Here is a 57671-nt window from a genome sequence, read left to right as displayed (position 1 = left end):
GGAAAGAGTTGACAGATACGATAGAAATGACGTTGTGACTTAATGCCTAGTTCAGCTTGCAAGATAAGTAAGACTAATAGAGAGTGATCTGAAACTTTAGATAGGCTAATATTGCGACGATGTTTGAAAGGTTCAGGGCAATAATTACGATACAGCTGATAACAAAGTTTTGATAATTGTTTGATATTCCATTGTAAGTGATGGGATTTAGCGGTATACTGTAAGTGGCTCATTTGGACGTCCTCTCTGTTTGTTTGGTCACTTACAGTATAGTCCTTTTGGGCTTTTTATGGTATTCTGAAATTAACTAACACCACGGATTAAAAAAACACTCTAAACACGACAAACGCATGAAGAAAATCAATCATTGAAAAAATTTTGAAAACAACAAAAACAATGTTTTTAACTTTTCTGACTCAAGTTTTTGATAAACTACACGAAAAAAATCTCTGCATGCTAGAGGATAATCTTAAAGAAAATATCGCCTTCAGAAACTTTTGATATTTTTTACTGATATTTCAGAATACTTACATTCGTTTGTCCTGCACTCTAAAAAAACTTGAAAAATCGGGGGAGGGGTGCTATAATAAAATTACTTAATTTGTTTCATTGAAATAAATTAAGAATGAAACGAGAAATATTAAAAAATTAAGGAAAAATAAGCCCTGTTGTAAAATGAAGTGCAACACAAAAGACATGTTCATCTGATATACTAGAATTGCGAAAAACAGTATAAAGGAAGATGAACATGTCCACTAATTATTCTACCACAAATCAATCATACAAGCACTTATCTGAAGCTGAGCGAGGGAAAATTGAAGCTTATTTAAGCATAGGACTCAAACCTGCTGAAATTGCTCGTAGACTAGGGAGAAATCGCTCTACTATTACTCGTGAAATTAATCGTGGTTCCATAACACAAGTGAAAAAAGTAAATGGGCAGAAGGTCTATTACCAACGCTATTATGCAGATGCTGCTCATAACCGTTATCGTCATGCTAGAGAAGCCAGCTATTATCTGAAACTGGATTGTATATCGGATGACTTTCTGAGAGAGTTCACAGAATCAATGAGAGATAAACCAAGGGTGCATAGCGTGGATACCTTTGTTCATACCTATAAATTCCAACATGTAGATGCAGTTGTACCTTCAACCAAGACGCTCTATAACTATATCCATCAAGGATTGTTAGAGATTAAGGTCATTGATTTACCAAGAGCAGTGCGGATCCGTAAGAAATTTACCAAGCGCCCCTCTACCAAGAAACATCTAGGAAAGTCAATTGAAGAAAGACCAGAAGAAATCAATAATCGTTCCCGTTTTGGAGATTGGGAAATTGATTCTGTTCTGGGTGGAAAGACAGTAGGAGAACCTTCTATTCTGACCTTGGTAGAACGACAAACACGCTATGCTGTCACAAAGAAACTCGTGGAAAAGAAAGCAGAGTATGTCAATCAAGCAGTCTTAGAGTGTATGAAACTTTATCCCATTAAGTCAATCACTGCAGATAATGGAAACGAATTTTCATCATTGAGTAAGGTAAGGGATCAGATGTTTATTTTGCACATGCCTATTCATCTTATGAACGAGGTACAAATGAGAATCTCAATGGATTGTTAAGAGAGTTCATTACAAAGGGAGTCTCGCTCAAAGATCTAGATCCAAACCTTTTAAAAACCTATACTAAAGCTATCAATGAAAGACCAAGGCGAATCCATGGCTATCAGTCCGCAAAAAAGCTGTTTGAGCTAACTCAAACAGCTTGAAAGGTACTCACTTAATCAGAGGAACAACTTTGTTGCACTTGACTTGACAATTAGGGGAAAAATTAAGGAAATGGATTTATGAAGAAAAAATTTGGTCGTGAATTTGAAGAGACTTCTCTCGTAAGTCGCGGGTAAAGCTGCATAAGTCTGGGAAACACTGGGTTCGTACAGTGATGTCTCAGATTGGCTTGTTGCGTTTATTTAAGGGAAGTTCTAGCAAGGAAGTGACAGTTTCCCAAGTTGACACCTCAACTGAAAAGAAAGTAACGGTACACCATATTCTCAAAGGTGTCGCTGCTTTGAGTGCTGTCATAGCGGGCGGTACAGCAGCCAGTCATGAAGTTTTGGCAGAGGATGCCAGTGTGGAGCAGGAAAGTGTAGGGTCAACGCTTGCAGGGCAAGATGTTGTAACAATGTCAGGTAGTACAGTCACTGATACCGCTACTGCTACCACAGAAAGTACGGCATCGGATACTAGCTCAGTTTCTTTATCAACTTCAGAATCTCTGTCACAGTCAGAATCTGTGAGTGAGTCAGTATCAGAATCTGTATCGGAATCCATCAGTGAATCCGTGTCAGAATCTGTTAGCGAGTCTGTTTCAGAGTCATTAAGCGAGTCAGTATCTGAGTCCGTAAGTGAATCCGTGTCAGAATCCGTTAGCGAATCTGTTTCAGAATCTCACACCGAGCAACCATCTGTTAGCGAGTCAACCTCTGAATCATATTCTGAACGACCATCACAATCTGAATCTGAAAGTTCAGCGCCATCTCCTAGCACAGCTCCGACAGTTAGTCAGTCTATCTTGCCATCAACCGGTGAAGAATCAGCCTCTGTTGCTGCAGCATTAGGAGCAGGATTACTCTTTAGCGCCCTGATTCTAGGTAAAAAGAAGAAAAAATCTGATGAAGAATAAAAACTTATTCAGAGCAGAAAAGTAATGACAGGTACAAAAAAAGATTTGATCTAAACCGTACCTCGCTCATGAAAAAGTCAGCTAGATAATTCTATCTAGTTGACTCTTTTTATGAGAATTCTGAACGAAACTTGTCAGAATTGGTATATTTATAGAAATGAATTTGTTATAATAAAATGAGTAAAACTTTAAGGACGGACCTTTATGGAAAAAATTAGTGTGATTATTCCAGCCTATAATTGCGAAAAGTATCTGGAACAATGTGTTCGTAGTGTCATGAACCAAACTTATAAGAATCTAGAGATCATCGTTATTAATGATGGTTCAACTGATCAGACCGGAAAAATAATGGAATGTCTAGCACAAGAAGATAATCGTGTAAAAACTGTACATAAACCCAATACCGGTGTTGGATTAACGCGAAACATAGGATTGCAGTTAGCTACTGGAGAGTATATTAATTTTATTGATAGTGATGACTGGATGGATTCTAATCATCTGGAAGATTTGTACCAAGTTTTAATAAAGACAAACAGCGATATTGCCATTGCTAATTTTTCACAATACAATGAAGAAAAGAAAAATTATACTATCCATTTACGTGCTGAAGATTACTATGAAAAGGTTTATACACCTGAAGAATGGTTTGCTTTTCAGTATGGACAGCCACATTTCTTAAGTTCATGCTTTGTTGTTCCTTGGGGTAAACTTTATAAGCGTGAGCTGTTTGAAGATGTTCTCTATCCAAATAAACATGCAGATGATGATTACACGACTTGGAAACTCTATCTTCTGTCAGACCGTATTGTTTACATCAATACCTTATCTTATGTTTACCGTATCACTGGTACCTCTATGACACAAATAGGTAATTCCGCTCAGGTCTTTTCCGCAGAAGCCGTTGAGAAACGTTTGTCGCTACTCATTCTGCTGGACTTTGATACCTCTAAAGAAATTGAAGCCTTCAAGTGGCGTGCTGCTGTCAATGAAAAATCCATGCTAGAACATGGTGATATTGCTGGCTATAAAGACATGAAACTCAAACGTCAGTTGATGAAAAAATACGGAAAATTGTAAAAAGGAAAGTTATGATGGGAAGAAATAAGTATGCCATAGCCTTATGTGCTGATAGTAATTATACAGATAAAGCACTGACGACTATAAAGTCAATCTGTGTGCACAATCGCCACATCTGTTTTTATGTCTTAAATAATGACATTGACCAAAATTGGTTTCTTAATTTGAGACGAAAGTTAAAAGCAGTTGATTGTGATATTGTGGATGTCAAGGTAATGCCAGTTGGAGAAAACCTCGTAACAAATGCTCATGTTTCAGCTGCTGCAGCTTGTATGAAGTTTTTAATTCCACAAGAAATCACAGATGATGTTGTGCTTTATTTAGATAGTGATATTATCGTGACAGCCGACCTCACGCACCTCTTTGATTTTGAGTTTGGTAATAATCTAATTGCTGCGGTCAATGATGGTGGCGTTCAGACAGATTTGTTGCGTATGGGAATTGAAAATACCTTCAACGCTGGAGTTATGTTGTTTAACAATCGTGAATGTCGTAAGCTCAACATCACGAATAAATTATTGGAAACCATGCAGACCTATGGACATCTTGTTAAACTCGCTGATCAAAGTATCCTAAATCTTGTTTTTGATGGAAAATGGTATAATTTAGGCGTTGATTATAACTGTCTGCTCATGACAAATTTTTATGGTGCAGACGAACAGCGTGGACATAATAGAGGAAAATTAACTACTCTACCACCTATTCTTCACTATGCGTCTAGCCAAAAACCTTGGAGTCCATACTGTTGGATGCAGTTAAAAGACCTGTGGTGGTATTATAATGGTTTAGAGTGGTCAGAGATTGTTTTGGGAAGTCAGCCACTACCTACACCATCTAAAAAGAAATGTTTAACTTTAACAAATAGTGGACATATTGAGGAGTTAGAATATCTGGCGCAGTCTTTACCAGACTATGAACTTCATATAGCAGCTTACACTACCTTTTCGCCTAATATTATGATGTTAGCAAAATATCCTAATGTTAAAGTCTATCCCAACATTCTAAGGTTTCAATTAGAAGACTTGACTTTAGAATGTAGTGCTTATTTAGACATCAATCATGGTGCAGAGCAAAATAACATTGTTCACCGTATGCACGAACTAGGAAAGCCTGTCTATGCTTTTGATAATGTAAACAAAGATACAACAGGTAAGAGCCATGTTTATCGTCTTGATCAAAAAGAAGAGATGGTGGCAGAGATCAAACAGGAATTAGATTAAGAATGGCTGCTAAGGAAAATCAAGATAAGAAGGAAAAATATGAGGGTATATCTAACAAATATCAACGGTATGGCAGGAACTGCTCAGCTTAGTCAAAATATGGTCATGGATATTGCCGTAGAAATGGGTTGCCGTGAGTTGGGAATCTATGCCTATAATATGCATGCCGATACTGATATTGAACTTAATAAACGTTTAGATGGTATTTTAGCAAGTCTAAAAGCGGAAGATATCGTTATCTTGCAACTCCCAACTTGGAATACAACTGCTTTTGATGAAAAGCTAATGGCACGAATCAAATTGTTTCGGGTCAAAATTGCTGTTTTTATTCATGATGTTGTTCCCTTGATGTTTGCCTCCAATTTTTATCTTATGGATCGGGTCATTGCGCTTTATAATCAGGCAGATGTGATTATTGCTCCAAGTCAGGCAATGGTAGATAAGTTGAGAGAACAGGGACTGACAGTTGAAAAAATAGTCATTCAGGGAATGTGGGATAATCCGACACAAATCCCTATGCAAAAGGCACATTTCAAACATCAGATTCATTTTCCAGGTAATCCAGAGCGCTTTCCTTTTGTTCGTGATTGGCAATTTGATGTGCCTCTGCATGTCTATGGTACAAATGAGAATAATCTACCTGAGCAAGTGGTTAAAGAGCCTTGGCACAGTAACGAACAGCTCATGCTAGAACTTTCGCAAGGAGGTTTTGGACTGGTTTGGATGGCAGAGCATGACAAAGATTATATGAAACTCTATTGTCCATATAAACTAGCCACATTTTTAGCAGCAGGAATCCCTGTCATTGTAGAGCGTGGTATCGCTAATCAAGAAATTATTGAGAAAAATAAATTAGGCTTGGTCGTTGATAGTTTAGAAGAGGCTGTCGAAATTATTAAGCAAATGCCAGAGAAAAGCTATCAGCAGTTGGTTGAAAATGTTCGTCAGTTCAATCCTCTTGTCAGAGAAGGTTATTTCACACGCAGACTATTGACAGAAACGATTTTTAAATTGTACAGTAAGCACTAACGACATCTTTTTCTAACTCATCATAGGTACAGCTAAATATATGATTATTAAAATAGAGAAAGTTTCAAAGGAGATGACATGGGCATACCTAAAATAAAAGTATTAAGCAATCAGCAAACCTTGGATTTTATTTTAAAACATGGATCCTCAGTCGCCCGTTTTGGTGATGGCGAAGTGGACCTTATGACAGGAAAGAGCATTCCTTATCAGAGTTATGATAAAGACTTAGCAGCAGAGTTAAAAGCGACTCTGCAAGAGCCATCTTCAAATGAACTTTTGGTCTGTCTCCCAGATGTTTTTGAACATCTGGAACGTTATAACAGTAATGCCAAAAAATTCTGGAAGATTCATTTTGATCAAGCAGCTGATTTTTACAAAGAAAACTGTCAGTCAGAGTGGTATGGTTCAACTTTTTTATCTCGTCCTTATATTGATTTACAGGATAAAAGTCAGGCGGCTCCTTATTTTGAGCGTTTAAAGACTTTGTGGAAAGATTGTGATATTTTGATTGTGGAGGGGGAGACATCTCGTTCTGGCATGGGCAATGACCTTTTTGCACAAGCTAAGTCTGTTTCGAGAATTATCGGACCTTCTAAAAATGCGTATATCTATAAAGATGAGCTATTACGAGAGATTAAAAAGTATGCCGATGGCAAACTCATTTTATTGATGCTAGGTCCAACAGCAAAGGTTTTAGTCAAAGAACTGGCTAAAGATTATCAAGCTATTGATTTAGGACATATCGACTCAGAATATGAATGGTTTAAACAGCAGGCTACCCACAAGGTAAAACTTGCTCATAAACATACGGCAGAACATAATAAGGATGATAATATACTTCCTATCGAAGACGAGCAATATTTGAGTGAGATTGTAGCTAGGGTCGGAGTGAATCAGACAGATTTTTCAGAAAAGATTTCAGTTATTGTACCAATTTATAATGCTGAAAAATACCTACATCGCTGCATTGATTCTATCTTAAAACAGACTTACAGTGATTTGGAAGTCATTCTTATCAATGATGGCTCAACAGACGGCAGTGCTGCTATTTTGGAAACATACAAAGACAGCGATGCTCGTCTGCGTATTGTTCACAAAGAAAACGAAGGTGTTTCTGCTACACGAAACTTTGGTTTGCAGCTTGCTCGTGGGCGCTATGTTTCTTTTATTGATTCGGATGATTTTATTGATGAGAGTTATTTTAAGACTCTCCATAATAGCATAATAGAGCAAAAATCAGATATTGCCATTTGCAATTTTACATCTTACAGTGAAGAACGTCACTCCTATCTCATTTTTGTCACAAAGGATGACTATTTTGAAAAAAATTATAGTCCTGAAGAATGGCTACAGCAGGAAAATAATCCGCGCCAGAATCTTTTCTTAACGGTTCTTTTTCCTGTCACCAAACTCTATAAGCGAGAATTGTGGGATGGTATTGAGTTTCCTGTCGGAAAGGTACGAGAAGACGATGCCACCATCTATAAACTCTATCTGCGAGCAAAAAAGATTTCATTTACCAATGTAGGAACTTATTTCTACTCACAACGGCCAGATAGTCTGTCGCATACAGTGATGTTAGATGACATTGAATCAATGATTACCAACAGCGAGGAGCGTCTAGCACTTCTAGCGGCCTTAGGATATGATTTAACCGAACATATTGACTCTTATACCAAACGCCTTGAAAAATGTCAGACAGACGCTCTGAATGCTGGGCAAATAGCACTTTATAAGCGAATCAAAGTCAAATTAGATTTGATTAAACAAAGGGAGAAATAGATGCCTGACTTTAATTTACAAGGTGATTTTTTTAGTTCAAAAATCTCAGACCAAGCTAAAGTTAACTTAGGAGAACCAGTCACATTGAGTAATTTTCTCAGTGTTGAAGTTGGTGCCGGCGCACAACTAACAATTGGAAATCGTGTCTTTTTCAATGACCATTGTACATTAAGGTGTCTAAATAAAATTACTATTGGACGTGATACTATGTTTGGTGATGGAGTAAGACTGTACGATTTTGACCATATTTATAACAATTATCGTGTTGAGCAGTTTGAGTTTACCTATGCACCGATTACAATTGGTAAAAACTGCTGGATAGGAGCAAATGTAGTTATATTAAAGGGTGCAACTATTGGAGATAATGTGATTATTGGAGCAGGCTGTACTATTCGAAAAGGGCAGGTCATACCTGATAATACTATCGTTGTCAGTCATAACCACCCGTGAAAACGGGTGGCTTGTACACCGGCTATAAGCCGTTTCTCTCCAGCGGCGTCTAAAGACGCTCGCTGAACTTCGTTCAGGTCGTGCTATATTACTTGACTAATGCCCGTCACAACGGGCTTTTACCTTGTTCTAAATCCGCCATCAGAAAACGGATCTTCATATTCTTTTACACTCAGCTTATCGAGTGCAATGTCATTCTTTTCCTGCTCGCGAATATATTTAGCTACGGTCTTTTCGTTTAGTCCAACGGTACTTACATAGTATCCCCTAGCCCAGAACTTTCGATTTCCATACTTATATTTTAAATTAGCGTGCTTATCAAATATCATCAATGCACTTTTACTCTTGAGATACCCCATAAAATCGGAAATCGAAAGTTTGGGAGGTATCAGTAAAAGCAGGTGTACATGGTCTGGCATCATATGACCTTCGATAATCTCCACGCCACGACAACGGCATAGATGTTTGATAATATCTATCAAATCCGACCTGACTTTGTAATATATCGCCTTACGGCGATACTTAGGTGTAAAAACTATATGATATTTGCACATCCATTTGGTATGTGATAAACTGTAACTGGTTTTAGCCATTTATTTTTCCTTCTTTATCTAACCTGAACAATTAGATTATACTTGGAAAAATAAATGGAAGCTAGAAGCCTTGTCAGCCACCAGCATAGCTGGTGGTTTTCTTGTTTTTCTCTACGAGAAAAACTGGCTTGAAGCCATAACAAAAGCTCTACTTTACCTAGTAGAGCCAATCGTCTATGTCAAAAAATCCTCTTTTAAAAAGGCTGAAAATCCACCACAAAAAGAGACAGAAACAAGATCTACTAAATAAAGGTTCTTTATTTGATAGACTTAGTTGTTCATGTCTCCCTTACCTCCGAAAAATACTATGTTTATTTTATACCTTTTGGAACACTTTGTCAAAAGAAATGAGAAATTCAAATCTTTCTAGAAACCAAAAACAGGTCCATAGAGTGTCAAAACGTGCTTTACTTGATCGTAGTGGAACTTGTCATAGTTTCGCCAAGCAGTGCGAGCTTGATCGTTTAGTTTTAGTGAGCCAAGTCCAATCAAAAGACTAGTCCATTGGTAAAAAGTTTCCAGTTCAATTAAGATAGCGTTGTCTACTTTCTCAGCTTTTTTAAGCGCTCTGAGAATTTCGTCTATATTTTGCTGTAAGCGTAGATCATCAGGTAATCCTTGTTTACAGTTTTGTATAGTTTGATTTAATTCTGAAACGAGTTGATAGGCTTCAGCTAAAAGAACTTTGTCTTCCATATGAGCGTCCTCCTTTGCTCATGTATTGATGTCTATAGTATAGCACCAAAAACAAAAAATGTCATAGTAAATATATCAAAAAATCAATCATATAAAACAAAAAGGATTTAGCTCTATCCATAACAGAACTAACCCCTTAGAAGCAATAGATTTTTAAGGATTTGAATTTCGATTGTCAATCAGCAATCAGTTTTTCTAATTTCCAGATGCTGAACCAAAATGAAATGGTAAGGAGTATTAGGAAAATAAGGAAAGTTGTGCCATCGACCAAACTATTATTCATGCCACACAATCCTTTCGCTAGATAGGGAACTAGGGGTATAAGACACACTGTATAAGGGTGACTGTTATCCTTACTGCCGAGCTGGTTACAGTATACTCCTTTCTACTTTATCATTCCTGTCTTTTTTATAGTCTTTTGAATATCGGAATTCAATTATTTATAGCTAAAAGTAGAGTTAGGAAGTTCATATTCCTACTAGTTCTCCGAATTATTTTTAAATTTTCTATCTACCAATTTTGTTTCTATTATAGAAGAACACCGACATTTGGAATGGAAAACTCTGACTTTTAAATTCAAAGTTTGGAAGGCTTACTTCTAGCATTTTCATGGTATAATCAAGATAGTAAATCTTTATGGAGGAAGTATGAAATTAAATATTCAAGAAATTCGTAAGCAGCCTGAAGGTTTGCACTTTGAGCAAACTTTAGACTTAGCAGCTGACTTGCGTGCCCGTAATCAAGAAATTTTAGATGTAAAAGATATTGTCGCTATTGGAAAAGTTCAGTACGAAGACCTTATGTTTTTCCTAGATTATCAGTTGTCTTATACAATCGTTCTAGCCTCTAGCCGTAGCATGGAACCTGTAGAATTGAAAGAGTCTTATCCAGTGACAGAAGTCTTTATGGAAGGTGCTACCAATCAACTGGATCAAGAAGTGCTAGATGATGACTTGGTTTTACCGATTGAAAATGGGGAAATTGACCTGGCTGAAAGTGTTTCAGATAATATCTTGCTCAACATTCCAATCAAGGTCTTAACAGCTGAAGAAGAAGCTGGCCAGGGCTTTGTTTCTGGAAATGACTGGCAAATCATGTCCGAGGAAGAGTACCAAGCCCAACAAGCAGTCAAGAAAGAAGAAAATAGTCCTTTTGCAGGTTTGCAAGGACTGTTTGACGGAGACGAATAGATGGTTTTATCCAAGAAACGTGCCCGTCATGTCATTGAGGAAATCATTGCTCTTTTTCCAGATGCAAAACCAAGTCTAGATTTTCGTAATCATTTTGAACTTCTGGTTGCTGTTATGCTGTCTGCTCAGACGACAGATGCGGCAGTCAACAAGGCTACTCCTGGCCTTTTTGCAGCTTTTCCAACCCCACAAACCATGGCAGATGCAAGTGAGAGTGAGATTGCCTCGTATATTTCTCGCCTAGGCCTTTATCGCAATAAGGCTAAATTCCTCAAAAAATGTGCCCAGCAGTTATTAGACGATTTTGACGGCCAAGTCCCTCAGACTAGGGAAGAATTAGAGAGTTTGGCAGGAGTTGGCCGAAAAACCGCTAACGTAGTTTTGAGCGTAGGATTCGGTATTCCAGCCTTTGCAGTAGATACTCACGTAGAGCGAATCTGTAAACACCACGATATTGTTAAAAAATCAGCTACACCCCTTGAGGTCGAAAAACGTGTTATGGATGTCTTGCCACCAGAAGAATGGTTGGCAGCCCATCAGGCTATGATTTACTTTGGTCGTGCTATCTGTCATCCGAAAAATCCAGAATGTGATCACTATCCACAGTTATACGATTTTAGTTCGTTATAAAATTGATTTCTTGTGTTTTTTCTTGCATCGATTACTACTTTGTGATATAGTAGTAGCAATCAAATATTCCTTTAATCCTGTCCCGTGAGGCAGGCAAGGAGCTCGATTAAGTAGAAGGGTAAGTCTATACTGTTTACAGTATGGCTCGCTTAGTTATACATTCTCAAGTCTCCTTGAAAAAGGAGACTTTTCTTTTTGGAGGTTTGTCATGAAGACAAAAGAAGTTGTAGACGAATTGACCGTCAAGCGAGCGATTACTCGGATTACCTACGAGATTATCGAGCGAAATAAAGATTTAAACAAGATTGTATTGGCTGGGATAAAAACACGAGGTGTCTTCATTGCTCACCGTATCCAAGAGCGTTTGGAACAATTAGAAAATATCTCTGTCCCCGTTGTAGAATTAGATACCAAACCTTTCCGCGACGATGTCAAAAGCGGTGAAGATACTTCTATAATCTCTGTTGATGTGACAGAACGTGAGGTAATCTTGGTGGACGATGTGCTTTACACAGGTCGGACCATCCGAGCAGCTATTGATAACATCGTTACCCATGGTCGTCCTTCTCGTGTGAGTTTAGCTGTTCTAGTTGACCGTGGACATAGAGAATTACCGATTCGTCCAGACTATGTAGGGAAAAATATCCCAACCAGTCGTTCAGAAGAAATCATCGTAGAGATGACTGAACTAGATGGACAAGATCGTGTTCTTATTACCGAAGAAGCTTAGATAGCTAAAAGGAGTTAGCCATGTCAGAAAATCAACAAGCCATTCAACATGTAGTATCAATGGAAGACCTTACTGTAGAACAAGTCATGAAATTGATTAAACGAGGAATTGAGTTTAAAAATGGAGCAAAAGCGTCTTACGAGGACCAACACATTGTCTCTAATCTCTTCTTTGAGAGTTCGACTCGTACCCACAAATCTTTTGAAGTAGCAGAGATTAAACTGGGACTTCACCTACTGGACTTCGATGTGAAGACAAGTTCAGTCAACAAGGGTGAAACACTCTACGATACAATTTTAACCTTGTCAGCCTTGGGAGTAGATGCCTGTGTCATCCGACACCCAGAGGTGGATTACTACAGAGAGTTGATCGATAGTCCGACGATTACGACTTCGATTATCAATGGTGGGGATGGTTCGGGTCAACACCCAAGCCAAAGCTTGCTTGATTTGATGACCATTTATGAAGAATTTGGACACTTCGAAGGACTCAAGGTAGCCATTGCTGGTGACCTTGACCATTCGCGTGTGGCTAAATCCAATATGCAAATCTTAAAACGCTTAGGAGCAGAACTCTATTTTGCTGGACCTGAGGAATGGAGAAGTCAAGAGTTTGCAGACTATGGACAGTTTGTAAGCATTGATGAAATCATTGACCAAGTTGATGTGATGATGTTTCTCCGTGTTCAGCATGAGCGTCATGAAAGTGGAACAGTCTTTTCAAAAGAGGGTTATCATGCACAGCATGGTTTGACTCAAGAACGTTATGATCGCTTGAAAGATAAAGCTATTCTGATGCATCCTGCTCCTGTAAATCGCGATGTTGAAATTGCTGATCACTTGGTCGAAGCACCAAAATCACGTATTGTTCAACAAATGACCAATGGTGTCTTTGTCAGAATGGCAATTTTAGAATCTGTATTGACTTACAGAAACGCAAAATAAGACACAAAACGTTAAAAGATGCCTGAGAGCATCCACGAGAGGTGAATTTATGACTAAACGACTTCTAGTTTTAGAAGATGGAACAATTTTTGAAGGAAAAGCCTTTGGGGCTGATATTGATGTAACTGGTGAAATCGTCTTTAATACTGGGATGACCGGTTATCAAGAATCCATTACGGATCAGTCTTATAATGGGCAAATTCTAACCTTTACCTATCCCTTGGTTGGAAATTATGGAATTAACCGTGATGACTACGAGTCTATCAGTCCAACCTGTAAAGGTGTAGTGGTATTTGAAGAAGCTCGTAGAGCCAGCAACTGGCGCAACCAGATGACACTGGATGAATTTTTGAAGTCTAAGAAAATCCCTGGTATTTCAGGTATTGATACACGTGCTTTGACAAAAATCATTCGCAAACATGGAACTATGAGAGCGACTCTGACACATGTGGGAGATAGTATCGATCACATCACAGATCAGCTTCAAGCGACTGTTTTACCGATTGATAATATCAAACAGGTTTCTACAAAAACTGCTTACCCAGCTCCAGGAGTAGGTTTAAGTGTGGTACTTGTAGACTTTGGTCTCAAGCATTCAATCTTAAGAGAGTTGTCTAAGAGAGATTGTAATGTAACGGTCGTTCCTTATACTACAACAGCAGAGGAAATCCTTCACTTAAATCCAGACGGAGTTATGTTGTCAAATGGACCGGGAAATCCAGAAGATGTACCAGAAGCACTCGATATGATTCGTGGTATTCTCGGGAAAATTCCAATCTTTGGTATTTGTATGGGGCACCAGCTCTTTGCGATGGCAAATGGTGCCAAGACCTATAAGATGAAGTTTGGTCACCGTGGGTTTAACCACGCTGTACGCGAAATTGCAACAGGGCGCGTGGATTTCACGAGTCAAAACCATGGATATGCAGTGAGTCGTGAAGATTTTCCAGACCATTTGATGATTACTCATGAAGAAATCAATGACAAGTCAGTTGAAGGTGTACGTCACAGATACCAACCAGGTTTCTCTGTGCAATTCCACCCAGATGCTGCACCAGGTCCGCACGATGCAAGTTATCTATTTGACGAGTTCATCGAGATGATGGAAGCCTTTAAACAAACAAATTAAAGACGAGTGAGAAATCGTCGGAGAATTTATGCAACTGAACACGGACGGAAAGCTCGGAATTTAGAGAACCCAACTCGGATTGTCAATCCTTCCTTGGTTTCCTAAAATTCAATCGCTTTCTATTCGTCCTTTGTATCTTATTTAATGGCAACCTGAGAGTTGCCGAATAGAAAGGCAGGTCGTTTCTTTTAGTCGCTATCAGGCGAACTAAAAACTCCCTGCACTAGATTTTTTACCGAAAAGTATCGTTTCGTTAAAAAATCGTCGGAGAATTTATTTAATGTCGCCCTGTGAGGCGACGAATAGAAAGGAGAAGGGTGAGCCGTATTTGCTGAACTGAATACGGGCTACGGACGGTGCTAAAAAGATAGTTATTCCTAGAACTGACAGTTCTTCGTCATAACTCCTATTTTAGCTTTGCCCGCTTGACGCCCTTAATATCTTATAAATGCCTAAACGTACTGATATTCAAAAAATTATGGTGATTGGTTCTGGTCCGATTATTATTGGTCAAGCTGCTGAGTTTGACTATGCTGGGACTCAGGCTTGCTTGTCTTTGAAAGAGGAAGGTTATGAGGTTGTTTTGGTGAACTCAAACCCTGCAACTATCATGACTGATAAGGAAATTGCAGACAAGGTTTACATTGAGCCAATCACACTTGAGTTTGTAACTCGTATTCTCCGTAAAGAACGTCCAGATGCCTTGCTTCCAACTCTTGGTGGGCAAACAGGGCTTAACATGGCCATGGAATTGTCTAAAAATGGAATTCTTGATGAATTGGGAGTAGAACTTCTCGGGACTAAATTGTCTGCCATCGACCAAGCGGAGGACCGCGATCTTTTTAAACAATTGATGGAAGAACTGAACCAACCAATTCCTGAATCAGAAATTGTTAATACAGTGGAAGAAGCCGTAGCCTTCGCAGCAACAATTGGTTACCCAGTGATTGTCCGTCCAGCCTTCACACTTGGTGGTACAGGCGGTGGTATGTGTGCCAACGAGGAAGAATTGCGTGAAATTGCTGAAAATGGTTTGAAGTTGTCACCTGTAACCCAATGTTTGATTGAGCGTTCTATTGCAGGTTTCAAGGAAATCGAGTACGAAGTGATGCGTGACTCAGCTGACAATGCCCTTGTTGTATGTAACATGGAAAACTTTGACCCAGTTGGGATTCATACAGGGGATTCCATCGTATTTGCCCCAGCGCAAACTATGTCAGATTATGAAAACCAAATGCTTCGTGATGCAAGTCTGAGCATTATCCGCGCTCTCAAGATTGAAGGTGGATGTAACGTTCAGTTGGCTCTCGATCCACATAGTTTTAAATATTATGTCATCGAAGTAAACCCTCGTGTATCGCGTTCGTCAGCCCTTGCTTCTAAGGCGACAGGTTACCCAATTGCTAAATTGGCTGCTAAGATTGCAGTCGGTTTGACCTTGGATGAGGTCATTAACCCTGTTACAGGTTCAACTTATGCCATGTTTGAACCAGCCCTTGACTACGTTGTTGCCAAGATTCCACGCTTCCCATTTGATAAGTTTGAAAAAGGTGAGCGCCGTCTTGGTACTCAGATGAAGGCGACTGGAGAAGTTATGGCCATCGGTCGTAACATCGAAGAGTCACTTCTTAAAGCTTGTCGTTCACTTGAAATTGGTGTCCACCACAATGAAATGCCTGAACTTGCAGATGTTTCAGATGATGCCTTGATTGAAAAGGTTGTGAAAGCACAAGATGACCGTCTCTTTTACGTATCAGAGGCCATTCGCCGTGGTTACACACCAGAAGAGATTGCAGATTTGACTAAGATTGATATCTTCTATCTTGATAAACTCTTGCATATCTTTGAAATTGAGCAAGAATTAGGCTCACATCCACAAGATCTTGAAGTTTTGAAAACTGCAAAATTGAATGGTTTTTCGGACCGTAAGATTGCTGAACTCTGGAATACTACAGCTGATCAAGTTCGCCAACTACGTTTGGAAAACAAGATTGTCCCAGTTTACAAGATGGTTGATACTTGTGCGGCAGAATTTGAATCAGAAACTCCATATTTCTATTCAACTTATGGCTGGGAAAATGAATCGATCAAGTCTGAAAAGGAATCTGTACTGGTCCTAGGTTCAGGTCCAATCCGTATCGGTCAAGGGGTTGAGTTTGACTATGCGACTGTTCACTCAGTTAAGGCGATTCAAGCTGCTGGCTACGAAGCCATCATCATGAACTCGAACCCAGAGACCGTTTCAACAGACTTCTCTGTATCAGATAAACTTTACTTTGAGCCATTGACATTTGAAGATGTCATGAATGTCATTGACCTTGAGCAACCAAAAGGCGTTATCGTTCAGTTTGGTGGTCAAACAGCTATCAACCTTGCAGAGCCATTGGCTAAGGCAGGTGTGACTATCCTTGGTACGCAGGTTGCTGACCTAGACCGTGCCGAAGACCGTGACCTCTTCGAACAAGCCCTCAAAGACTTGGATATTCCGCAACCTCCTGGACAAACAGCAACAAACGAAGAAGAAGCAGTGCTTGCAGCTCGCAAGATTGGTTTCCCAGTCCTTGTTCGTCCTTCTTATGTCTTGGGTGGACGTGCTATGGAAATTGTAGAAAACGAAGAAGATCTTCGTTCTTACATGCGTACAGCCGTTAAAGCAAGTCCAGACCATCCAGTTCTTGTCGACTCTTATATCGTTGGACAAGAATGTGAAGTTGATGCTATCTCAGATGGACAAAATGTCCTTATCCCTGGTATCATGGAGCATATCGAACGTGCTGGTGTCCACTCAGGTGACTCCATGGCTGTTTATCCTCCACAAACCTTGTCTCAAAAGGTTCAAGAAACCATCGCAGACTATACTAAACGTCTTGCAATTGGCCTCAACTGTCTTGGTATGATGAACATTCAGTTTGTCATCAAGGATGAGAAAGTCTACGTTATTGAGGTCAATCCACGTGCCAGCCGTACTGTTCCATTCCTATCAAAAGTAACCAATATCCCGATGGCTCAGGTTGCAACTAAGTTAATTCTTGGTCAAAGTCTTGAAGAACTTGGTTATCAAGATGGACTTTACCCAGAAAGCACTCGAGTTCATATCAAAGCGCCAGTCTTCTCCTTCACTAAGCTCGCGAAAGTAGACAGCTTGCTCGGTCCTGAAATGAAGTCAACAGGGGAAGTTATGGGTTCTGATACGACTTTAGAAAAAGCTCTCTACAAGGCCTTTGAAGCTTCTTATCTTCACTTGCCAACCTTTGGGAATGTTGTCTTTACTATCGCTGACGATGCCAAGGAAGAAGCCTTGGACTTGGCTTGTCGTTTCCAAAATATTGGCTACGGTATCCTTGCGACTCAAGGAACAGCAGCTTTCTTTGAAAATCATGGCTTGAAGGCTCAATCTGTAGGTAAGATAGGTGACGATGAACACGATATCCCAAGCTTTGTCCGTAAAGGGAAAATTCAAGCCATTATCAACACAGTTGGTACTAAGCGAACTGCTGATGAAGATGGTGAACAAATCCGCCGTTCAGCTATTGAACACGGTGTACCACTCTTTACAGCCCTAGATACAGCGGATGCTATGCTTAAGGTACTTGAAAGCCGTAGCTTCGTTACAGAAGCAATTTAGTTTCTTGGTAAATGATCTAATACGAAAATCAAATTCAAACTGCGTCAACGTCGCCTTGCCGTACTCAAGTACAGCCTGCGGCTAGTTTCCTAGTTTGCTCTTTGATTTTCATTGAGTATAAGTAGCTTTTTCTCCAGCGTCAAAAGACGCTGGTTTTTACTCTTTCATAGAGAAATCGAGTTAGAAAAAATAGTTACAGTTCATCATTAAATGTCAAAGTTTATTAATAGATTTATCATTAACGTTAAGTGAGTAGACTTATTCTGACTTTCCCTAAAATTTTGTTGAATTTTATGATATAATAGGGGTAAATTGAGAAAATGAGCAAGTATTTTCATAAGTCCTTTCAAAAAATTTCTTAACTTTTGGATATTAATATGTGATCTCGGCTTCTCAATATTAGAATAGTAGGAAAAGACAAGATTAGAAAGAGGTAAGTATCTATGTCTTCTCATAAAAAAGTTTCACTCTCTGAGATTAATCAGTCTATCGAGACTCCAAATAATAATCATTTTTGGCAAAATTTAAAGGCCTTCTTGGGACCAGGTGCCCTCGTGGCAGTTGGTTATATGGATCCGGGGAACTGGATTACAAGTGTTGTCGGTGGGGCTTCCTATAAATATAGTCTTTTGTTTGTTATCTTGATTTCATCGCTTATTGCTATGCAACTTCAGCAGATGGCTGGAAAACTTGGAATTGTAACCCAGATGGACCTAGCTCAGGCAACGGCCCATCATTCACCTAAATGGCTTCGTTATAGTCTATGGGTGATTTTGGAGTTGGCCTTGATGGCGACAGATTTGGCAGAAGTTCTAGGTTCAGCTATTGCCCTAAATCTTCTCTTTAAGATTCCGATTATGATAGCCATCCTCTTGACGGTTCTGGATGTCTTTCTCTTGCTGCTCCTGATGAAGTTTGGCTTTAAGAAGATAGAAGCTATCGTTACCACGCTCATTTTAACCATTCTAGCAATCTTTACTTACTTAGTAGCTTTGTCACATCCAAGCTTCCAAGGAATCGTTGAAGGTTATCTGCCAAATGCAACCTTATTTGAAAGTCCTATGCCTGGGCATGAAAGTCAATTAACCTTGGCGTTGGGTATCGTGGGTGCGACTGTTATGCCCCATAACCTCTATTTGCATTCTTCCTTGTCTCAGACTCGGAAAATCAATCATAAGGACAAGAATGATGTTCGAAAAGCCGTGCGCTTTATGACCTGGGATTCTAATCTCCAGTTATCCTTGGCCTTTGTGGTTAACTCCCTTCTTTTGATCTTAGGGGCGGCTCTCTTTTTCGGACATGCATCTGAAATTTCTGCCTTCTCTCAAATGTATAATGCCTTGCAGGATTCAACCATTGCGGGAGCTATAGCTAGCTCAACCTTATCAACCTTGTTTGCCTTGGCCCTATTAGCCAGTGGTCAGAATTCGACTATCACGGGTACTTTGACTGGACAAATCGTTATGGAAGGTTTCTTGCATATGAGATTGCCACAATGGTTTATTCGTTTGGCGACACGCCTCTTTGCCTTGCTACCTGTTATGATAGTAGCGGTTCTGTTCGGTCATCAAGAAAAAACCTTGGATCAGTTATTGGTTTATTCACAGGTCTTTCTTTCTATCGCTCTTCCATTTTCAATCTTCCCCTTGATTTATCTAACTTCTAAGAAGTCACTAATGGGCGAATTTACCAATGCTAAATGGAATACCATCCTTGGTTATATTGTTTCCATTATCTTAACAGTTCTCAATGTGAAATTGCTATTTGATATTTTTTAAGATCTTTTAACATGAAGTAGAAAAAAATCACCCGAGAGTTAATTCTCGGGTGATTTTTTGCAATTCAAATCTTTGATAGACGAAAATCCATTATAAAAAGCTGCATGAAGATGCAGCTACACTATAGCAACGGAAGACATGGGATTCGAACCCACGCACGCTTTCACACGCCTACCGCGTTTCCAACACGGCCTCTTAAGCCTCTTGAGTAATCTTCCAATACTTACTAAAATAGTTTATCATAAAGGGATTTATCTTGCAAATAAAATTCAAACAATTGGCAAAATGATAGAAAATGAAAGAAAGTGACAAAAAGTGCTTGACTTTGATTTTTTTTGTGGTAGAATGATTATTGTAATCGTTAACAGGAGGTGAGTAAGTGCTAAAAACCGAGAGAAAAAAATTGATTTTAGAGGAGCTGGGCAAACATAAAGTCGTTTCTCTAGAGAAATTAGTAGGTTTGTTAGACACGTCAGAATCAACGGTTAGACGAGATTTAGATGAATTGGAATCGGAAAATAAACTTCGTCGAGTTCATGGAGGAGCAGAGTTGCCTCACTCCTTGCAAGAAGAAGAAACCATTCAAGAAAAATCTGTCAAAAACCTTCAAGAGAAAAAATTGATTGCGCAGAAAGCAGCTTCCCTCATCAAAGAAAAAGATGTTATCTTTGTGGATGCAGGAAGTACAACAGCCTTTCTCATTAAGGAATTGGAGCGAAAAGACATTACTGTTGTAACCAACTCCATTCACCATGCAGTCCAATTAGTGGATAAGCAAATCCCAACAGTTATTATTGGCGGTGGGGTTAAGATGACGACTGATGCCAGCATCGGTGGTGTCGCGCTTAATCAGATTAACCAACTACACTTTGACCGTGCCTTTATCGGAATGAATGGTGTGGACGAAGGTTATTATACAACTCCAGATATGGAGGAGGGAGCTGTCAAGCGTGCTATCTTAGAAAATGCCAAACAAACTTATATTTTGGCGGATTCGTCTAAGGTTGGTCAGTCTTGTTTCGCTAAGGTCGCCCCTATAAAACGAGCTATTGTCATTACAAGTAAGGGTCACGAACTCTTGCCAGCTATCAAAGAGAAAACGGAGGTTATCGAAGTATGATTTATACAGTCACGCTCAATCCATCTATTGACTATATTGTCCGTCTGGATAAAGTGGAAGTTGGTAGTGTTAATCGTATGGATAGTGATGATAAGTTTGCTGGTGGTAAGGGAATCAATGTTAGCCGTGTCTTGAAACGCTTGGATATTCCAAATACAGCGACTGGATTTATCGGAGGTTTTACTGGTAAATTTATCACAGATACTTTAGCTGAAGAGCAAATTGAAACACGATTTGTCCAAGTGGCAGAAGATACGCGTATCAACGTCAAGATTAAAGCGGATCAAGAAACTGAAATCAACGGAACTGGTCCTACTGTTGAGCCAGAACAACTTGAAGAATTAAAAGCTATTCTTTCAAGTCTAACAGCAGAAGATACAGTGGTATTTGCTGGTTCAAGTGCTAAAAACTTAGGCAATGTCATCTATAAGGATTTGATTGCCTTGACTCGTCAAACGGGTGCTCAAGTGGTCTGTGACTTTGAAGGTCAGACCTTGATTGATAGTTTGGATTATCAACCACTTTTGGTCAAACCAAACAATCATGAACTTGGAGCTATCTTTGGAGTCAAGCTCGAAAGTTTAGATGAGATTGAAAAATACGCTCGAGAATTGTTGGCTAAAGGTGCTCAAAACGTTATTATCTCTATGGCTGGAGATGGAGCCCTTCTGGTAACATCAGATGGAGCATACTTTGCAAAACCAATCAAGGGAACCGTGAAAAACTCAGTTGGTGCTGGTGACTCTATGGTTGCTGGATTTACAGGTGAGTTTGTCAAATCAAAAGATGCAGTAGAAGCCTTCAAGTGGGGAGTGGCTTGTGGAACAGCAACTACCTTCTCTGATGACTTGGCGACTGCAGCATTTATTAAAGAAACTTATGAAAAAGTTGAGGTAGAAAAAAGATGAAAATTCAGGATTTATTGAGAAAAGATGTGATGTTGCTCGATTTACAAGCAACTGAAAAAACAGCAGCTATCGAAGAAATGATTCATAGCTTGGTAGAACACGGATACGTGACAGATTTTGAAACCTTTAAAGAAGGAATCTTGGCGCGTGAAGCTTTGACTTCTACAGGTTTGGGTGATGGTATTGCAATGCCACACAGCAAAAACGCTGCTGTCAAAGAAGCGACTGTTCTCTTTGCTAAATCAAATAAGGGTGTTGACTACGAAAGTTTAGATGGACAACCAACTGACCTCTTCTTTATGATTGCGGCTCCAGAAGGTGCCAATGATACTCACTTGGCTGCCTTGGCAGAATTGTCTCAATACTTGATGAAAGACGGCTTTGCTGACAAACTTCGTCAAGTAACATCAGCTGATCAAGTTATTGAACTCTTTAACCAAGCTTCAGAAAAAGCTCAAGAACCAGTACAAGTTCCTGCAAATGACTCTGATGACTTCATCGTAGCAGTTACAGCTTGTACAACAGGAATTGCCCACACATACATGGCACAAGAAGCTCTTCAAAAAGTGGCCGCGGAAATGGGTGTCGGTATCAAGGTTGAAACCAATGGTGCTAGCGGTGTTGGCAACAAATTGACAGCAGAAGATATTCGTAAGGCTAAAGCTGTTATCATCGCTGCAGATAAGGCAGTTGAAATGGATCGTTTCGATGGCAAACCATTGGTAAATCGTCCAGTTGCAGATGGTATTCGTAAGACAGAAGAGTTGATCAACCTGGCTCTTTCTGGTAATGCTGAAGTATATCGTGCTGCTAATGGAGCGCAAGCTTCAACAGCATCTAACGAAAAACAAAGTGTCGGTGGTGCTTTCTACAAACACTTGATGAGTGGTGTATCACAAATGTTGCCATTCGTTATCGGTGGTGGTATCATGATTGCCCTTGCCTTCTTGATTGATGGTGCTATGGGTGTGCCAAATGAAAACCTTGGAAATCTTGGTTCTTACCATGAACTCGCTTCTATGTTCATGAAAATCGGTGGCGCAGCCTTTGGTTTGATGCTTCCAGTATTTGCAGGATATGTTGCTTACTCAATCGCTGAAAAACCAGGTTTGGTAGCAGGTTTCGTAGCTGGAGCTATTGCCAAAGAAGGTTTTGCCTTTGGTAAAATCCCTTATGCTCAAGGTGGTGAAGCAACTTCAGCTCTTGCAGGTGTATCATCAGGTTTCCTAGGAGCCCTTGTTGGTGGATTTATCGCTGGTGCCTTGGTACTCTTGGTTAAGAAATACGTGAAGGTTCCACGTTCACTTGAAGGTGCTAAATCAATCCTTCTCTTGCCACTTCTTGGAACAGTCTTGACAGGATTTGTCATGCTTGCTGTTAACATCCCAATGGCAGCAATCAACACTGCTATGAACGACTTCCTTGGCGGTCTTGGAGGCGGTTCAGCTGTCCTTCTTGGTATCGTTCTTGGAGGAATGATGGCTGTCGATATGGGTGGACCTGTCAATAAAGCAGCTTATGTCTTTGGTACTGGTACTCTTGCAGCAACAGTGTCAACAGGTGGTTCAGTAGCCATGGCAGCAGTTATGGCTGGAGGAATGGTTCCACCACTTGCGATCTTCGTTGCAACACTTCTTTTCAAAGATAAATTTACTAAAGAAGAACGCAACTCAGGTTTGACGAACATCGTTATGGGCTTGTCATTCATCACTGAAGGAGCGATTCCATTTGGTGCGGCTGACCCAGCTCGTGCTATCCCAAGCTTTATCCTTGGTTCAGCAGTGGCAGGTGGACTTGTTGGTCTTGCAGGTATCAAACTCATGGCTCCTCACGGAGGAATCTTCGTTATCGCCCTTACTTCAAATGCCCTTCTTTACCTTGTCTTTGTCTTGGTAGGAGCACTTGTTAGTGGTGTAGTTTATGGTTACCTTCGTAAACCATTAGAAAAATAAAATAGCATAAATAAAATGACTGAACACGAAAGTGGGCAGTCATTTTTTGATAATGAAGTTAGGGAGACAGGTCTTTAAAGTGATATAATAGAGGTAAATCTTAGAGAATTTAAATGATAGAATGCTAAAGTTCTACAAATACCTTAGAGGAGAAAAGTGTCATGAGTGATTCTAGTAAAGAAGAAATCGACAAATTAGTGAAAGAAAATATCCCTCACCAAAATCTTGCAAAAGAAGAGTTACAGAAGGTCTATGCCAGCTTGCTGGAGGAGAATTTTCCTGATTCTAAACGAATTCATTTTATAGCTGATTTAGGAAGGAGTCCAGAACTTGCCTTTCATTTTGAGCTCATTTGCAACGATTGGGAGAAAGAAACTGACCTGAATTTTGAAGCGAGTTTTGACCAGCATGGGCAGGAGGGAATCGATTATCTTTTGGAAATTCTCGATCAAAAGGAAGCAGAGAGTCAACGCGTTTTGATTGTATATCTTCTAGCGAAAATCCTTTCCAAAGTAAGACAGAGAGATTTTTATGCATCTTCTTGCAAGCAAGTACTTCCTGTTCTAATCTCTCTTTTAGCTAGTTCAGAAGCTTCGAATCGTAGAAAGTTAATCATTGCCCTAGGGTGGATTGGTTCAACAAGTGAGATAGAAATCTTAGGACAACATCTCTTGACTGACCAAGATGCACTTTGTCGTGCCTGGTCTGCCAGTAGTTTGATGCAATTATCTTTTCATCAAGTTGAAAAAGAAGTCTTGATAGAGAAAACAAAGGGTTTGTTTGGTGAGGCGATTGTAGAAGAAAAGGACTTGCAGGCTTGCGCTTTGATGATAGAAGCAGCTCAAGTTTTATTTGGGAAAAAATGGATACCTACATCTGCTGTGGAGAATCTAGAAGTCGAAAAGATTGAGAAAGCAAGAAAATCAGCAATCAGATTTTTAAAGAAGCAGTGATCTAAAGTTGTTGAAAAATCATACAGAAAAGAAACTGCAGAAATATTAATGAAAGATGATTGTGTCTTGTAGATGCAATCATTTTTCACTTCAAACAAAGTTTCTGAAGTGTGTTATAATAGAAATATGGCAAACAAGAATACAAGTAAAACAAGACGGAGACCGTCAAAAGCTGAATTAGAAAGAAAGCAAGCTATCCAACGGATGTTAGTTTCCTTGGTTATAGCTTTTTGCTTAATGTTCGCTGCTCTGAAATTAGGAGCAGTGGGACTCACCCTCTATAACCTTATTCGATTACTAGTAGGAAGTCTGGCTTATCTGGTCATTGTTGTCGTTCTAGTCTATCTTTTTCTCTTTAAATGGATTCGGAAACAAGAAGGTCTGATCTCAGGTTTTCTTTGTATTTTTTCAGGCTTATTGCTGATTTTTGAAGCTTATCTTGTATGGAAATATGGCTTAGAGCAGTCTGTCTTTAAGGGAACTTTAGCCCAAGTATTGACAGATTTGACAGGCTTTCGTGTGACTAGCTTTGCTGGAGGAGGGCTGCTAGGTGTTGCCCTTTATATTCCAGTCGCCTTTCTTTTTTCAAATATTGGTACTTACTTTATCGGAGCCATCTTAATCTTGATCGGTGCTCTTCTAGTCAGTCCCTGGTCTATCTATGATGTCGCTGATTTTCTTGGAGCACGTTTTGCACTTTGGGTGGAGCGACGTGAGCAGAGGAAACAAGAACGCTTCATCAAACGAGAAGAAGAAAAAGCTCGTAAGGAATCAGAGGAACAGGAAAGACTAGAAAAAGAACAAGCAGAGCAAGCCTTGTTGGATATCCCTCCTGTTGATATGGAAACTGGCGAGATTTTAGAAGCTTCCCCTGTTCACTTTGATGATTTACCACCCCTTCCAGAGGAAGAATGGGTAGAACCTGAAATTATTCTCCCGCAAGCAGACTATGAAGTTCCTAGCGAAGTTGATATTCCAGAGGAAGCTGAGTTCTTAGAGGATGAGGATGTTGAGGTAGATTTTTCTGCTAAAAAAGCTTTAGAGTACAAACTCCCAAGCTTGCAACTCTTCGCACCTGATAAACCAAAAGATCAGTCAAAAGAAAAGAAAATCGTACGAGAAAATATCAAAATTTTGGAAGAAACCTTTGCGAGTTTCGGTATCAAGGTAACGGTTGAACGTGCTGAAATCGGACCATCAGTTACCAAGTACGAAGTCAAGCCAGCAGTTGGTGTTCGTGTCAATCGCATTTCCAATCTAGCAGATGACTTGGCTCTGGCCTTGGCTGCAAAAGATGTCCGTATCGAAGCTCCAATTCCAGGGAAATCCTTGGTCGGGATTGAAGTGCCTAACTCTGAAATTGCGACCGTATCTTTCCGAGAACTCTGGGAACAATCGCAAACTAAACCTGAAAATCTCCTAGAAATTCCTCTTGGGAAAGCCGTTAATGGAACTGCACGTAGTTTTGATTTGGCTAAAATGCCTCACTTGCTAGTAGCTGGTTCGACAGGTTCTGGTAAATCTGTTGCAGTCAATGGTATCATTGCAAGTATTCTCATGAAGGCACGTCCAGACCAAGTCAAGTTTATGATGGTGGATCCGAAGATGGTTGAGTTATCAGTCTATAATGATATTCCTCACCTCTTGATTCCGGTCGTGACTAACCCTCGTAAGGCCAGCAAGGCCCTTCAAAAAGTCGTGGATGAGATGGAAAACCGTTATGAACTCTTTGCCAAAATTGGGGTTCGTAATATCGCTGGTTTCAATGCCAAGGTTGAGGAATTCAACGCTCAATCTGAGTACAAACAAGTACCTCTTCCTTTGATTGTCGTGATTGTCGATGAGTTAGCTGACCTTATGATGGTGGCCAGCAAGGAAGTAGAAGATGCCATTATCCGACTCGGACAAAAGGCGCGTGCAGCTGGTATTCACATGATCCTCGCGACCCAGCGTCCTTCAGTAGATGTTATCTCTGGTTTGATTAAGGCAAATGTACCGTCACGTATAGCCTTTGCTGTATCTTCTGGAACGGATTCTCGAACTATCTTAGATGAAAATGGTGCTGAGAAATTGCTTGGTCGAGGGGACATGCTCTTTAAACCAATCGATGAAAACCACCCGGTTCGCTTGCAAGGCTCCTTTATCTCGGATGATGATGTTGAGCGTATTGTTAGCTTCATTAAGGCTCAAGCAGATGCTGATTATGATGACAGTTTTGATCCAGGAGAAGTTTCTGAGACAGATGCTGATTCTGGCACAGGTGATGAGGGTGGAGACCCACTCTTTGAAGAAGCTAAAGCACTGGTTATTGAAACCCAAAAAGCAAGTGCATCTATGATTCAGAGACGCTTATCTGTTGGCTTTAACCGAGCAACTCGCTTGATGGAAGAATTAGAGATGGCTGGGGTTATTGGACCTGCAGAAGGAACCAAACCACGAAAAGTTTTACAACAATAAAAAACGTAAAAACAGTATAAAAATGCATGGAAACTTTATTGAAAAGTTAGACGAAGTTAGTTTAACTTTCCTGATGAAGTTTCTTTTTTTGACGAAATGGCTAGAAATAAGGCCTTCTGAAATTCTATTCAGAATAGTCAGGAAATTGGATTATACTTTTACTAGTTTTACCTGTTAAAGTATTGATTTTTTAAACTGTTTTTGATATATTAAATTGGTATAGAAAAAATTATATGTTTATCTAGTGGCGTTAAAAAATTGAGGAGGATATTTTTTTAAACAAAAATGCAAACGCTTACTTTGTAAACTGAAAGGAACAAAAAAACCGATGGATAAAAGATTGTTTGAAAAACGTTGCAAATATAGTATTCGGAAATTTTCATTAGGAGTTGCTTCTGTCATGATTGGTGCAGCTTTCTTTGGAACTAGCACTGTTCTTGCAGATTCTCCGCAAACAGGTTCAACAGCAAATATGCCAGCAGATTTGGCTGCAGCTCTTGCTAATGTAAAAGAAGATGATGGACGTGATTTTGAGGCGCCAAAACCTGGTGAAGACCAAGGTTCTCCTGAAGTAACTGACGGACCAAAAACAGAAGAAGAATTACTTGAGAAAGAAAAAGAAGCAGCAGCTTCAGATGCTCTTCCAGAAGACTTACGTGGAAAACTTGATAAGGCTGAAGAAAATGGCAGTACTGTATCAAAAGAGGAATTAGCGAAAGAAGACAAGAGTCTTGTTCCAGAAGATGTCTCTAAAACAAAAAATGGTGAATTAAACTATGGAGCAACAGTAAAAATTAAAAGTGCAGCTGGTGTTGGTAGCGGTATCGTCATCGGTGAAAATCTAGTTTTATCTGTTTCTCATAACTTTATCAAAGATGTTCCAGATGGCAATAATCGTAAGGTAGCTGATAATGTTGAAAGTGATGACGATGTTTATACAATTTCTTACCAAGGCGCTCCAGACGTCAAATTCAGTAAAAATGATGTAAAACACTGGGATCGTGAAGGATTCCTCAAAGGATATAAAAATGATTTGGCAATCGTTAAGCTTCGTACACCTCTTGCAAATGCACCAGTTGAAGTGACTGACAAGCCTGCTACAACTAAGGTAGGAGATAAGGTTCATGTATTTGGCTATCCAAAAGGCGAACTTGATCCGATTTTGAATACAACTGTTGAGGATATTAACAATCACGGAGAAGGTGTTCGTGGAATTAGCTATCAAGGAAGTGAACCAGGTGCTAGTGGTGGCGGTATTTTCGATGAAAATGGGAAATTGATTGGTATTCACCAAAATGGTGTATCTGGTAAACGTAGTGGAGGTATTCTCTTCTCACCTGCTCAGCTAGAGTGGATTCAAAACTACATCAAGGGTATTGAAACAACGAAACCAGCTGGTCTAGATGCTCTTGATAAACAAGTTGAGGACAAGGAAGAAAAACCAAAAGAGGATAAACCTAAGGAAGATAAGCCAAAAGAAGAAACACCAGCAGAAAATAAACCTGCTGAAAACAAGCCAGCTGAGAATAAACCAGCTGAAGCAGCAACGGGAGAAACTAGCGACTCTACTGCCGAGGTGAAAAAAGAGTGGGACTCAGTAAGCCGTGTGAAAGGGAATGTTGAAGTCGTTGAAGAAGGCGGAGTACGCTACAACAAATTAACTTCAACAACAGCTAACGACAATGGAGCAAACGAAGCTTTATTTGAAAAAGCTGGATTACAGGCGGATGCGGAAGGAAATGTAAGCGTTGACTTAACGTTCAAGGCAAACACTCCTCCAGCTGAAACACGCTTTGGGGTATATCTGAAATATAAAGATAATGACAACAACATCTTTGTTGGGTATGACAAGGGCGGTTGGTTCTGGCAATACAAAGGACCAAATGTAAACACTTGGTATAGTAAGACTCGTGTAGAAGCACCAAATGTAGGTGAAGAAAACCACCTATCTATCGTTTACAAAAAAGACGGTCAATTAAATGCTACAAATAATGGACAAAATTTATTTAGCACAGAAGTCGTTCCAGAAGCTGTCAAGAACGCTTTAGCGGATGTGAATAAAGTTTACCTTAAAGCAGGAACTTATAATAAAGAATTATCATCTGTATCAATCAAAGCGGATAATCAAGAAAACATTAAGCCAGAAGAAGAAACTCCGGCTGTGGATGATGGTTTACGTCGCAACGACCAAGATGTTCACTATGAAACTCTACAATCAGAACAATTAAAAGCAATTATCGACACAGCGTTTCCACGTGTTAAAGAATATGAATTAGATGGAAAAACGTTAACAGGTCAAGTTCAAAAAATAGATAAAATGTCAATCAACGGTGTATTAGTCACTCCAGAAGTTCAATACCGTAAGATTGATGACACTACTGCAGAATATGTAATGACAGTAAGGAACGATGATGAATTCATCAATGCTGAAATCACTGTGAAATTACAATTAGTCGGCAACGAAATGCATTTCGATGTAACGAAAGTTGTGAACAAAAACAATGTTGAAATGGGTAAACCAATCGACAATGTACGAAAATTAATCCAAACAATTGAATTCCCAGGAAACACACTTGTTTCTGTTGGTTCAAACAAACAAGGTGCGAAATTCGACGGAGCTCAAATGTCAACAAACACACATAACCGTGGAGACTATCATTTAGACTTGAAAGAAGGCAAGATGAATGAATATACTTACGGCTTCATGTATGGATTCGTTTCTTCTAACGAATTAGCAGCGTCTGTTTGGAGTAACTCTCAATTTACTTACAGAGGAAATGACTTTGCACGTTTAACAACAGCCTTAGAACGTGTCGAAGGTGTAAACTACTTAGGTATTCAAAGCTCACCTTACTGGTACCAACGTGCTTATAAGAACTTAGTATTCCCAGAATACACATTAGAATTACCAAGTTCTAAAGTAGTCATTACAAAAGACTTAAACAAAGATAATGTTGTGGACTGGCAAGATGGTGCGATTGCATATCGTAATATCATGAACAATCCTAAAGGGGCAGAATCTGTTCCAGATTTAGTAGCGTATCGTATTGCGATGAACTTCGCATCTCAAGCGCAAAACCCATTCTTAATGACATTAGATGGTATTAAGAAGATTAACTTACACACAGATGGTTTAGGCCAATCAATCCTACTTAAAGGGTATGGTAGTGAAGGTCACGACTCAGGTCACTTAAACTATGCGGATATCGGTAAGAGAATCGGTGGCGTTGAAGACTTCAAGAAATTATTAGCAAGAGCAAAAGAATACGGAGCTAAAATCGGTATTCACGTTAATGCTTCTGAAACATATCCTGAATCTAAATACTTCAGCGAAGCTATTTTACGTAAAAACTCTGACGGAACATATATGTACGGTTGGAACTGGTTGGACCAAGGTATCAACATCGATGCAGAATATGACTTAGCTCATGGACGTTTGGATCGTTGGAAAGAATTAAGAGAAAAACTAGGTGCTGACTTAGACTTCATCTATGTGGACGTTTGGGGTAACGGACAATCAGGAGATAACACTGCTTGGCCAACTCACGTACTTGCTAAAGAAATAAACTCTCAAGGTTGGCGTATGGCAATCGAGTGGGGCTTCGGTGCAGAATATGACTCAACATTCCAACACTGGGCAGCTGACTTAACTTACGGTGGATATACACTGAAAGGTATTAACTCAAATATCACTCGATTCATCCGTAACCACCAAAAAGACTCATGGGTGGGTGACTATCCAAGCTATGGTGGTGCCGCTAACTATCCATTACTTGGTGGATATAACATGAAAGACTTCGAAGGATGGCAAGGACGAAGCGACTACGAAGGATATATTCGTAACCTCTTCGAAAACAACATCATGACGAAGTTCTTCCAACACTACAAAGTTTCTAAATGGGTGAACGGTGACCCAGTTGCGATGAGCGACAACGGTCAAAACTACAAGTGGACTCCAGAAATGGAAATTGACTTAACAAATGACAATGGGGACGAAGTGAAGATTGTTCGTCAATCGAACGACCCTAACAGCCCTGACTACCGTAAACGTGTGACAACATTAAACGGTCGTGTCATCGAAAATGGTAGAAGCTACTTAGTACCATGGAACTGGGACGAAAATGGTAAAGCTTTAACAGGCGACAAAGAAAAGATGTACTTCTTTACAACTGAAAGTGGAACAACTGAATGGACTCTTCCAGAAGATTGGACTGGAGATAAAGTATACCTTTACCGTCTAACAGACCAAGGTAAGAAAGATGTTGTAGAATTAACAGTCGGCGCAGACCGTAAGATTCAAATTACGGGGGATGCGAACCAACCATATGTACTTTACAAAGCTGCTCAAGGCAAGAAGACAATGGTATGGAGTGAAGGACTACACATCTATGACCAAGGTTTCAACAGCGGAACATTAGATCATTGGGAAAAAACTGGTGACAGCGCTCATGCTGAAATCGTGAAATCTCAAGGGGCTAACGAAATGTTACGTATTCAAGGAAACACTGAACGTGTGACATTGAAACAACGCTTAACAGACTTGAAACCAAACACAAGATATGCTGTTTACGTAGGTGTAGATAACCGAAGCGATGCACGTGCAGATATCACAATCCGAGTAGGAGACAAAGTGATTTCTAACTACACAAATAAATCAATTGCGAAGAACTATGTACAAGCACATGCGCATAACACACTTCCAAAGAACGCAACTGTGGATAATACAAGTTACTTCCAAAACATGTATGTATACTTCACAACAGGCGAAGATGTTTCTAATGTGACATTAGAACTTGGACGTGATGCGGATGCAGCAGCAACTTACTTCGATGAAATTCGTGTATTTGAAAATCAATCTGTAATGTACAACGAAAAACACGATACAGGAAATGGTAAATTCAAACAAGACTTTGAAGAAGTGCCTCAAGGTATCTTCCCATTCGTAGTCGGCGATGTTGAAGGCGTACAAGATAACCGTACTCACTTATCTGAAAAACACGAACCATATACTCAACGTGGATGGAATGGTAAGAAAGTCAACGATGTTATCGAAGGCAACTGGTCATTGAAGACGAACGGTTTAACAGGAAATGACAAGCTCGTCTACCAAACAATTCCACAAAACTTCCGCTTCGAAGAAGGTAAGACTTATAAAGTAACCTTCGATTATGAAGCAGGTTCAAATGGAGCATACTCATTCGTTATCGGTAATGGCGAAAATACTCGTCGTAGTAAATTAACGAAATACGACTTAGAAAACACTTGGGAAAATTCATCAACTCCTAAGAAAGTAAGCTTCTATGTAACAGGTGAAAAAGGTGGAAACACTTGGATTGGTATTTACTCAAATGCTCGTGGTGCCGATACTAAAGGAGATACAAATAACAACGAAATCAACTTCAAAGGTTATAAAGACTTTATGTTAGATAACCTTGAAATTGAAGAAATTAAGTTAACTGGTAAGATGCTCATCGATGAAGCATACGAAAAGAATACTCCAATCGTAAATGGCAACTACAAACAAGATTCATTAAATGCTTATAAAGACGCTGTAGCAGCTTTATTAGAAGCAGACGATGATATTAGTGTGGATGATGCTAAAGCTCTTGTAGAACGCGTTAACGAGGCTAAAGAAAAACTTGCGGTGAAACGTAGCGCTCCAGATTGGGACGATATCCATGATCTTGATGCTCCTTATGAAGAAGCAGATAATGTATGGTATGCATTTGATGGCAATACAAATACTTTATGGCATACACCTTACGGAGTCAATAGCTTAGGAAAACCATTAACAGTAGAGTTCAATAATCCGATGGAATCAACTCGTTTTGAATATGTTCCTCGTCCTTCAGGTCCAAACGGACGTGTGATGAGTGGTAGCCTTACAGTGATTGATGAAAAAGGACAAGAACATAACTTTAGCTTTACTGGTTGGGCAAATAATGCGAAGACAAAAGTCATTAACTTCGATTCTCCAATCAAAGTGAAGAAAGCGATCTTTACTGGTAACGAAACATACGGTGACCCTGGACATATTTCAGCAGCGGAATTACGCTTTGTTCTTCCGATTGAAGATGATAAACCATTAGACGAAGCTGCATACAATGCTGAAGTAGAACGTGTTCGTAAGATTGACCGTCAAGATGCTAAAGAATACTTAGCAGCTGTAGAAGCATACAAGAATGGTCTTGCAGAACATAACTTATTAACTCCAAACGGACTTAATAAATTGGTAGAAGGATTGAAAGAAATTAAGGAAACTGAAGTTCAACCTGACCCTACCCCAACTCCAGATCCAGAACCAACTCCAGAACCTAAACCTGAAACTCCAACTTCAAGCAAGGGTGACGAAGCTGCGCCAGTTGTTGACCTTCCAGAATTCACAGGTGGTGTAAATGGTGTTGAAGCCGCAATCCATGAAGTACCAGAGTTTACTGGTGGTGTGAACGCAGCTGAAGCCGCTGTTCATGAAGTACCAGAGTACAATGAAGTTAAGGGAACCGCAGGAAATGAAGTAGCTATCCACGAAGTTCCAGAATTTACTGGAGGTGTAAATGGAGCTGAAGCCGCCGTCCATGAAGTACCAGAGTATACAGGTGTGATTGGAACAGCAGGTGATCAAGCCGCACCTACTGTAGAAAAACCAACTGAAGGTGTTCGTGTCTTGTCAGATAAGACTACAGGAGTTGTAGTTGCAGGACTAGCAAGAGATTTAGCTACAGATCTTAATCTTAAAGTTCAAAAAGTAACAGACCAAAGTCTACAAGGTGTGAAATTTGATGCTTATGCTCTTCATTTAGTTGATAAAGATAAGCATGAGGTTCAAGCGAAGGGTGTAGTGCTTGTTCGACTTCCAGTTTCTAGTGAAGTAGCTGGAGTATACTACACTGCATCAGGTGAGGCAGTAAGCTTTACAAATGGTCAAGGTACAGTTGAGTTTACAACTAGTCAGCTAGGACATTTTGCAGTAGTTTATAAACAAGTTTCTAAACCACAAACGCCATCAGTAGGAGAACCAGGTCATAAACCACAAACTCCATTAACTGAGGAACCTGGAAGTCAAGTACAGACTCCATCAACAGAGAAACTGGATCATAAACCACAGAATGCAGCAGTACAAAAACTTGATCAGAAATCAGATGATACTGCTAAATCAGAAATGAAGGAAGTAGCAGCTAAACAAGAAGCGAAGGATAAACTTCCAGAAACTGGTACTAGCAAGTCAGAGCATCTCTTCTTCCTTGCCAGCCTCAGTCTAGCAATGTCTGCTCTATTTCTTGCAAAGAGAAAAGAAGATTAAAAAATAAAAAGTTTTCAATAAAAGAGAGCTTAAAACTCCACATTCATTGTCGTGGAGAAAAAGAAAACCCAGAGAGGACCCTCTAGGTCCTCTCTTTTTTTAAAGGGGAATGAGAGCGCTTACTCCTTGTGAGCGTATGAAAGGAAATAGGAAAAAATGGGAAAACATTTTTTTGAGAAACGGTGTCATTACAGTATACGTAAATTTACAATCGGCGCAGCTTCTGTTATGATTGGTGCTAGCATTTTTGGTGCTGGTGCAGTTCAGGCTGCTGAAACAGAAGGACCTGCAGAGACAGAAGGTACGGTAACACAAGCTCAGCCTCTGGATAAACTGCCAGCAGATATAGCAGCAGCTATTGAAAAAGCAGAAGCAAGTGCTGGAACTGTAGATGAACAACCTGCAGGGTCAGAAACTGGAGCAACTGCAGCTGAAACAACTACTCCAAAACCAACTGAAACTCCTGCTCCTAAGGAAGAAGTAGCTTCAAAACCAACTACAAATCCTAAAGAGGAAGCAGCTTCTGAGGCGAAACCAGCTGCAAGTCCTGCGACTAAAGATATAGAAGATACACCAGATGTCAATCATTTAGAAAAAGCTTCTGCTACAGCATCAAACCATGAAGCCAACACACAATACACAGCAGAAAAGGCGATAGACGGAAAACCTGACACTCGCTGGGCTACTGACCAAAACGTTGAGAAACCAACCATCGAATTTACACTTGAAAAGACAACAGTGATTAAGCATGTGGAGATTGATTGGGACCGCCGCGTTCGTGGTGAACAAAATGATCCAAATATCAAATCATGGAACCTCTATTACGCTGGTCAGGATGATGTGAATGGATCAGGAGTTAAAGAATGGAAGTTGGCCTATCAAAGAACAGGAAATCCTCTTCTTGATGAAAAAATTGACTTGAAAGAAGCTATCCAAGCCAAATACCTTAAACTTGAAATTACAGATTATCAAGCAGGTACAATGAACTGGAAAAATGTTGGGATTCAAGAAATTCGAGCTTACTCAAACATTCCAGACGCTAGCAAACCAACAGATATTCGCCAAGTGACAGAATTAGCTGTTGCTGAAGATGGGAAATCACTTGTCTTGCCTAAATTACCAGGTCAAGTCAGCTTGATTGGTAGCAACAAACAAGGTGTTGTTGATCTTAATAACAAAATCTACAAACCCTTAACAGACCAAACTGTTAAGGTCATGGTCCAACAAGTCAAGGATACTCATACCTTCACAAAAGAATTTGAAGTCCTTATTAAAGGATTGCATGCTGATGAAGGTGTTGGAACTAAACCAGCGGTTGCACCAGCAGTCCAACAATGGTATGGAACTGAAGGTAAAACTTCTATTACAGCTGATACCGTTATTTCAGTTGGAGATTCTGGATTTGACAAGGAAGCTAAATTCTATCAGACTGACCTTGAAAGTCGTGGGCTAGAAATCGCTACAGGTGATCAAACAGCTCAAAAACGGATCGAATTTAAGAAGGTTGAAGATAAGGGCTATGGCAAAGAAGGCTATGGTATCACTGTTAAAGATGGAGTTATCACTGTAGAAGCTGCGACCAATGCAGGAGCATTTTATGCTACACGTACCCTTCTTCAAATGGGGGAAAATGATTTGCAAAACGGAGAAATCCGTGACTTCCCAAGCTTTAGTCACCGTGGCTTTATGCTAGATACAGGTCGTAAGTTTATCCCTTATGATACGCTTGTAGATATCATGCTCAACATGGCCTACTACAAGATGAACGACTTGCAGTTGCACTTGAATGATAACTATATCTTCTTAAAAGATCATTTAGCAGGGAAAAATCTTACTCCTCAAGAAGAACTAGACTATGTTCTTAAAAATGCTAAGACAGGCTTCCGTGTAGAAACTGATGTTGTCGGTGAAAATGGTGAAAAATTAACATCAAAAGAACATTACACCAAGGAAGAGATGCAAGAAATTATCAAGTTAGCTAAAGCTTTGCATATCAACCTTGTTCCTGAAATTGACACACCAGGCCACGCCCTTTCATTTGTTAAGGTCCGTCCAGACTTGATGTACAAGGGTCAACTTAGTGCGAGAAAACACAATGTAGAACGTGTAGCTATGTTGGACTTGGATAACAAGTACGAAGAAACGCTCGCTTTTGTCAAATCAGTCTATGATAAATTGCTCGATGGTGAAGATGCACCGCTTCATGGCGTTTCTACTGTTCATATCGGTACAGATGAGTACTATGGAAATCCAGAAAGCTATCGTCGCTATGTCAATGATATGATCCAGTACATCAAAGGCAAAGGTTTGACACCGCGTATTTGGGGTTCCCTCAGTGCCAAACAAGGAACTACGCCGGTCGATTGGAAAGATGTAGAAGTCGATATTTGGAGTATCCATTGGCAACGTCCAGCGGCTGCAATTGCTCAAGGTGCTAAGATTATCAATATCACAGATATTCCAACCTATAGTGTTCCAAGTGGAAGCAACAGTCAAGGTGGATATGGAGATTATGCCAACTATGAAACTCAATACAATCGCTGGACACCAAATGACTTCTCAACAGGTGGAGGACCACGTCTAGAAGCCTCTAATCCAAATATCCTTGGTGGTGGTCATGCAGTATGGAATGATAACATTGACCTCCATGAAACTGGGCTCACTTCTTACGATATCTTTAAACGTTTCTTCAAGAGTATGCAGACTACTGCAGAACGTACTTGGGGATCTGATCGTGCAGGCAAGACTTTTGCAGAGCGCACCTTGCCAACAAGTGTTTATGCACCGCAATCTAATCCAGATAAGACCGTAGCTGAAGAAGATTTGTTCAAGATCAATCCAGAAACCATCAAAGATTATCTTGCAAAGAAAGTACAGAAGACTGAAGCAGGTTTGAACTTCGAAAAAGATAGCACTATCGAAGGACTTGTTGGTGATGTCGGTCCAAGTCATGTCTTGAAATTGGATGTTACTGTAACTGGTGATGGTCAACAAACCTTCTCAACTAGCGGAGACAACCAACTTTATCTTGCGGATAAGGATGGCTACCTCGCTTATAAATTTGAACAATTCCATATCCAATTTAACAAAAAACTTGAAAAGAACAAACGTTATCAAATTTCTGTTGTAACCAAACCTCAAGTAACAGAAGTTTATGTAGATGGTGAAAAAGTTGAACGTATTGCAAATCCAGCTTACCCTCGCTTTGCTCATAATAGTTTGGTTCTACCTCTTGAAACAATCGGTGGCTTCAAAGGAATCTTGCATAGTGCTGAGTTGTCAAATGAACCATTTGTAAATCCACGTTTGATTTCAAATGATAAATTTACAGTTTCTGCAACAAGTCAGGAATTGCCAGGAACCAATACTGAAGGTCCAGTAGAAAAAGCCTTCGACAATGATCCAAATACCTTCTGGCATTCAAAATGGTTTGGAGATCAGGCTCCATTCACTGTTGCAATGAACTTGAAAGCAAGTGAAAAAGTAAATGGTTTGACTTATCTTCCACGTCCAGGTGGAGGCAACGGTGTTGTGACATCTTATGAAATCTATGCTCAAAAAGATGGTCAAATGGTTAAAGTTGCTTCAGGAAATTGGGAAAACAATGCCAAAGAGAAAACAGTTAACTTTGATGCCATTGAAACGGATAAGGTAGAATTTAAAGTTCTAGCTGGTGCCGCAGGATTTGGTAGTGCTGCAGAAATTCAACTTCTGAAACCAGTTTCTACTAACAAGGTGGAAGAGCCAGTTAGTCCAGAGAAACCTGTGACACCAGAAAAACCTGAAACTCCTGAAAAACCTAAAGTTGAAGAAATGGGCGATGGTACAACTGAGCTTGCTGATAGCTTTGTAGCTACGAAACCTACAAGTGACGAAGCAGTTGCCGCAGCAGCACAAAGTCAGGATTATCTCAAGAAAGAGTACAAGGTCTTCCCAACACCACAAAAAGTAACTTACGATGAAGGTGTTACGAAACTCCATAAACAAGTCAATCTTGTCATGGGCGATCAATTAGATATCTATACTCGTAACCGCTTGAAGAGTGTCCTACAAGATCATCAAATCTCTTACACAAGCAGTCAAACAGCAGTGGCAGGTGCTACCAATATCTACCTTGGGGTTCATGGTCAAAATTCGCAGGCTGAAAAAGAAGTGTCTGGAATTTCTCAAGGACTCTTTGATAAGATTGATGCCTATGCCTTGTCTATCAAGAACAATACAATCTCTATCGTCGGTAAGGATACAGATGCTGTCTTCTACGGTTTGACAACTCTCAAACACATGCTTAATGAAAGTGAAGCTCCAGTCTTGCGTAATGTAACAGTTGAAGACTTCGCTGAAATTAAGAACCGTGGCTTTATCGAAGGATACTATGGTAACCCTTGGAGCAATGCTGATCGTGCTGAGTTGATGCGTTATGGTGGTGACTTGAAGTTGACGCAATACTTCTTTGCACCAAAAGATGATCCATACCACAACAAGAAATGGCGTGAACTTTATCCAGAAGAAAAATTAGCTGAAATTCGTGAATTAGCGCGTGTCGGAAACCAAAACAAGACTCGTTATGTGTGGACCATCCACCCATTCATGAACAACCGTATCCGTTTTGGCAACGATGCTGACTACCAAAAAGACCTTGAAACTATTAAAGCTAAATTCACTCAATTGATGGATGTCGGTGTTCGTGAGTTCGGTATCCTAGCTGATGACGCTCCAAGTCCAGTTGGTGGCTACAATAGCTACAACCGCTTGATGAAGGACATGACAGACTGGTTGACTGAAAAACAAGCAACTTATGTTGGTCTTCGTAAGGAAATGATCTTTGTTCCAGGTCAGTATTGGGGTAATGGACGTGAAGATGAGTTGAAATCACTCAACGAAAACCTTCCAACTTCAACTTCTATGACCCTTACTGGTGGTAAGATTTGGGGTGAAGTGTCTGAAAGCTTCCTCTCTAACCTTAAGAACAACCTGACTGCAGGAGGTAAGACCTACCGACCAGTTTCTCTATGGGTAAACTGGCCTGTTACAGATAACTCTAAACAACACTTGATTTTGGGTGGCGGTGAGAAATTCCTTCATCCAAATGTAGATCCAAGTCTCCTTTCAGGTATCATGTTGAACCCAATGCAACAATCTGAGCCTTCTAAGATTGCCCTCTTCTCAGCAGCCCAATATGCATGGAAACAATGGAAATCAGAAGAAGAAGCTAAGAGAGTGAATGACATCGCCTTCAACTTTGTTGAAAACGGTAAGTTTACAGATAGTGAAACATCTCTTGCCTTCCGTGAGCTTGGTAAACATATGATCAACCAAAACATGGATGGTCGTGTTGTGAAATTGGAAGAGTCTGTTGAACTTGCACCGAAATTAGATGCCTTTATGACTAAGCTAAAAGCTGGTCAAGATGTCGGTGCAGAGCGTGAAGGCTTGCGTGCAGAATTTGCTAAACTAAAAGCAGCAGCTCAACTTTATAAAGCATCTGGTGATGAAAAGATGCGTGCTCAAATCCACTACTGGTTGGATAATACCATCGACCAAATGGATGCTTTGAGTGCTCTTCTTGAAGGTACAGAAGCTATCGAAAAGAACGATTCTGCAAAGCTTTGGGATAGTTACTATAAGGGCTTGAAACTCTACGAACAATCACAAACTTATACCTTCCACTATGTCGATCATGATGAGAGAGCTGAGTTGGGTGTTCAACATATCCGTCCATTCTTGCTTGGACTTCGTGAAATCCTTGCAACAGAAGTTCAAAAAGCCTTGCATCCTGACCAAGTCATTAGTACCTTTATCACAAACCGTACAGGTGTCGAAGGTGGACTTGCTGAAGTCACTGATGGAGATTTAGGAACACATGCCCTTATCAAGTCACCAAATAGCATTCAAACTGGTGACTACATTGGCTTGAAATTTAATAAGGCTGTTTCAGTTCAGAACTTGACCTTTGCAATGGGAACTCAAGCAAATCCTCGTGATACCTTCAACAACGCCAAGGTTGAGTATCTCAATGAAAATGATGAGTGGGTAACCCTTTCAGAACCAAGCTACACTGGTAATGAACCTCTGCTTAAGTTTGAAAACCTCAACATCAACGCCAAAGCTGTTCGTATGATTGCGACTTCAGATCGTGGAAATACTTGGTTTGCGGTAAGAGAAATTGCTGTGAACCGCCCTGTAGAGGTTGTTCGTAACAAACAGACAGCTACTGTGACAATCAGTCCAAATCTTATGTACAAGTACAACACAACAGTTGGACAGATTACAGATGGACGTGATAATACTGAAGCCATGCTTGCAAATGCTGATAGAACAGACACAACTCCAGTCAATGGTTGGGTACAACTTGACTTGGGTGAAGTTAAACCTGTGACCAAGGTTCGTTTGGTTCAAGGATCAGGAGATAAATTGGCAGAAGGTGTTCTTGAATATTCTGCAGATGGTAGCTCATGGCAAGAGTTGGATCGCTTGACTGGCGAACAAACAAAAGAAATCGAAACTCCAATTTCAGCTCGCTACGTTCGTGTTCGCAATACTAAGAACATCAACCTATGGTGGCGTATCGCTGACTTCTCAGTTGAAACACGTGCAGGAAATAGCGAATTGACTGATACAAACGTTGAAAGCTTGAAGTCAACTCCAGTTTATGACAGCCTAGGCCGTTATGACCTTCAAATTCCAAGCGGAACTAAGCTTCCAGCTAATAGCTACTTGGGTATGAAACTTGATCGTCTGCACCAAGCTGAAAGTATTCAAGCACTTGGTACAGAAAATCCATCCCTTAACTTGGAATACTCTCCAAATGCCCAAGAATGGTATCCAGCTGATCAAGTGACAGATAAGTCCTTGGTACGTTATGTTCGTTTGATTAATAAGACTGACCAAGAACAAGCAGTGACAGCAACTTCTCTACTTGTTCAGACAAAAGAAGTTCAGCCAACCACACTTGATTCTACATCAATGGGAATCCACCCAACATACGGTCGAAATGACGTTCGTAAGATCAAGAACTTGGATCAGTTGTTTGACGGTGTCTACAATAACTTTGTAGAGTTCTCAGACTATGCTCGTAAAGACGGTCATATTACCTTGAAACTTGGTAGCGAACGTGATATTAAGAAGATTAGAGCTTACATCCAAGACGGCACTCAAAACTATCTCCGTGATGGTAAGATTCAAGTCAGTCAAGATGGCAAGACTTGGACGGATGTTGTGACAGTTGGTGACGGTGTTGCTAATGAAACACGTGATGACTCCTTGACAGATGGCTGGACACATGATTCTAAGATGCCAGGAAATCGCTATATCGAGGGTGAACTTTCAAGCCCAGTTAAAGCTAACTATCTCCGTGTTCTATTTACAGCAGAATATGATGCTCGTTTTGTAGGCTTCACTGAGTTAGTTATCAATGATGGCGAATTCGTGAAACCAATCAATGACCCAACTGTAGAAGGAAACAGCGGTGAAAGCCAAGGCAACCTTTACACGAACCTCGTAGATGGCAAAGTATTGACAAGCTACAAGGCTGAGAAAGAACAAGGTGAGCTTGTCTACCACTTGTCAGAACCAACAGACGCAAATCATATCCGACTTGTTTCAAGTATTCCTCAAGGAGTTACTGCACGTGTGCTTGCTCGTACTTTGAAAGCAGATAGAGACGGAGCTTGGACAGATCTAGGAGCAATTACCTCAAGCTTCCAAACATTTGCAGTGAGAGAAAAAGCGCCATTGTTAGATGTCAAAGTTGTTTGGGAAGGTGGCAAACCTGAGTTTTACGAAATGACGACCTTCCACCAAGAGCTTCCAGAAGAACCGGAGAAACCAGCTTTAACTACAAGTAAGGGGGACGAACCAGCACCAGTAGTAGAAGTCCCAGAATTCACAGGCGGCGTCAATGGTGTCGAAGCGGCTATCCATGAAGTTCCAGAGTATACTGAAGCTATTGGCACAGCAGGTGAAGAAGCAGCACCAGTAGTAGAAGTCCCAGAATTCACAGGTGGCGTCAATGGTGTCGAAGCGGCTATCCATGAAGTTCCAGAGTATACTGAAGCTACGGTAGAAGCAGACAAGATTCCAGCACCAGTAGTAGAAGTCCCAGAATTCACAGGTGGTGTAAATGGCACTGAAGCAGCTGTTCATGAAGTCCCAGAATATACTGGTGGGGTGAATGGTGTCGAAGCAGCTGTTCATGAAGTCCCAGAGTTTACTGGTGGAGTGAATGGTGAAGCAGCAACTGTTCAAGAAGTAGGTCCAGAATTCACAGGTGGTGTCAATGGGACAGAAGGAGCAATCCATGAAATTCCAGAATACACAGATGAGCAGTCTCTTGTAGCTCTTGCTATGTCACAAGATAAGACATACCAAGCACCTGCAAGTCATCCATACAAGCTCCCAGAGACAGGTACTAAAGAAAATGCTGGCCTTGCAGCTATTGGTGTTGTAGGAGCACTTCTTGGTCTCTTTGCTATGGGAAAGAAAAAAGACGACGAATAAGATGATGTTATAGCATCCAAGTCATAGAGATTGGATCAAGAGACTAATCTCGATTATAAAAAGCGGACAAAACTAGTTTTCTGATAAACAGAATCTGGTCTTGTTCGCTTTTTTATGGGATTGATAATGAATCATGAAGAAAACCAGCGATTCAATCACTGGCTGTTAGATAGTTCTTTTAGGAAGCTCCATTAGTAGTAGACGTTTTTGTATCTGTTGTTTGAGTGCTAGAAGAAGGAACAGTCGGTTGTTCTTGTTTACTGCTAGTCTCTTCTTTCTTGCTTTCTTCACTGCTACTAGATTGACTTGTTGTTTCTTCTTGTGTGTTTTCTTTTGTAGAAGTATTATCCTTGTTTGGAGTAGTGTTCTCTTGAGGGGATTCCTTTTGAATCTCTTTTATGACAGTTGTCTGGGTTGTCGTAGTTTCTTTTTTAGAGTTATTATTGTTGTTGTTATTCATAGCATTCATAATGGTGATGCTTGCAGTAATCAGCCCCAGAATACTACCGATAGTAGCAATCGTTTTTTGAAAAACAGTAAATCCTTTTTTGATGTGTTCCGTTTTAGGTTTTGATGTTCTACGATAATTAGACATAATATCTCTCCTTTACTAAAAATCATTATACCGAAAATCTTTAAAAAAAACTTAAATGAACCTGAATTGCCTTTCTTGTCGCCTGAACTGTTTCGTGATACAATAGAAGGAGTGATTTTAGAAAGCGTGAGAAACCATGATTTACTTTGATAATTCGGCAACGACCAAGCCATACCCTGAAGCCTTAGAGACTTATATGCAGGTTGCTTCAAAGATTATAGGAAATCCTTCAAGTCTCCATCGTTTGGGAGACCAATCTAGCAGAATTTTAGAAGCTTCTCGACAGCAGATTGCAGATTTGATTGGCAAGAAAAGCGAAGAAATCTTCTTTACTTCTGGTGGGACTGAAGGAGACAACTGGGTTATCAAAGGGGTTGCATTTGAAAAAGCGCAATTTGGTAAACACATTATTGTGTCAGCTATTGAGCACCCAGCAGTCAAGGAGTCAGCTCTTTGGCTCAAGACTCAAGGTTTTGAAGTGGATTTTGCACCAGTTGATGAAAAAGGATTTGTAGATGTAACTGCTTTAGAAAATCTACTTCGTCCTGATACAACGCTAGTCTCTGTTATGGCAGTCAACAATGAAATCGGCTCCATCCAGCCCATCCAAGCTATTTCAGAACTTTTAGCGGATAAACCAACCATTTCTTTCCATGTAGATGCCGTTCAGGCTTTGGCAAAAATACCAACAGAAAAGTATCTGACTGATCGAGTAGATTTCGCAACCTTCTCCAGTCATAAGTTCCATGGAGTTCGTGGTGTTGGCTTTGTTTATATCAAGTCTGGTAAGAAAATTACACCGCTTTTAACTGGTGGTGGCCAAGAGCGCGATTATCGTTCCACAACTGAGAATGTAGCAGGAATTGCTGCGACTGCCAAGGCCCTACGTTTGGCTATGGAGAGATTGGACTTATTTGCTAGCAAAACAAGTCAGATGAAAGAGGTCATCCGTCAAGCTCTTCTTGACTATCCAGATATTTTTGTCTTCTCAGGTGAGGAAGATTTTGCCTCTCATATTCTGACCTTTGGGATTAAGGGTGTTCGTGGGGAAGTCATTGTTCATTCCTTTGAAGACTATGATATTTTCATCTCTACAACCTCTGCTTGTTCGTCCAAGGCTGGAAAACCTGCTGGTACCCTGATTGCCATGGGCATTGAAAAGGATAAGGCCCAGTCAGCAGTTCGTCTAAGTCTAGACCTAGAAAATGATATGAGTCAAGTTGAGCAATTTTTGACTAAACTAAAATTAATCTACAATCAAACTAAAAAAGTAAGATAGGAGCATTCATGCAGTATTCAGAAATAATGATTCGCTATGGTGAGCTTTCAACCAAAGGTAAAAACCGTATGCGTTTCATCAATAAACTACGTAATAATATCTCAGACGTTTTATCCATCTATCCTCAAGTTAAAGTGACAGCAGACCGCGATCGTGCCCATGCTTATCTGAATGGGGCAGATTATGAACTGGTGGCAGAGTCACTCAAGCAAGTTTTCGGGATTCAAAACTTTTCTCCAGTATATAAGGTTGAAAAATCCGTAGAAGTTCTTAAGTCTGCTGTTCAAGAGATTATGAAAGACATCTATAAGGAAGGGATGACCTTTAAAATCTCAAGCAAGCGTAGTGACCACAACTTTGAGTTAGACAGTCGTGAACTCAACCAGACACTTGGTGGAGCAGTATTTGAAGCCATTCCAAATGTGCAAGCACAAATGAAAAATCCTGATATCAATCTGCAAGTGGAGATTCGTGAAGAAGCAGCCTACCTTTCATATGAAACCATTCGTGGTGCAGGTGGTTTGCCTGTCGGAACTTCTGGCAAAGGTATGCTCATGTTGTCAGGAGGGATTGACTCTCCTGTTGCTGGTTATCTAGCTCTAAAACGTGGAGTGGATATCGAGGCTGTTCACTTTGCGAGTCCACCATATACAAGTCCAGGTGCCCTCAAGAAAGCGCAGGATTTGACCCGTAAATTGACCAAATTTGGTGGGAATATCCAGTTTATCGAAGTGCCTTTTACTGAGATTCAAGAAGAAATTAAAGCTAAAGCTCCAGAAGCCTACCTGATGACACTGACTCGTCGCTTTATGATGCGGATTACTGACCGTATCCGTGAGGTACGAAATGGCTTGGTTATCATCAATGGGGAAAGCCTTGGTCAGGTAGCAAGCCAAACTCTTGAAAGTATGCAGGCTATCAACGCGGTGACCAATACCCCAATTATCCGTCCAGTTGTAACTATGGACAAGCTAGAAATCATTGATATTGCTCAGGAAATTGATACCTTTGAAATCTCTATCCAACCCTTTGAAGACTGCTGTACCATTTTTGCGCCTGATCGTCCGAAGACAAATCCAAAGATTAAGAATGCGGAGCAGTATGAAGCGCGAATGGATGTCGAAGGTTTGGTTGAACGTGCAGTAGCAGGAATTATGATTACTGAAATTACACCTCAAGCTGAGAAGGATGCAGTCGATGAGTTGATCGATGACCTCCTTTAATCAGAAAAACCAGAGGAAAAGATGAAATAAGTAAAAAAAGTTAGTTTATTGTCTTAAATTTGGACGGAAACTGACTTTTTTTCTATTTTTATGATATAATTAGATAAAATTTTGAATATAGAGAGTTTTCTGACAATGAATCAATCTTATTTTTACTTGAAAATGCGAGAGCATAAATTAGTGGTTCCCTACACAGGTAAGGAGCGACGGGTACGTGTTCTCCTCCCAAAAAACTATGAAAAAGACACGGATAGAAGTTATCCTGTGGTGTATTTCCATGATGGACAAAATGTCTTTTATAGTAAGGAATCTTACGTTGGACATTCCTGGAAGATTATTCCTGCTATCAAGCGAAATCCAGATATCAGCCGTATGATTGTTGTGGCTATTGACAATGATGGTCTTGAACGGATGAATGAGTATGCAGCTTGGAAATTCCAAGAGTCTAATATTCCTGGCCAACAATTTGGTGGTAAGGGAGTCGAGTACGCAGAATTTGTCATGGAAGTGGTTAAGCCTTTTATCGATGAAAACTATCGGACAAAAGCAGACCGTAAACACACTGCTATGATAGGATCTTCACTTGGTGGCAATATTACCCAGTTTATCGGCTTGGAGTATCAAGATCAGATTGGGTGCTTGGGAGTTTTCTCATCAGCTAACTGGCTTCACCAAGAGGCCTTTGATCGCTATATCGAGCGTAAAAAACTCTTACCTGACCAACGAATTTTTATCTATGTTGGAACGGAAGAAGCTGATGATACAGACAAGACCCTCATGGCTGGCAATATTAAGCAGGCCTATATCGACTCTTCCCTTCGCTATTATCATGATTTGATAGCGGGAGGAGTGCAGTTGGAAAATCTCTCACTCAAGGTTCAGGCTGGAGCCATTCACCATGAAGTGCCATGGTCAGAAAATCTTCCAGCTTGTCTACGTTTTTTTGCAGAAAATTGGTAAATCGTATAAAGGAGACAGGATATGAATATTGAACATCTTAGCCACTGGAGTGGTTATCTAAATCGTGAAATGTACGTCAATCGTTACGGACACGCAGGTATCCCAGTTGTTGTCTTTGCGTCCTCAGGTGGTAGCCACAATGAATACTATGATTTTGGCATGATTGATGCATGTGCATCCTTTATTGAGGAGGGCCGTGTTCAGTTCTTTACACTTTCAAGTGTTGATAGCGAGAGCTGGCTTGCGACATGGAAAAACGGTCATGACCAAGCTGAAATGCACCGTTCTTATGAGCGATACGTTATTGAAGAAGCTATTCCTTTTATCAAGCATAAGACGGGCTGGTTCGATGGCATGATGACGACAGGTTGCTCTATGGGAGCTTACCATGCTCTCAACTTCTTCTTGCAACATCCGGATGTCTTCACCAAAGTAATTGCTCTTAGTGGTGTCTACGATGCACGTTTCTTTGTCGGTGATTACTACAATGACGATGCCATCTATCAAAATTCACCAGTAGACTACATTTGGAATCAAAATGATGGTTGGTTTATCGACCGTTACCGTCAAGCTGAAATTGTGGTCTGTACAGGGCTAGGTGCTTGGGAACATGATGGCCTACCTTCTTACTACAAGTTAAAAGAAGCCTTCGATCAAAAACAAGTTCCTGCCTGGTTTGCTGAATGGGGACACGATGTCGCCCACGATTGGGAGTGGTGGCGTAAACAAATGCCATATTTCCTCGGTCACATGAGTCTATAAAAGGAGTCGCTTATGAATTATCTTGTAATTTCACCCTATTACCCACAAAATTTCCAACAGTTTAGTATTGAACTAGCCAATAAAGGAATCACCGTTCTAGGGATTGGGCAAGAACCCTACGAACAACTAGATGAACCATTGCGTAATAGCTTGACTGAGTATTTCCGTGTTGATAATCTTGAAAATATTGATGAAGTGAAACGTGCAGTCGCCTTTCTTTTTTATAAACATGGTCCAATTGACCGCATCGAATCACACAATGAATACTGGCTAGAGTTGGATGCTGCCCTTCGTGAACAGTTTAATGTTTTTGGTGCCAAACCAGAAGACCTCAAGAAGACTAAGTTCAAGTCTGAAATGAAAAAACTCTTCAAGAAAGCTGGAGTTCCCGTTGTGCCAGGTGCTGTTATTGAAACAGAAGAAGATGTGGATAAGGCAGTAAAAGAAATTGGACTTCCCATGATTGCCAAACCTGACAATGGAGTTGGAGCAGCGGCAACATTCAAGCTTGAAACAGAAGATGATGTCAATCACTTTAAGGCTGAATGGGACCACTCAACCGTTTATTTCTTTGAAAAATTTGTCACCTCTAGTGAAATCTGTACCTTTGATGGTTTGGTAGATAGAGATGGAAATATCGTCTTTTCTACGACCTTTGACTATGCCCATACACCCCTCGATCTTATGATTTATAAGATGGACAATTCCTACTATGTTCTCAAAGATATGGATCCAAAATTGCGTAAATATGGTGAGGCTATTGTCAAGGAATTTGGCATGAAAGAACGTTTCTTCCATATCGAGTTCTTCCGTGAAGGTGATGATTATATTGCCATTGAGTACAATAACCGTCCAGCGGGTGGCTTCACCATTGATGTTTATAACTATGCCCATTCTTTTGATTTGTACAAGGGCTATGCAGCGATCGTTGCGGGTGAACCATTCCCAGCTTCTCAATTCGAGCCTCTATACTGTTTGGCAACATCTCGTCGTGCCAATGCCAACTATGTTTATTCAGAAGAAGACTTGCTCGCTAAATATGGTCAGCAATTTAAGGTTAAGAAAATCATGCCTGCAGCCTTTGCTGAATTGCAAGGAGACTTTCTCTATATGCTAACGACACCAAGTCGTGAAGAAATGGATCAGATGATTAAGGACTTTGGTCAGCGTCAAGAATAATTAAAATTTTGACTTAACAAACTCTCTTTGTTAGGTCTTTTTTGTAGACTTGAAATAAAAGCGTTTTCCCGCAGGATTCTTTTAGAAAATCTGTTGCTAAAAGGCTTAAAAATTGATAGAATAGGGATTGTCTAAAAAATATTAAGGAGAATCTATCAATGGATTTCGCATGGGCAGTCAAATATGCCACTGAATTTTTGGGAACAGCCATCTTGATTATCTTGGGAAATGGTGCAGTTGCCAACGTTGAACTTAAAGGTACGAAAGGTCACCAAAGTGGCTGGCTCGTTATCGCTGTTGGTTACGGTATGGGGGTTATGATCCCTGCCTTGATGTTTGGTAATGTTTCTGGTAACCACATCAACCCAGCCTTCACTCTTGGTCTAGCAGTTAGCGGACTTTTCCCTTGGGCACAAGTAGCACCATACATCGTTGCACAAGTCTTGGGAGCAATCTTCGGACAAGCCTTGGTTGTTGCAACTCACCGTCCTTACTACTTGCAAACTGAAAAAGCAAACAATATCTTGGGAACTTTCTCAACAATTTCAAGTATCGACCACGGAACAAAAGAATCACGCTTTGCAGCAACAGTTAACGGTTTTATCAACGAGTTTGTTGGTTCATTCGTTCTCTTCTTTGCAGCACTTGGTTTGACAAAGAACTTCTTTGGTGCTGAAGTTCTCCAATACATGAAACAAATGGCAACTCAAGCTGGTCAAAATGTTGACTTCTCTGATTTGGCAATTAAAGCTCAAGTAGCGCCTCATACAGCTTCAGGACTTTCAGTTGCTCACTTGGCACTTGGTTTCCTAGTAATGGCCTTGGTGACTTCTCTTGGTGGACCTACAGGACCTGGTTTGAACCCAGCTCGTGACTTTGGACCACGTCTCCTTCATGCCTTCCTTCCAAAATCAATCCTTGGTCAACACAAGGGTGATTCAAAATGGTGGTATGCTTGGGTACCAGTAGTTGCACCGATTGCAGCGGGTATTGCAGCAGTAGCGCTCTTTAAATTACTTTATCTATAATAATTAAAAACTGGGTTTTCCCAGTTTTTTCTTGTCCAGGAAAGTCGAGTTTTTGGATATAGATTCTTAAATCGTCAGACTTTTTTCATTTTAAGACTAAAGGTGAAAATATCCCGAAAATATGGTAAAATAGAGTGTTAAGAAATCGTTGAAAAAGGAAAATTATGCGTAAAGAGATTGCACCTGAATTATACAATTACAATAAATTCCCTGGTCCAGAGTTTCGTGTGACTGGATCTAGGGTCGAGGCTGAGGGTTTTGCCTTTACCTTGGTTGAAAATAGCAAGGATGCTTTTGATGTAACGGCTTTTACTCAACGTTTTTCAGAAGTTTTGACCAAGTTCGACTATATCGTAGGAGACTGGAGTAATGAACAGTTACGCTTACGAGGTTTTTATAAGAATGAACGTGCTGAAGAGTCTTTAGAAAAAATCAGTCGCTTGCAGGATTATCTACTAGAGTACTGTAGCTATGGTTGTGCCTATTTTGTCTTAGAAAACGAAGCGCCTAAGCGGGCGTCCTTTGACCAAAAGATGCGCAAAAAAGAGGATGAAAAAGATACTCGCAAAGGGAAAAAGACTTCCCAAAGTAAGAAAAGAAATCATACGGATAAGAGAAATAGACGCCGTTCAAAAGAACAGAAATCTCAGAAAGAAGACAAGGGGCACCGTCATTTCGTCATCCGTCAGAAAGATTAGAGAATAAGGAGAAAACATGAAACCGTCTATTTATAGTTTAACACGTCAAGGCATGCAAGAATGGGTCTTGGAGCAGGGAGAAAAGAAATTCCGTGCCGACCAAATCTGGGAGTGGCTTTACCGTAAACGTGTCCAATCATTTGAAGAAATGACCAACTTATCTAAGGATTTGATTGCCAAACTCAATGATCAATTTGTAGTCAATCCTTTGAAACAACGCATCGTTCAAGAGTCAGCCGATGGTACTGTGAAGTATCTCTTTGAGTTACCAGACGGGATGTTGATTGAGACGGTACTGATGCGTCAACACTATGGTTTGTCAGTCTGTGTAACCACGCAGGTAGGATGCAATATTGGTTGTACCTTCTGTGCATCAGGTTTGATTAAGAAGCAACGTGACCTCAATAACGGAGAAATTGTTGCACAGATTATGTTGGTCCAAAAATATTTTGATGAACGTGGACAAGATGAACGTGTAAGCCATATCGTTGTTATGGGTATTGGAGAACCTTTTGATAACTACAATAATGTCTTGAACTTTATCCGTACCATCAATGACGATAAGGGAATGGCTATCGGTGCTCGCCATATCACCGTATCAACTTCAGGTTTGGCTCACAAGATTCGTGATTTTGCCAATGAAGGTGTTCAGGTTAACCTTGCTGTTTCTCTTCATGCACCAAATAATGAACTTCGTTCAAGTATCATGAAGATTAACCGTGCCTTTCCAATTGAAAAACTCTTTGCAGCTATTGAGTATTACATCGAAACAACCAACCGTCGTGTGACTTTCGAATATATCATGCTCAATGAAGTGAACGATGGAGTTGAACAAGCACTTGAGTTGGCTGAATTGCTTAAGAATATCAAGAAATTGTCTTATGTCAACTTGATTCCTTACAACCCAGTTAGTGAACATGACCAGTATAGCCGTAGTCCTAAAGAGCGTGTTATGGCCTTCTATGATACACTCAAGAAAAAAGGTGTCAACTGTGTCGTTCGCCAGGAACATGGTACAGATATCGATGCGGCTTGTGGACAATTGCGTTCAAATACTATGAAGCGTGATCGCCAAAAAGCAGTAGCTGAAGTAAATCCATAAGATGAGTCGAAAAACATTACTAAGCTTGGGAGTGCTTTTATACAGTCTTTGTATTGTCTGTTTTTGTTTTACTCCCCAGCCTCAACTTCCTACAGGAGTGGAAACTCCAGGTATTCAAACTTTTGGACGCCTGGTTTTTCTTTTGACGCCTTTTAACTCTTTGTGGAAATTGGGAGAAGTAACAAGCCTTTTACAACTGTTCTGGATTTTTTTGCAAAATGCCTTAAATATCCTCTTGCTCTTCCCACTGATTTTCCAACTTCTCTATCTCATGCCAGGTCTAAGAAATACTAAGAAAGTGATTTTGTTTAGCTTTTTATTGAGCTTGGGAATTGAATGCACGCAACTAGTTTTAGACTTTTTCTTGGACTTTAATCGGGTCTTTGAGATTGATGATTTGTGGACCAATACCTTGGGTGGCTACCTAGCTTGGCTCCTCTATAAACTACTACATAAAAACAAGATAAGGAATTAAAATGAGTATCTTAGAAGTTAAAAATTTGAGTCACGGTTTTGGTGACCGTGCGATTTTTGAAGATGTATCTTTCCGCCTCCTCAAAGGTGAACATATCGGCTTAGTTGGTGCCAATGGTGAAGGAAAATCAACCTTTATGAGCATCGTGACTGGTAAAATGTTACCTGATGAAGGTAAGGTGGAATGGTCTAAATATGTGACAGCTGGCTACCTAGATCAGCATGCGGTGCTTAAAGAAGGCCAAACTGTTCGTGACGTTCTTCGTACAGCTTTTGACGAATTATTCAAAGCCGAAGCACGTATCAATGAACTCTACATGGAAATGGCAGAAGAGGGCGCTGATATTGATGCATTGATGGAAGAAGTTGGAGAACTCCAAGACCGTTTGGAAAGTCGTGACTTCTATACCTTGGATGCCAAGATTGATGAGGTAGCGCGTGCCCTTGGTGTCATGGACTTTGGGATGGATACAGATGTAACAGCCTTGTCAGGTGGACAAAGAACCAAGGTATTATTAGCGAAACTCCTCCTTGAAAAGCCAGATATCTTGCTTCTGGATGAGCCAACCAACTATCTCGATGCTGAGCATATCGACTGGCTCAAACGCTATCTCCAGAACTATGAGAATGCCTTTGTTCTTATTTCACACGATATTCCTTTCCTCAACGACGTTATCAATATCGTCTATCATGTAGAAAATCAGCAGTTGACACGCTACTCTGGAGATTACTACCAGTTCCAAGAAGTCTATGCCATGAAGAAATCGCAATTGGAAGCAGCCTATGAACGTCAACAGAAAGAAATTGCGGATCTCAAGGATTTTGTGGCTCGAAACAAGGCGCGTGTTGCAACACGAAACATGGCCATGTCTCGCCAAAAGAAATTAGACAAGATGGATATCATCGAACTCCAAAGCGAAAAGCCAAAGCCATCCTTTGAATTCAAAACAGCTCGTACACCTGGTCGCTTTATCTTCCAAGCTAAGGACTTGCAGATTGGTTATGATCGTCCTCTTACTAAACCCTTAAACCTCACCTTTGAGCGCAATCAAAAGGTTGCTATCATCGGTGCCAATGGTATCGGGAAAACAACCCTCTTGAAGAGTCTTTTGGGGATTATTCCACCTATTGCTGGGGAAGTTGAGCGTGGTGACTACCTAGAACTTGGCTACTTTGAGCAGGAAGTAGAAGGAGGCAATCGTCAGACACCACTGGAAGCAGTTTGGAATGCCTTTCCAGCCCTTAACCAAGCAGAAGTCCGTGCAGCCCTTGCTCGTTGTGGTCTGACGACTAAACATATCGAGAGTCAAATCCAAGTATTGTCAGGTGGAGAGCAAGCTAAGGTTCGTTTCTGTCTCTTGATGAACCGCGAGAATAATGTCCTTGTTCTTGACGAACCTACCAACCACTTGGATGTGGATGCCAAGGACGAACTCAAACGTGCTCTGAAAGAATACAAGGGTTCTATCCTCATGGTTTGTCACGAACCAGACTTTTACGAAGGCTGGATGGATCAAATCTGGGACTTCAATCAGCTGACATAAATAGTCATAAAAAAGCCAAGTCTGGGTGACTTGGCTTTTTGACTAGTAATTCAAATAGGTCTCAATATCAGATTTTTGGATTTCTTTCCCGTAGTGACAAATCGGGCAAGAGACGAAATAAGTTTTTCCGTAAGGAAAGAGTGGAATCCAGTAAAGGGTAAACTTACGTCCAGTTTCTGAAATTTCCCAAGTGTCGGTATTGTTACAGTGACCACACTCGATAGTGGTTTGAGTATGTCCTAAGACCTTTTGGTAACCTTTCGAACCCCAGAATAAAATCATTTTCACATCTCCTTATTTTAGGGTCATCCTATTTTTTACTGAAATCGTAGTCCTTAACAATTTCAATGCTGTCGATAGTGATAGCAGTGGTTGGTTTGTCTTTTTCGTCTTTTTCAGCCTTGGCAATCTTGTCCACAACATCCATACCGTCGATGACTTGACCAAAGACAGGGTGCTTACCGTCTAGACTAGGATTTCCACCTTCTTTGTAGGCTTCGATAATTTTCTTTGGATAACTACTTGTAGGAAGTTTGGCAGAAATGTCTGTCGTATTTTGGTTGATGAAGAACTGGCTACCATTTGAATTTGGTTGACCAGTATTGGCCATAGAGAGAGAACCACGAATGTTATAGAGGTAAGGAGAGATTTCGCTCTTGAAACCAGTTCCCTGGTCTTTAGTCTTGTCCTTATCATGCCAGATGGATTCACCACCAGTACCATCCCCTTTTGGATCACCAGTCTGGACCATGAAGCCATCGATCACTCGGTGGAAGGTAACGCCATTGTAGTAGCCTTCTTTTGCGTGAGTTAGGAAATTTTCAACCGCAAGTGGAGCTAGCTTTGGAAAGAGTTTGATGCGGATATCTCCTTGACTGGTGTGGAGAATGACTTCAGCTTCGTCTTCAGCAACTTCCTTAGAGAGTTGTGGGAAGTTAGCATTCTCATTTGTCAAGGCGTCTTTGAGATCCTTGGCAGATTGGGCAGCTGCTTTGGAACTTTCTTCAGCAGCCAAGCTAGAATCTACATAGTCATCCCCTCGCAGACTACGTTGGATTCTGCTACATCCAGCAAGGGCAAAAGTTGAGATTAATAGAAGTGTTGCTATTTTTTTCATGGTAATCCTTTCAAAAATCATTTCTACCATTGTACCCTAATTGAAAGTGGATTTCAAATATTCAATTGTGATCATTCCGATAGTACATACAATTTTATGGCCTTACTTACCCCATTTTGATCATTAGAATCTGTTACTTTATTTGCACATACTTTAACATCTGTAGGAGCATTTCCCATTGCAACACCAAGTCCAGCGGTCTCAATCATTGGAATGTCGTTATAATTATCTCCAATACTCATAATTTCAGTGAGTGATAGTTGATAATAGTTGGCTAATTCTAACAGAGCTTGTTTTTTTGAGACTTGATTATGTGTGACTTCAAGATAGTTATCCTTCGAGAGGTAAAAGTCAGTTTGAGGGAAATCCATGGTTGCTAATGTCTCTTTAAGTTTCTGGATAGTAGCTGCGTTATCTATTAGTAAAAGTTTATGAATAAGATTCTTTTCTTCCTGAAGAAAATCTGCTAGTGAAGTAACTTTGGGGCTCTCTCCAGTAATCTGTGCTTCAATTTCTACCCATTTATCTAAAGTATTTACGTACCAATATTTTCCAGAATAAACATTAATTGAAACTGTCGGAAATTCTTTTGTTAAAAAATCATGTAGTAAGAGTAATTCTTTTTTATTAATAGTATGCTGACTCAGAATTTTATCTCCTGTACCAATGAGAGCACCATTATAACTTGCAATTGGAAAATCTGTGATTCCAAGTTCTTTCGAAATTGGAGCTATACCAAGAGGAGAGCGAGCAGAAGCTAGAACAAAAGGAATTTCACTTTGTTTCAAAAGTGGCATAAGCTCTAGTAAATGAGAGTCTAATTGGTGATTTTGGTCTAAAATGGTACCATCGATATCACTCATGATTAACTTTATTACTGACATATGTTTCTCCTTTTTAAAATAGAATAGTTGTTTTACCATCTAAAGATTGTTGAATTTCTATGTCGGGTTCTTTGTCTGTAATCCAATAATCAAAATCAGTAAGTTCGGAAAGAATATAATGAGAGTGTTTGTTTATCTTGCTGGTTTCAGCTAACAAGACGCGAATTTTACTGGTTTTAAATGCTCTTTTTTTCATTAGAACATCTTCTTGATCTTCAAAACTAACTTGTCCGTCTGAAAGACTAGCTGCACCAAAAAATGCTAAGTCAAATTTAATTCTATTCAAAGATTCGGATTCTTCTAATGAGTAATAGAAACGATTCTTTTTATGAAATCGTCCACCGATAATGTGAAAATCGACATTTTCATTTTCTCCTAAGACCAGTGCATTATCCAATGAATGGCTAAAAATAGTAACTTTTTTATCTGTTATTTTTGCTAACTCAAGTACAGTTGTTGAAACATCATAGAAAATTAATTGTGAATCAGAAATAAGTTGGGTAGCTAAATGAGCAATTTTCTCTTTTTCTTTGGAAGACTGTCCTGCTCGACCTTTATAACCAAGAATCCTTTGCTTTTGGATTGGCAATAAACCTCCATGAGTTCTTTTTGCTCGTTTCTCCTTTGCGAGAATAGCAAAATCTCTCCGGATGGTATCTTTGGAAACATGGAAATGGTCAACCATTTCTTTTGCTGATAGACTTCCTCTATCCTCTAAAAGTTTAATGATTTCTTCTAATCGTTGTTCTTGGTACATATGAATTCCCTCTTTTAATACTAATATACCTCTTTCGTAAGTGATTGTCAATAATTGTAATGTTTTATAAGTGTTTTAAATGATTTACAAAAAAATCAACCTGACTTGGTTGATTAAAGATTCTTCTTTGGATGGCGGTCAATGATTGCCTGATGGTCCTTGAGAGCCTGTTCTCCTTTTGGAGTTAGTTTATAACCGCGAATCGAAAAGAGACTAGCTAATTCCTCTTCTGAAAAATGGTCATGAAGGGCTTGATTCAAGTCGGCAGCCTTCATTTTAGAAAGTCCAGTAACCCCCTTATTTTTAAGGATATTCTTTTTCATAGTGCTATTTAGATGATCCAGCGAATCAAAGGCAGTTTCAACAAGAGCATAGCCTTTTTCAACAAGCGTATCTAAATGTTTTGGGATATCAATGCCATAAGAATTACTATATTTTAAAAGAGAACATTTTCAAAGGATTTTTCTTTTGGCTCAATTTCTAATTAATCATTGAACTTAATGCTAGGTCTCGAAAAGAATTATGTTTCCTCTTTCTGTCTGAGTTCAAAGAGGTCTTCTACTTTCAAATCAAAAACTTGAGCAATTTTAAGAGCCATTTCCAGCGAAGGATTGTAGCGGTTATTTTCCAAGTGAAGAATTGTCTCGCGTCGCATGCCGATGAGGTCGGCTAACTCTTGCTGGGTCATGTCTGTGGACTCACGAACAGATTTGAGATTAGTAATAATATTGCTTTCTTTGGCCATACTTATCCTCTCCGTTCCAAGATAAAATAGACAACCGCAAAGATGAAAATCAAGGCAGCTATGCTAATAAATATCTGACCCATGTAAAGAGTGAGAGACCCCATATACCCAATGATAACTGCTAGGATCATCAGTGCGCCTAGTATAAAAACAAACATCAAGCTAGCTGCCTTGGCTAAATTAGCATAAAAGCGTTCGTCCGGAGTTTCCTTGACATTTTTCAAACAGAAAAAACCAAATACAATCACTTCAATAACGAGGCCAATTCCCAAAATCCATTCTTTAATACCAGAACTTACGCTTGGGGTCGCAAGCCAAATCCCTACTGTATAAAAAATGCTAGCTGCAAAAATAAGTATCGAGTAAAGCTTTGCAGACAAGTCAAAAATAATCTTCCCCTTATCTTTCTGACTCTTATGAGGCCGTGGTTTCATATGTAGCCAGCTCCAAATAGCTACAATCTGACCTAACGCTGAAATACCAACAATAACTAACTTGGGTTCCCAACTAAGATTAGAACCAAATAAAACAATAAAATCAATAAAGAGAGCTACGGCAATCATTGCAATGAGGCCACGCATTTT

At 40.1% G+C, this 57671-nt stretch carries 41 protein-coding genes, 1 tRNA gene and 2 pseudogenes (1 of these 44 running past the window's edge); 32 read left to right on the top strand and 12 right to left on the bottom strand.

What is annotated here, in order from left to right; genetic code table 11:
* Positions 1–233, bottom strand: a pseudogene (locus E7C97_RS03765) (IS982 family transposase); it reaches 632 nt to the left of the window's first position.
* Between the two features lie 515 nt (positions 234–748).
* Here E7C97_RS03765 and E7C97_RS03760 point away from each other — a divergent pair.
* The 7 genes and pseudogenes from E7C97_RS03760 (at position 749) to E7C97_RS03725 (ending at position 8239) form a co-directional block, all read left to right on the top strand.
* Positions 749–1767: pseudogene (locus tag E7C97_RS03760) on the top strand (IS30 family transposase).
* Between the two features lie 173 nt (positions 1768–1940).
* Positions 1941–2681 carry an accessory Sec-dependent serine-rich glycoprotein adhesin gene (locus E7C97_RS03750; RefSeq protein WP_398581216.1) on the top strand — a complete coding sequence of 247 codons (741 nt, stop codon included), beginning with the start codon at positions 1941–1943 and terminating at the stop codon, positions 2679–2681.
* Between the two features lie 204 nt (positions 2682–2885).
* On the top strand, positions 2886–3758 hold the full coding sequence (locus E7C97_RS03745; protein WP_316108197.1) for a glycosyltransferase family 2 protein: 873 nt from the start codon (positions 2886–2888) through the stop codon (positions 3756–3758).
* A gap of 11 nt (positions 3759–3769) precedes the next feature.
* Complete coding sequence (locus E7C97_RS03740) at positions 3770–4978, top strand: glycosyltransferase (RefSeq protein ID WP_316108196.1); 1209 nt, start codon at positions 3770–3772, stop codon at positions 4976–4978.
* Between the two features lie 39 nt (positions 4979–5017).
* Positions 5018–6007 (top strand): sugar transferase, encoded by a 990-nt coding sequence (locus E7C97_RS03735; protein WP_316108195.1) that lies wholly within the window; start codon positions 5018–5020, stop codon positions 6005–6007.
* A 78-nt stretch (positions 6008–6085) separates the two neighbouring features.
* The gene (locus tag E7C97_RS03730; protein WP_316108194.1) at positions 6086–7789 is read left to right on the top strand and encodes an SP_1767 family glycosyltransferase; all 1704 of its coding nucleotides are present in this window, start codon (positions 6086–6088) and stop codon (positions 7787–7789) included.
* Complete coding sequence (locus E7C97_RS03725; RefSeq protein WP_316108193.1) at positions 7790–8239, top strand: acyltransferase; 450 nt, start codon at positions 7790–7792, stop codon at positions 8237–8239. It abuts the gene before it with no gap.
* A gap of 119 nt (positions 8240–8358) precedes the next feature.
* Here the strand turns inward: E7C97_RS03725 and tnpA are convergent, their stop codons facing one another.
* A complete protein-coding gene (gene tnpA / locus E7C97_RS03720; RefSeq protein ID WP_316108192.1) occupies positions 8359–8832 on the bottom strand; it encodes an IS200/IS605 family transposase in 474 nt (157 codons plus the stop codon).
* A gap of 70 nt (positions 8833–8902) precedes the next feature.
* Here tnpA and E7C97_RS03715 point away from each other — a divergent pair, with 70 nt between their 5' ends.
* On the top strand, positions 8903–9082 hold the full coding sequence (locus E7C97_RS03715) for a hypothetical protein (protein WP_316108191.1): 180 nt from the start codon (positions 8903–8905) through the stop codon (positions 9080–9082).
* A gap of 116 nt (positions 9083–9198) precedes the next feature.
* On the opposite strand, the gene E7C97_RS03710 is transcribed toward E7C97_RS03715, so the two are convergent.
* Positions 9199–9528 (bottom strand): helicase BlpT, encoded by a 330-nt coding sequence (locus E7C97_RS03710; RefSeq protein WP_316108190.1) that lies wholly within the window; start codon positions 9526–9528, stop codon positions 9199–9201.
* A 647-nt stretch (positions 9529–10175) separates the two neighbouring features.
* Between E7C97_RS03710 and E7C97_RS03705 the strand changes: the two genes are divergently transcribed.
* From E7C97_RS03705 to E7C97_RS03675, 7 genes are all read left to right on the top strand, one after another.
* The gene (locus E7C97_RS03705) at positions 10176–10718 is read left to right on the top strand and encodes a DUF177 domain-containing protein (RefSeq protein WP_049502643.1); all 543 of its coding nucleotides are present in this window, start codon (positions 10176–10178) and stop codon (positions 10716–10718) included.
* The gene (nth, locus tag E7C97_RS03700) at positions 10719–11348 is read left to right on the top strand and encodes an endonuclease III (RefSeq protein ID WP_049509065.1); all 630 of its coding nucleotides are present in this window, start codon (positions 10719–10721) and stop codon (positions 11346–11348) included.
* Between the two features lie 208 nt (positions 11349–11556).
* Positions 11557–12078 carry a bifunctional pyr operon transcriptional regulator/uracil phosphoribosyltransferase PyrR gene (pyrR, locus tag E7C97_RS03695; protein ID WP_045763808.1) on the top strand — a complete coding sequence of 174 codons (522 nt, stop codon included), beginning with the start codon at positions 11557–11559 and terminating at the stop codon, positions 12076–12078.
* A 20-nt stretch (positions 12079–12098) separates the two neighbouring features.
* Positions 12099–13022: an aspartate carbamoyltransferase catalytic subunit gene (locus tag E7C97_RS03690; protein WP_045763807.1), complete on the top strand. Its 924-nt coding sequence runs from the start codon at positions 12099–12101 to the stop codon at positions 13020–13022.
* 49 nt (positions 13023–13071) lie between these two features.
* Positions 13072–14151 (top strand): carbamoyl phosphate synthase small subunit, encoded by a 1080-nt coding sequence (locus tag E7C97_RS03685; RefSeq protein ID WP_045763806.1) that lies wholly within the window; start codon positions 13072–13074, stop codon positions 14149–14151.
* A 448-nt stretch (positions 14152–14599) separates the two neighbouring features.
* A complete protein-coding gene (carB, locus tag E7C97_RS03680; RefSeq protein WP_316108189.1) occupies positions 14600–17776 on the top strand; it encodes a carbamoyl-phosphate synthase large subunit in 3177 nt (1058 codons plus the stop codon).
* A gap of 443 nt (positions 17777–18219) precedes the next feature.
* Positions 18220–19554 (top strand): Nramp family divalent metal transporter, encoded by a 1335-nt coding sequence (locus E7C97_RS03675; protein ID WP_316108188.1) that lies wholly within the window; start codon positions 18220–18222, stop codon positions 19552–19554.
* A 130-nt stretch (positions 19555–19684) separates the two neighbouring features.
* Here the strand turns inward: E7C97_RS03675 and E7C97_RS03670 are convergent.
* Positions 19685–19772: transfer RNA gene (locus E7C97_RS03670), tRNA-Ser, on the bottom strand.
* A gap of 161 nt (positions 19773–19933) precedes the next feature.
* Between E7C97_RS03670 and E7C97_RS03665 the strand changes: the two genes are divergently transcribed.
* The 7 genes from E7C97_RS03665 to E7C97_RS03635 all read left to right on the top strand — a co-directional run bounded on the left by E7C97_RS03665 (position 19934) and on the right by E7C97_RS03635 (position 42740).
* Positions 19934–20674 (top strand): DeoR/GlpR family DNA-binding transcription regulator, encoded by a 741-nt coding sequence (locus tag E7C97_RS03665; protein ID WP_061862900.1) that lies wholly within the window; start codon positions 19934–19936, stop codon positions 20672–20674.
* Positions 20671–21582, top strand: a complete 912-nt coding sequence (gene pfkB, locus E7C97_RS03660) for a 1-phosphofructokinase (RefSeq protein WP_000640771.1) — start codon at positions 20671–20673, stop codon at positions 21580–21582. Before E7C97_RS03665 ends, pfkB begins: the two co-directional genes overlap by 4 nt.
* Complete coding sequence (locus tag E7C97_RS03655; protein WP_316108187.1) at positions 21579–23534, top strand: fructose-specific PTS transporter subunit EIIC; 1956 nt, start codon at positions 21579–21581, stop codon at positions 23532–23534. The genes pfkB and E7C97_RS03655 overlap by 4 nt, the downstream gene beginning before the upstream one ends.
* A 161-nt stretch (positions 23535–23695) precedes the next feature.
* Positions 23696–24487 (top strand): HEAT repeat domain-containing protein, encoded by a 792-nt coding sequence (locus tag E7C97_RS03650; RefSeq protein WP_316108186.1) that lies wholly within the window; start codon positions 23696–23698, stop codon positions 24485–24487.
* 126 nt (positions 24488–24613) lie between these two features.
* Complete coding sequence (locus E7C97_RS03645) at positions 24614–26944, top strand: DNA translocase FtsK (RefSeq protein WP_316108185.1); 2331 nt, start codon at positions 24614–24616, stop codon at positions 26942–26944.
* A gap of 328 nt (positions 26945–27272) precedes the next feature.
* On the top strand, positions 27273–34244 hold the full coding sequence (locus tag E7C97_RS03640; protein WP_316108184.1) for a SpGH101 family endo-alpha-N-acetylgalactosaminidase: 6972 nt from the start codon (positions 27273–27275) through the stop codon (positions 34242–34244).
* A gap of 156 nt (positions 34245–34400) precedes the next feature.
* The gene (locus tag E7C97_RS03635; RefSeq protein ID WP_316108183.1) at positions 34401–42740 is read left to right on the top strand and encodes an SIALI-17 repeat-containing surface protein; all 8340 of its coding nucleotides are present in this window, start codon (positions 34401–34403) and stop codon (positions 42738–42740) included.
* A 178-nt stretch (positions 42741–42918) separates the two neighbouring features.
* Here the strand turns inward: E7C97_RS03635 and E7C97_RS03630 are convergent, their stop codons facing one another.
* Complete coding sequence (locus tag E7C97_RS03630; protein ID WP_075227214.1) at positions 42919–43335, bottom strand: DUF6556 family protein; 417 nt, start codon at positions 43333–43335, stop codon at positions 42919–42921.
* 136 nt (positions 43336–43471) lie between these two features.
* Between E7C97_RS03630 and E7C97_RS03625 the strand changes: the two genes are divergently transcribed.
* The 10 genes from E7C97_RS03625 (at position 43472) to abc-f (ending at position 53584) form a co-directional block, all read left to right on the top strand.
* Positions 43472–44614 carry a cysteine desulfurase family protein gene (locus E7C97_RS03625; RefSeq protein WP_316108182.1) on the top strand — a complete coding sequence of 381 codons (1143 nt, stop codon included), beginning with the start codon at positions 43472–43474 and terminating at the stop codon, positions 44612–44614.
* A gap of 8 nt (positions 44615–44622) precedes the next feature.
* Complete coding sequence (thiI, locus tag E7C97_RS03620) at positions 44623–45837, top strand: tRNA uracil 4-sulfurtransferase ThiI (RefSeq protein WP_316108181.1); 1215 nt, start codon at positions 44623–44625, stop codon at positions 45835–45837.
* A 135-nt stretch (positions 45838–45972) separates the two neighbouring features.
* Entirely contained in the window at positions 45973–46797 is an 825-nt protein-coding gene (locus E7C97_RS03615; protein WP_316108180.1) for an alpha/beta hydrolase, read from the top strand.
* Between the two features lie 21 nt (positions 46798–46818).
* Complete coding sequence (locus E7C97_RS03610; RefSeq protein ID WP_316108179.1) at positions 46819–47559, top strand: alpha/beta hydrolase-fold protein; 741 nt, start codon at positions 46819–46821, stop codon at positions 47557–47559.
* Positions 47560–47571: 12 nt separating this feature from the next.
* Positions 47572–48738 carry an ATP-grasp domain-containing protein gene (locus E7C97_RS03605; protein WP_316108178.1) on the top strand — a complete coding sequence of 389 codons (1167 nt, stop codon included), beginning with the start codon at positions 47572–47574 and terminating at the stop codon, positions 48736–48738.
* Between the two features lie 158 nt (positions 48739–48896).
* Entirely contained in the window at positions 48897–49766 is an 870-nt protein-coding gene (gla, locus tag E7C97_RS03600) for an aquaglyceroporin Gla (RefSeq protein ID WP_316108177.1), read from the top strand.
* Positions 49767–49930: 164 nt separating this feature from the next.
* On the top strand, positions 49931–50464 hold the full coding sequence (locus E7C97_RS03595) for a YutD family protein (protein WP_316108176.1): 534 nt from the start codon (positions 49931–49933) through the stop codon (positions 50462–50464).
* Between the two features lie 16 nt (positions 50465–50480).
* Complete coding sequence (gene rlmN / locus E7C97_RS03590; RefSeq protein WP_049503002.1) at positions 50481–51566, top strand: 23S rRNA (adenine(2503)-C(2))-methyltransferase RlmN; 1086 nt, start codon at positions 50481–50483, stop codon at positions 51564–51566.
* Position 51567: 1 nt separating this feature from the next.
* Positions 51568–52041: a VanZ family protein gene (locus E7C97_RS03585; RefSeq protein WP_316108175.1), complete on the top strand. Its 474-nt coding sequence runs from the start codon at positions 51568–51570 to the stop codon at positions 52039–52041.
* Position 52042: 1 nt separating this feature from the next.
* Positions 52043–53584 (top strand): ribosomal protection-like ABC-F family protein, encoded by a 1542-nt coding sequence (abc-f, locus tag E7C97_RS03580; RefSeq protein WP_045763786.1) that lies wholly within the window; start codon positions 52043–52045, stop codon positions 53582–53584.
* A gap of 42 nt (positions 53585–53626) precedes the next feature.
* On the opposite strand, the gene E7C97_RS03575 is transcribed toward abc-f, so the two are convergent.
* The 7 genes from E7C97_RS03575 to E7C97_RS03545 all read right to left on the bottom strand — a co-directional run.
* On the bottom strand, positions 53627–53866 hold the full coding sequence (locus E7C97_RS03575) for a zinc-ribbon domain-containing protein (protein ID WP_080979303.1): 240 nt from the start codon (positions 53864–53866) through the stop codon (positions 53627–53629).
* Between the two features lie 28 nt (positions 53867–53894).
* Positions 53895–54701 (bottom strand): peptidylprolyl isomerase, encoded by an 807-nt coding sequence (locus E7C97_RS03570; RefSeq protein ID WP_316108174.1) that lies wholly within the window; start codon positions 54699–54701, stop codon positions 53895–53897.
* Positions 54702–54772: 71 nt separating this feature from the next.
* On the bottom strand, positions 54773–55585 hold the full coding sequence (locus E7C97_RS03565) for a Cof-type HAD-IIB family hydrolase (protein ID WP_070460893.1): 813 nt from the start codon (positions 55583–55585) through the stop codon (positions 54773–54775).
* A gap of 13 nt (positions 55586–55598) precedes the next feature.
* Positions 55599–56342, bottom strand: coding sequence for a DeoR/GlpR family DNA-binding transcription regulator (locus E7C97_RS03560; RefSeq protein ID WP_316108173.1), 744 nt, complete (start codon positions 56340–56342; stop codon positions 55599–55601).
* A 113-nt stretch (positions 56343–56455) separates the two neighbouring features.
* Positions 56456–56665 carry a hypothetical protein gene (locus tag E7C97_RS03555; protein ID WP_316108172.1) on the bottom strand — a complete coding sequence of 70 codons (210 nt, stop codon included), beginning with the start codon at positions 56663–56665 and terminating at the stop codon, positions 56456–56458.
* A 197-nt stretch (positions 56666–56862) separates the two neighbouring features.
* A complete protein-coding gene (locus E7C97_RS03550) occupies positions 56863–57087 on the bottom strand; it encodes a helix-turn-helix transcriptional regulator (RefSeq protein WP_049502995.1) in 225 nt (74 codons plus the stop codon).
* A 2-nt stretch (positions 57088–57089) separates the two neighbouring features.
* Positions 57090–57671: DUF3796 domain-containing protein (locus E7C97_RS03545; RefSeq protein ID WP_398581208.1), on the bottom strand; the 582-nt coding region annotated here is incomplete at its 5' end.

The sequence above is a fragment of the Streptococcus sp. genome (assembly GCF_032481935.1).
In the GTDB taxonomy this organism is placed as follows: Bacteria; Bacillota; Bacilli; order Lactobacillales; family Streptococcaceae; genus Streptococcus.
The sequence above is the reverse complement of the archived record's forward strand: the minus strand, read 5'-3'. Positions and strand labels throughout refer to the sequence as shown.

Excerpts from the sequence above, each read along its gene's own strand:
- E7C97_RS03750 (WP_398581216.1), top strand. The coding sequence starts at position 1,941 with ATGTCTCAGATTGGCTTGTTGCGTTTATTTAAGGGAAGTTCTAGCAAG.
- E7C97_RS03745 (WP_316108197.1), top strand. The coding sequence starts at position 2,886 with ATGGAAAAAATTAGTGTGATTATTCCAGCCTATAATTGCGAAAAGTAT.
- E7C97_RS03740 (WP_316108196.1), top strand. The coding sequence starts at position 3,770 with ATGATGGGAAGAAATAAGTATGCCATAGCCTTATGTGCTGATAGTAAT.
- E7C97_RS03735 (WP_316108195.1), top strand. The coding sequence starts at position 5,018 with ATGAGGGTATATCTAACAAATATCAACGGTATGGCAGGAACTGCTCAG.
- E7C97_RS03730 (WP_316108194.1), top strand. The coding sequence starts at position 6,086 with ATGGGCATACCTAAAATAAAAGTATTAAGCAATCAGCAAACCTTGGAT.
- E7C97_RS03725 (WP_316108193.1), top strand. The coding sequence starts at position 7,790 with ATGCCTGACTTTAATTTACAAGGTGATTTTTTTAGTTCAAAAATCTCA.
- tnpA (WP_316108192.1), bottom strand. The coding sequence starts at position 8,832 with ATGGCTAAAACCAGTTACAGTTTATCACATACCAAATGGATGTGCAAA.
- E7C97_RS03710 (WP_316108190.1), bottom strand. The coding sequence starts at position 9,528 with ATGGAAGACAAAGTTCTTTTAGCTGAAGCCTATCAACTCGTTTCAGAA.
- E7C97_RS03705 (WP_049502643.1), top strand. The coding sequence starts at position 10,176 with ATGAAATTAAATATTCAAGAAATTCGTAAGCAGCCTGAAGGTTTGCAC.
- nth (WP_049509065.1), top strand. The coding sequence starts at position 10,719 with ATGGTTTTATCCAAGAAACGTGCCCGTCATGTCATTGAGGAAATCATT.
- pyrR (WP_045763808.1), top strand. The coding sequence starts at position 11,557 with ATGAAGACAAAAGAAGTTGTAGACGAATTGACCGTCAAGCGAGCGATT.
- E7C97_RS03690 (WP_045763807.1), top strand. The coding sequence starts at position 12,099 with ATGTCAGAAAATCAACAAGCCATTCAACATGTAGTATCAATGGAAGAC.
- E7C97_RS03685 (WP_045763806.1), top strand. The coding sequence starts at position 13,072 with ATGACTAAACGACTTCTAGTTTTAGAAGATGGAACAATTTTTGAAGGA.
- carB (WP_316108189.1), top strand. The coding sequence starts at position 14,600 with ATGCCTAAACGTACTGATATTCAAAAAATTATGGTGATTGGTTCTGGT.
- E7C97_RS03675 (WP_316108188.1), top strand. The coding sequence starts at position 18,220 with ATGTCTTCTCATAAAAAAGTTTCACTCTCTGAGATTAATCAGTCTATC.
- pfkB (WP_000640771.1), top strand. The coding sequence starts at position 20,671 with ATGATTTATACAGTCACGCTCAATCCATCTATTGACTATATTGTCCGT.
- E7C97_RS03655 (WP_316108187.1), top strand. The coding sequence starts at position 21,579 with ATGAAAATTCAGGATTTATTGAGAAAAGATGTGATGTTGCTCGATTTA.
- E7C97_RS03650 (WP_316108186.1), top strand. The coding sequence starts at position 23,696 with ATGAGTGATTCTAGTAAAGAAGAAATCGACAAATTAGTGAAAGAAAAT.
- E7C97_RS03645 (WP_316108185.1), top strand. The coding sequence starts at position 24,614 with ATGGCAAACAAGAATACAAGTAAAACAAGACGGAGACCGTCAAAAGCT.
- E7C97_RS03640 (WP_316108184.1), top strand. The coding sequence starts at position 27,273 with ATGGATAAAAGATTGTTTGAAAAACGTTGCAAATATAGTATTCGGAAA.
- E7C97_RS03635 (WP_316108183.1), top strand. The coding sequence starts at position 34,401 with ATGGGAAAACATTTTTTTGAGAAACGGTGTCATTACAGTATACGTAAA.
- E7C97_RS03630 (WP_075227214.1), bottom strand. The coding sequence starts at position 43,335 with ATGTCTAATTATCGTAGAACATCAAAACCTAAAACGGAACACATCAAA.
- E7C97_RS03625 (WP_316108182.1), top strand. The coding sequence starts at position 43,472 with ATGATTTACTTTGATAATTCGGCAACGACCAAGCCATACCCTGAAGCC.
- thiI (WP_316108181.1), top strand. The coding sequence starts at position 44,623 with ATGCAGTATTCAGAAATAATGATTCGCTATGGTGAGCTTTCAACCAAA.
- E7C97_RS03615 (WP_316108180.1), top strand. The coding sequence starts at position 45,973 with ATGAATCAATCTTATTTTTACTTGAAAATGCGAGAGCATAAATTAGTG.
- E7C97_RS03610 (WP_316108179.1), top strand. The coding sequence starts at position 46,819 with ATGAATATTGAACATCTTAGCCACTGGAGTGGTTATCTAAATCGTGAA.
- E7C97_RS03605 (WP_316108178.1), top strand. The coding sequence starts at position 47,572 with ATGAATTATCTTGTAATTTCACCCTATTACCCACAAAATTTCCAACAG.
- gla (WP_316108177.1), top strand. The coding sequence starts at position 48,897 with ATGGATTTCGCATGGGCAGTCAAATATGCCACTGAATTTTTGGGAACA.
- E7C97_RS03595 (WP_316108176.1), top strand. The coding sequence starts at position 49,931 with ATGCGTAAAGAGATTGCACCTGAATTATACAATTACAATAAATTCCCT.
- rlmN (WP_049503002.1), top strand. The coding sequence starts at position 50,481 with ATGAAACCGTCTATTTATAGTTTAACACGTCAAGGCATGCAAGAATGG.
- E7C97_RS03585 (WP_316108175.1), top strand. The coding sequence starts at position 51,568 with ATGAGTCGAAAAACATTACTAAGCTTGGGAGTGCTTTTATACAGTCTT.
- abc-f (WP_045763786.1), top strand. The coding sequence starts at position 52,043 with ATGAGTATCTTAGAAGTTAAAAATTTGAGTCACGGTTTTGGTGACCGT.
- E7C97_RS03575 (WP_080979303.1), bottom strand. The coding sequence starts at position 53,866 with ATGATTTTATTCTGGGGTTCGAAAGGTTACCAAAAGGTCTTAGGACAT.
- E7C97_RS03570 (WP_316108174.1), bottom strand. The coding sequence starts at position 54,701 with ATGAAAAAAATAGCAACACTTCTATTAATCTCAACTTTTGCCCTTGCT.
- E7C97_RS03565 (WP_070460893.1), bottom strand. The coding sequence starts at position 55,585 with ATGTCAGTAATAAAGTTAATCATGAGTGATATCGATGGTACCATTTTA.
- E7C97_RS03560 (WP_316108173.1), bottom strand. The coding sequence starts at position 56,342 with ATGTACCAAGAACAACGATTAGAAGAAATCATTAAACTTTTAGAGGAT.
- E7C97_RS03555 (WP_316108172.1), bottom strand. The coding sequence starts at position 56,665 with ATGAAAAAGAATATCCTTAAAAATAAGGGGGTTACTGGACTTTCTAAA.
- E7C97_RS03550 (WP_049502995.1), bottom strand. The coding sequence starts at position 57,087 with ATGGCCAAAGAAAGCAATATTATTACTAATCTCAAATCTGTTCGTGAG.